Below are 52,967 nucleotides of genomic sequence, written 5' to 3'. Positions count from 1 at the left end.
CGTGCGCGCTCGTACCGTGCATCGCGGCAAGCATCGGCGCGGGCTACACCGGAGGCAGCCACGGCCGTCAAAAGCACGAGGCCAATCTGGAGGAAGCGCTTGCGCATCGGGCCCAAGCGTCTACTTCAGCGCCACGAAGATCTTGTAGTCCTCGAGCCTGGATCCGTACTGAACTTGAAGAGACATCTGCCGCACCATGGAGAAGTAGCCGGACGTCTTGCCCGGCGGAATGGTGGCGGAGACCGTCATTCTGTCGTTGGCCAGGGTCTGCTTGTTGGGACCCGCCGCGCGGACGCTGACCGGCGCGCTCACCCTGCCCGGCTTGCCCTTGGGCCCTAACAGTACGCGGCCGGCGAAGCCGTATTTGACGACGACCTGGCCGCCATAGACCCGGCATTCGCGCGACAGCTTGGTGATCTCGGTGCGATTGACGACGTACATCTGATCGCCGTCATGACCATTCTGGTAAATTGTGCGCAAGCGCTCGTTGGGCCAGGCAACGACTTGCGGGCAGTCGAGGGATTTGCCGTCCGGGGACGTGGTCGCGGCTGCGGGCGCCTGGGCGATTTGGGCGTCGGGCACACTGTCCGGCAACCTTTCGCTGGAGTACCCCGTGGTTTCGCTCGAGCCGAAGGGGTTGGAGACGGCTCCACCGCCGCAACCAGCCATAGCCGGAAGGCAGGCCAGCAATCCGCAAAGCCCGATCGTCCGCAGCCACGAAAGTCCTTCGATCCGCCTCAACTCCGCCCGTCCTTGGCTTGACATGCCAGGCATCCGCGCCTGATATGCCCGGGCTCGACGCAAGACTTCGCATGAAATCTTGTGAGTTTCCGGGCCCTTCGTTGGCCGCCAAACTATCCCGCCAGCGGTAGGACCGACAAGGCCAGACTTGAGCCGCCCATGGCCCGGAAAAGGCCATTTTCTGGAGCGCCGATGACCGGCATAAACCACGCGAACGGACGGTCCGACGGACGTCCCGCCTTGACGATCTATCTCGCCAGCCCGCGCGGATTCTGCGCCGGCGTCGACCGGGCGATTCAGATCGTGGAGCTGGCGCTCGAGAAATTCGGCGCGCCCGTCTATGTCCGCCATGCCATCGTCCATAACCGCTATGTCGTCGAGACCCTCAGGGCCAAGGGGGCAGTTTTCGTCGAAGAATTGGACGAAATCCCGGATACCGAGGCGCCCATCGTGTTTTCCGCCCATGGCGTGCCCAAGGCGGTGCCCGAGGCGGCTCAGAACCGCGACATGTTCGTGCTGGACGCCACCTGTCCGCTCGTCTCCAAAGTGCATATCGAGGCGGAGCGGCTCTATGAGGACGGCGCGGAGATCCTCCTTGTCGGCCATGCCGGCCATCCGGAGGTGATCGGCACCACCGGCCAGCTTCCGCCGGGCGCGGTGCATCTGATCGAGACCATCGGCGACGCCCAGGCCTTCACGCCGAAGGATCCCGGCCGGCTTGCCGTCATCACCCAGACCACGCTCTCGGTGGACGACACCAAGGAAATCATGGACGTGCTGCGGGAGCGGTTTCCGAACATCGCCGTGCCCCGCAAGGACGATATTTGCTACGCCACCACGAACCGGCAAGACGCGGTGAAGCGAATCGCGGCAAAATGCGACCGGATGATCGTGGTTGGCTCGCCAAATAGCTCGAATTCGCTGCGCCTCGTGGAGGTGGCCGAACGTGCCGGCTGCCCGCGCGCCATGTTGATGGAACGCGCGGCCGAGATCGACTGGAGCGTGTTCGACGGGGTCGGCCGGCTCGGCATCACGGCAGGCGCCTCCGCGCCCGAAGTGCTGGTGGACGACATCATCGACGCGTTCAGGAGGCGCTTCGACGTGCACGTCGAAACGGTGACCACGGCGGAGGAGAACATCTCCTTCAAGCTTCCCCGCCCCTTAAGAGACGTGCCGGCGGCATAACATGGCTGTCTATACGGACGTCTCTGATGAAGAACTCGATGTCTTCATTGCCAGTTACGACATCGGCGCGCTGACCTCGTTCAAGGGCATCGCCGAAGGCGTGGAGAACTCGAACTACCTCGTTCATGCCGAGGCCGGGCCCTTCATCCTCACGCTCTACGAGAAGCGCGTGCGCCCTGAGGACCTGCCCTATTTCCTGGGGTTGATGGAACACCTCGCGGCACACGGCATTTCATGCCCGCTTCCGGTGCGTGACCGGGAGGGCCGCATCCTGCGCGAGTTGGCAGGGCGGCCTGCCGTGTTGATCAGCTTCCTGGAAGGCTTGTGGGTGCGCAGGCCGGGCATCGCCCATTGCGCCGGGCTCGGCGCGGGGCTGGCGCAATTTCATCTCGCCGGCCTCGACTTCGACATGCAACGGGCCAACGATCTGTCCCTGCCCGGCTGGCGGGAGTTGTTCGACGAGGTGCGCGACTCTGCCGACGGCGCCATTCCGGGACTCAAGGACGAGATCGCCGGCGAGCTCGATTATCTCGGCGCGAATTGGGCTTCCGGTTTGCCGGAAGGCGTCATTCACGCGGACCTGTTTCCGGACAACGTGTTCTTTCTCGACGACAAGCTCTCCGGACTGATTGACTTCTATTTCGCCTGCAACGACATGCTGGCTTACGACGTCGCGGTGTGCCTGAACGCGTGGTGCTTCGAGCCTGATGCCTCGTTCAACATCACCAAAGCGCGCGCCATGCTGCAAGCTTATGAGCGCGTGCGTCCGCTCACGCATGCCGAGCTCGATGCGCTGCCGTTGCTGGCGCGGGGCGCGGCCTTACGCTTCTTGCTGACCCGCACCTACGATCTTCTCAACACGGACGCGAACGCGCTGGTGAAGACCAAGGACCCGAACGAGTATTTGCGCAAGCTGCGCTTCCACCAAAGCGTGACTTCGTATCGCGACTACGGAATTGGGGAGCATTAAGCGTGGGGACGCTGCCTAAGGTGGTCATCCACACCGACGGCGCTTGCTCGGGCAATCCGGGCCCCGGCGGCTGGGGCGCGATCTTGGAATCGGGCTCGCATCGCAAGGAGATTAAGGGCGGCGAGACCATGACCACCAATAACCGCATGGAGCTGACAGCGGCCATCGAGGCCCTTGAGGCTCTGAAGGTTTCGTCCGATGTCGATCTCTACACGGACTCCAGCTATATGCGCGGCGGCATCACGAGCTGGATCAAGGGCTGGAAGCGGAACGGCTGGCGCACCGCGGACAAGAAGCCGGTCAAGAATATCGAACTATGGCAGCGCTTGGAGGAAGCCGAGACGCGCCACACCGTGCGCTGGCACTGGGTGAAGGGTCATGTCGGTCACGACGACAACGAGCGCGCGGACGAACTGGCGCGCGAAGGCATGGCGCCTTTCCTGAACCGCTGATCAGACCTCTTGCAGGATCGCCTCGGCGGTAGAGACCTCCGCGACACCCGGCGAGTCTTCGGTGTGCAGCACCGTTACCACGCCATCGTCGACGACCATGGCATAGCGCTTCGACCTTGTGCCGAGCCCGATGGCGCTGCCATCGAAGCCCATGCCGATTTCATTCGTGAACTCGCAATTGCCGTCGGACAGGAGCATGACCTTGCCTTCGGCGCCTGCAGCCTTGCCCCAGACATCGAGCACGAACGGATCGTTCACGGCGACGCAGGCCACGGTGTCGATCCCCTTCTGCTTGAAGACGCCGGCTTTCTCGATGAAGCCCGGCAGATGCTTCAAGTGACAGGTGGGCGTGAAGGCGCCGGGCACCGCGAACAGCACGACCTTCTTGCCGCCGAAGATCTCCTTGGTCGACAGACTCTGGATGCCTTCATCATCGAAAACCCGGAACGTGACGTCCGGCAGGCGGTCTCCTACGGCAATGCTCATCGGGGAGTCTCCTCAATACTGACTTTCGCGAGGCACCTTACCGGCTCACCTTTGGGACGCCAACCGGGCCTCGGCTATTCCTCTGTCCGGACCGTGTCGCTCGCCCCTTCGTTCGAGACGAGCGTGAAGGTCAGCGGCTTGCCCTTGACTGCGGCGGCCTCCTCTGCGCTCGCGAAGGCAACGGCGAACCGCTGCTTACCGGCCTTGAGGGGCCCGAGCGCTTTGGGCACAGGAACGAGAAGCTCCGGACTTGCGACGAAGAGGTCGGTCGCCGTGGCGCCGTCCGCGAACAACGCGTCGATCTCAAGACCAGGCGCAGGACCGTCCAGCGTTGCTTTGACCGCTTCGAGGCGTGGCAGCGTTTCATGCCCCGCCGGTTCCGGGACGACCGCGTTGGCCTGCTCAATCAGCAGGGCGTCTCCCTTGCCGAGATCGGCCGGAAGCAGGGCGCGCAGATCAACCGAACTCGGAATGCAAAGATCCTTGCAGAGCCCGTACTCAAAAGTCAGCGACAGCGTGACGGGTTCGCCCGCGTTTTCCGGCGTGATCTTGACGGGAAAGACCACCTCGTCGTCGTAACCGATCGCCGTGCCTGCAGCGTCGGCGAAACGGTGGGGCATGGGATAGAGCACCTCGGCGCTTTTGACGTTCTTCGAACCGGTCCAGTCGAAGGTCGGCGGCACGCCGGAATCACCAGGGTTGCGCCAATAGGTTTTCCAACCGGGCTCCATTCGAAGCTGAACGCCGGCGTAAAGTGCAGGCGTACCGTCTGCATCAAGCGTCCCGCTCACCAGCCGCACCTTGGAATTGGTCTGCTTCGACCAAGGCGATTGCCCCTTCGATGCGGCAAGCCCGGGCGTGCCGAGGGCGACGCCTAGAAACGCGCCAAATGCCGACAAGGCAAGCAGCATCCCCGCGCGGTACAGAAAATCGTTCATTCTTGACATAGACCTTGCTTCAGAAATTGGCTGAACACTTGAGCGAAAATTTAGCGCTGCTACGGAAACGGCGCGACCTTGGAAGGGTCAAGTTGCGTCACGCTTGCGTGAACCGTTTGCGCGAAGAATGACAGGGCCGCCTTAATTCAGCGTTGCCTCTTCCCTGGTGGTGGAACTGATGTAGCATGGCCTTATGGACAGCGGCTCCCAAACTGAGGACGAAGGCTATCTCGACGGCCAGCTCCTCATCGCTATGCCGGCGATGGGCGATCCGCGCTTCTCCCGCTCGGTGATCTATCTGTGCGCGCACTCTTCGGAAGGCGCCATGGGCATCATCATCAATCAGCGGGCGCCCAATATCAGCTTCAGCGAACTCCTCGAGCAGCTCAACATCGTGCCGACGGAAGATCGCATCGCGCTTCCTGCCGGCTTGTCTGCCATGGATGTGCATCTTGGCGGACCGGTGGAGACTGGCCGCGGCTTCGTGTTGCACAGCGCGGACTACTTCAAGGTGGAGAGCACGCTGCCTATCGATGAGACCGTCTGCCTTACCGCCACTGTCGACATCTTGCGTGACATCGCCAAAGGCAGCGGGCCGAACAAGGCGCTACTCGCGCTTGGCTACGCGGGCTGGGCGCCCGGTCAATTGGAGGACGAGATTCACGCGAACGGCTGGCTCAACTGTCCCGCCAATCCGGAGCTGATCTTCGATCCCGAACTGGACGGCAAGTATTCGCGCGCGCTCGGCAGCCTCGGCATCGATCCCATTCGGTTGGTGAACGACTCAGGTCACGCCTGAGCGGTGCTCGGCCCCGGCAGCGCCGGGATGGCGCCTTGGCTTGGCGCATCGACTTCCATGCCCGAGGGTGCTGTCTGCGGCGCCGGCGCGTGAGCGCGTTCGCGTTGCTTCCGTTTGCGATGGCTCGCCAGCGCGGCGAGAAGCGCGGCGACATCCTTCGCCGCCATCGGCTCGCCGTAGTAAAATCCTTGGCCGAACTCGCAGCCTATTGAACGCAAATACCCGGCGTCGGCTTGTGTCTCCACGCCCTCGGCGACGACTTCTTTGCCTAACTCGTGCGCCAGCGCCACGACCGAACGCAAAATCAACGGCGTCTGTCCGTTTTGCGAAGCGTCCCGGACCAACGAGCGATCGACCTTGATGACGTCAAAGGGGAAGCGATGCAGATAGCTCAAGGAGCTATAGCCGGTGCCGAAATCGTCGAGCGCTAGGCTCGCGCCATAGGTCTTCAGCCAGGCGAGAATTTCGACCGCGCGCTCGGGGTTCTCCATCACCAGCGACTCGGTGATCTCAAGCTTCAACGTGCCCCGCGGCACTGACTCGCGGGCCAGCATTAACCGGATCTCCTGCACCATGTCCTGACGGAAGAGCTGGCGGCTCGACACGTTGACGCTGACGAACAAGGGATCGCGGTCGCGCGGCAGCACTTTGTGCCAGCTGGCCGCCTCCTCCAACGCCTGGTTCAAGACATAGCTGCCGAGATCGACGATGAGATTGGATTCTTCGGCGAGCGGGATGAAGTCCTCGGGCACAAGACGCCCGCGGGTCGGGTGGTCCCAGCGCACCAGCGCCTCGAAGCCGGCGAGCTGGTTCGACGCGAGCCGGGTAATGGGCTGATAGAACACAGAAATCTGCCCGCGATCCAACGCCAATCTGAGCTCGCTCTCCAGCGGCAGCCGGCTCTCGTCCTCGGTGCGCATTCCCGGATTGAAGATTTCGATACGGTCGGCGCCGCCGCGCTTGGCGCGCAGCACGGCAATCTCGCCGTCGCGCAGCATGTCCTGCGCCGTCGCTTGGGAGCCGTCATGCACGACGATGCCGATGGACGCGGTCAGGACAATCTCTTTGGCGCTGATCTTCATCGGCGTGCGCAGCGACCGCCTCACCCGCTCCGCCAGCGTGGCAACATGATGCGGATCGCTGTCAGAGATCAACAGGATCGCGAACTGATCGCCACCAAGGCGCGCCAACGTGTCTTGCGGATTGAGATGACGGCCAAGCCGGCGTCCCAAGGTCAGCAACATGGAATCGCCAATGACGAGACCGAAGCTCTTATTGACGTTCTTGAAGCGATCGATGTCGATGAAGATCAACGTGGGCCGGTGAGACTGACCCTCGGCGGCGCGCGTGATGGCGCCTTGCAGGCGGTCCATGAACAGTTCGCGATTAGGAAGCCCCGTCAGGCTGTCATGAACCGCGTCGTGCATGAGCCGCTCGTGCGAGCGCTTCAGGCTCGTCACATCGCGCATGAGACCGACACAGCGCAACAGCCGCACGTTGTCGCTCGGAGCAGCGTGGGCGCGAAGGTCGTACCAAAAATAGGTTCCGTCGTGACGCCGCAAACGGAAGTCGATCTGAAGATCGCCCCCTTGCTTCTCCTGCAGCGACCAAAGCATTAGACGGAAACGCTCGCGGTCGGACGCGTGCATGTGCTGGAGGAAGTTTTCGACCGTCCCGTTCAGCGCACCGGGGTCGAGGCCCAGCTCCACCTCTACCTCGTCACCCATGGTGATGAGATCGCGGCCGGCGTGCCATTGGAAAACATGTGTGCCCGAGCCGTCGACGGCGAGCGACTTCATCTGCACGAGGCTGGGGGGCCCGAGGCTCACCGCTGTGCCGCCGGTGCGGAAGGCGAACTGCGTCACCGTGAAGCCAAAGAGCACGATGATCAGCACGAGGCCGGCAATGAGACCCGAGACGACGACCTCTCCCGACAACTTGCCGAGCACGATCATGGCTGCGCCGAGGATCCACACGATGAGGAGCATCCAACTCGGGATCAGCGACATGGCGCGATCTTGTCCGCGCAGCGCGAAGTACACGATGAGCGCGGTGCCGACACCGGCTATGACGAAGGCGGAAGCGCGGGCGAGGCCGGCGGCGGTTTGCGGATCGACGATGGCGACAACGATCAGCGCGAACTGAGCGGCGATCCAGACCCAGAACACGGTCTTGATCCACATATGCCACAGGCCGATACGCAGGAAGGTGTAAAGGAACAGCACGAAGCTCGCGAAAAGTCCGGCTTCGGCGGCGGCCCGATAGAGCGCGGTGCGGTCGGGGCCTACGGGGAACAGCTTGTTCCAGAAACCGAAGTCGACGCAGAAATAGACGAGCGCGGCCCAGGCGACGAGCGCGGTTGCGGGGAAGATCGCCCGGTGGTTGGCGGCAAAGATCGCGGTGAGGAAGATGGCGAGCAGGCCGGTGATACCGAGCAGGACCCCGTTGAACAGCATGCGGTCTTGCTGTTTCGCCTGGTAGATGTTCGGCGTCCACAGGGTGAGGCTCGGCACTTTCGATGAGGCGAGCTCAGCGGCGTATGTCACCGTCTGTCCGGGCTCCAGGCTCAAGCGGAACATGTCCGCGCGGTCGCTTTTTAGTGGTTCGGGACGAAAGCCGAGAGACGGCGTCACCGCGGTGATGCGCGGCGCATCGAGCTCGGGGCGGAAGACGCGGGAGTTAGCCAGCGTATAGCGCGGCGCCACGAGCCAGCGCACGATGCGCTTGTCAGTCGGGTTCGACAGGGCGAAGACGAGCCAACCCGGATTGGTGCCGGGCGTGGAGGCCTGCACCGCCATGCGGCCGATATAGCCGTCGGGACCGGGCGCGGTCTCAATTTGAAGTCGATCGCCCCTTCCCTCGTAGAGTTCGCCCTTGGCGGTAATGTCGACCTTAGGATTATCCGGTTCGACGGGGATCGCCTCGATGGCGTAGGCCAGCCCAGGCAGAAAAAGGAACAACGCGAGCGCAAGGCACACCGCCACGCGAAGCGCGCCCCGGCAGTTTTGCCAGGGAGACATCGCTTCAACGCTTGCAGCGGCGTTTGTCTCCGCCATTACTCCCCCGTTCATCACCGCATCCCGCTAAATACGCGGATCGGAATCCAGCAGCGCATAGAGAATGTGGTCCTGCCAGACGCCGTTGATCCGCAGATAACGGCGCGCCAGGCCCTCGCGCTGGAAACCGGTCTTGTCGAGAAGCCGCATGGAAGCCGTGTTGGTCGGCAAGCACGCGGCTTCCAGCCTATGCAGTTCGAGCGTCTCGAATACGAAAGGCACGAGGGCGCGTACGGCCGCCGTCATGTAACCCTGTTGGGCGTACTCCGCGCCAACCCAATAGCCGAGCGTGCAGGACTGGGTCACGCCGCGCCGGACGTTGCAAAGCGTGAGGCCGCCGACGAGTGCGTTGGTCACCTTGTCATAGATGAAGAGCGCATAGCCGACATCCTCGCGCAGGTCGCGCAAGTAGTGCCGCACGCGGCGGCGGAAGGAAGCTCGCGACAGCTCGTCCGGCGCCCACAGAGGCTCCCAAGGCATTAGAAAGTCGCGGCTGGTCGCTCTGAGCTCGGCCCAAGCGGGATAATCGGACATCTGCGGGGTCCGCAGCATGACGCGCCCAGCCTCGATGGCCGGGCCAAAATCGCTTGGGGATGCAGCTCGCAGCAATGCCATCGCTTAGCACCCTCTTCAGGCAGCTCTGCTCGCCGGGAGCCTGAACTTTTCGGCCACCGATTCGAATTTTGCAACATTAAGAATGGGGCCCACGGTGGCAAGGCTCACGGGCGATCCCAGCAAACGCGCAACCATGGATTGAATATCGGCGGTCTCCACCCTCTCGACCTCTTCGATGATCTCGTCGGTGGTCAGCACCCGGCCGTGAACGAGGATCTGCCGCGCAATCTGCTCGGCGCGGGCGCCGGAGCTTTCCAGTCCGGCCAAGAGCCCCATCTTGATCTGCGCCTTGACCCGGGCAATCTCCGCGTCGTCAAAGCCGTCGTCGGCCGCGCGCGCCAACTCGCCCCGAATGACGCCGAACAGGTCGTCGGCCTTTTCGGGACTGCCCGCCGCGTGAACGACAAACATGCCGCTATCGGCGAGGCCCGAGGAGAAGGCATAGACGGAATAGCAAAGGCCGCGACGCTCCCGCACCTCTTGGAACAGGCGCGACGACATCCCGCCCCCGAGCGTGCCGGCAAGAATCTGCGCCGTGAAGTAATCGTCATGGCGGTAGGGCGGCGCCTCGAAGGCCAACATGAGGTGCGTCTGCTCGAACGGTTTGTCGGACCGTTTGACACCGCCGCGGTAGACGGCCGTCTCAGGCTTTGGCGAGGCGTTCCTGTCGAGGCCCGCAAGCCGGCGCTCCGCCTCGGTCACCAGCGCTTCGTGGTCCACGGCGCCCGCCGCGGCGAGCACCATGTTGGGCGCATGATAGTGGGCGGATAAATACGACCCGAGATGATCGCGGCTGAACCCGGCAACACTCTGCACCGTTCCGAGGATCGGGCGGCCGACGGCTTGGTTGGGAAACGCCGCCTCCGAAATAAAGTCGTAGGCGATGTCCTCCGGCGAGTCCAAAGAGGCGGCGATCTCCTGGAGGATCACGTCGCGCTCGCGCCGGAGCTCGGCCATGTCGAACCGGGGCTCAAGGATGATGTCGCTCAAGATGTCGAGGGCGAGCGACATGTCGCCCCGCATCACCCTGGCGTAATAGGCGGTGGAATCCAAGCTGGTGGCAGCATTGAGATCGCCGCCGACCGCTTCGATCTCCTCGACGATGTCGCGGGCGCTGCGCCGCGCGGTGCCTTTGAAGGCCATGTGCTCAAGAAAATGGGCAACGCCGTGCTCGGCATGAGCCTCCGACCGGCTGCCGGCGCCGATCCAGATGCCAAGGGACACGGTCTCCACCTCGGGCATGGCGTGGCTGACGACCGTCAAGCCATTGGCGAGCTCTGAACGTTCGACGCTCACGCGTCCACCTCCGCCTGCTGTGGTATGTCGCGGCCGTGGCTGACGATGAACTCAGAGACGGCGCCGAACTCAGGGGGAAGCGACGCGCAGCGTTCTTCTCGACCGAGACGCAGCTTTAAGCGTTCCGGCATCTCGGGGACGCGGCCGGTCGCGCGCTTCACCGCGTCCGGGAACTTCGCCGGATGCGCCGTGGACAGGACGACCATGGGTGTGGGGGCCACGTCTTCACGCGCCGATGCGGTGATGCCGACCGCCGTATGCGGATCGACCAGCATGCCCGTTTCCTCGAAAACCCCCCGAATGGTCATCTGCGTCTCTTGCTCGTCAACGGCGTGCGCGCCAAACAGCTCGCGTAGCTGGCCAAGCTCGCCTTGGCTCAATCGGAACGCACCGGTCGTGCGCAACTCTTCCATCAGCGCCCTGATGCGGGCGGCGTCGCGACCAGCGAGCTCGAATAGAAGCCGCTCGAAATTGCTTGCCAGCTGGATGTCCATGGCCGGACTAGACGTGGCGACCACGCCTTGCGGCTCGAAGGCCCCCGACGCAAGCGCGCGCGGCAAACTGTCGTTGAGGTTCGTGGCGATAACGAGGCGCTGGACCGGTAAGCCCATGGCGCGGGCCGCGTAACCTGCGAAAATATCACCGAAATTTCCGGTGGGCACGGTGAAGGCCACGGCCTGATGCGGCGCGCCGAGGCTCACAGCCGAGGTGAAGTAGTATGGGATCTGCGCGAGGATCCGGGCGAAGTTGATGGAGTTCACGCCCGTCAGATGAAGCCGGCCGCGAAGCTCCGGATCGCCGAACATCGCCTTCACGATCGCCTGGCAGTCGTCAAACGTGCCTTCAATGGCGATGTTGTGGACGTTGGGCTCAAGGGCCGTGGTCATCTGCCGGCGCTGGACATCCGAGATGCGGCCCTTGGGGTGCAGGATGAAGATGTCGATGGCGTCGAGCCCCCGGAAGGCTTCGATGGCCGCCGCGCCTGTGTCGCCCGAGGTGGCGCCGATCACGGTGGCGCGGGCACCCTGGCGCTTCAGGACCCGGTTCATGAACCGGGCCACGACCTGCATGGCGAGATCCTTGAAGGAGAGCGTGGGCCCATGGAACAGCTCCAGGACGAAGCTGTCCGGGCCAAGCTGCGTCAGCGGAACGACCGCCGGATGGTGGAAGCCGTCATAGGCGTCCGAGAGCACCTCTTCCAAGTCCTGAAGGCACGCATCGCTGGCCAGATAGGGGCTCATCACCCGGTAGGCGGCCTTGGCATAGTCGAGCCCGGCAAGGCCTTCGATCTCGTCCGCACTGAGCTGCGGCCAGACCTCGGGCATGAACAGCCCGCCATCGGAAGCCAGAGCGGCCATGAGCGCACCCTCAAAGGGGAGCGCCGGCGCCTGCCCACGCGTCGAGATGAACTTCAAGGTCTGCCTCACGTCGAAAAAAGGGGGCTTTTCGGCCTGACCCTAGCGGCCGGAGAGGCCCCAAGCAACATGACCAAGCTTGGCTCAGTTAAGGCCGCGGGCCACGCAGAGCCCCCCACATATAGGCGGCATAGACCACCACCAGGACCACTGCCAGGCAGAACCAGGTCAGAGCATATTGCAGGTGATTATTGGTTAGGGTGAGCCGGGTCTGCCCGCCGAGGGGAAGGCCGCCCGGGACGTCGCTCTTTCTTGCCTCCAGAAAAAAGGGAATCGGCTCAACGGTGCCGCCCGGAAACATGGAGCGGCCCATGGCGGTGAGATCCCGGCTGAACCACTGATTCCTGTCAGGCTCGTTCTCGGGAATGAAGATGCCGGGTGTCTCGGGGCTGCGAATGAGGCCCGTGACCGCCCCCACCTCTTCGACTTGGCCTTGGGTCCGCGTGACGGGGTCGCGCATGGCCTCGGGCACGAAGCCGCGATCGACCAGCACCACCTCCCCGCCCACGGTCTCCAAGGGCGTAATGACGTGCCAGCCAGGTTCGCCTTCGAGAGACAACGCATAGAGATAGCGCTCCCGGTCGTGATGGAAGCGCCCCTCGACGCGCACGGGGAAATAGTCCGGGTTCGGGTACCTGCGGACAATATCGAGGGCCCGCTCCAGCGACATGGGCTCGCGTTCGGTTCGCGCTTCGATCCTGGCGATGATGCCTTCCTTCCACTCCAAGCGTTGGAGTTGCCATACCCCAAGGCCGACAAGCAGGGACACGCCAATAAGCGTAGCGATCGTCAGCTTCAGGAGGCTGCCGGTTTGCATCGCGCGCCTACTCGGATAGCAGCTTGCCTTCTTCTGCCTTGTGTCGGAACTGGAGCGCGACAAGCACGCCCTTGAAGCACCGAAGCAGAAGCAAAGGCAAGACGATGGCGAGGCTGCCCCACACGAGCGCGTGCAACCAATAAGATGGCTGGTAGAGAATCTCGGCGATGAGCGCGAGGCCGACCACGATGAAGCCGGTGATGAGAATGACGAAGACGGCAGGCCCATCGCCCGCATCGGCAAAGCCGTAGTCAAGCTCGCAGGTCTCGCAGCGCGGTGCGAGCGTGAGATAGCCGGCGAACATCTTGCCCTTGTGGCAGGACGGACAGCGCCCCGTCAGGCCGGACCGGATGGTCGCGCCGAGGGGGACGTTTGGATCGTGAACGTTGGTCATCTTTACTCAGGCCGAAATAAAAAGGGGGACGGTCCTACGACCGCCCCCCAGAATAGACGATTGTTCGCCCCTAGTGTCCGGCGTTTGCGCCCGCGCCCCACACATAGATGCAGGTGAACAGGAACAACCATACGACGTCGACGAAATGCCAGTACCAGGCGGCCGCCTCAAAGCCGAAATGCTGCTTCGGCGTGAAGTGGCCTTGCAACGCCCGGAACAGGCACACCAGTAGGAAGATCGTGCCGACGATCACATGGAAGCCGTGGAAGCCGGTCGCCATGTAGAAGGTCGAGCCGTATATGTGGTTCGAGAACCCGAACCCGGCATGCATGTACTCGTAGGCTTGCAAGCAGGTGAAGAGCGCACCGAGCACGACCGTGATCGCGAGCGCCCAGACCAAATTCTTACGGTCGTTGTGCAGCATCGCGTGGTGTGCCCAGGTCGCCGTCGTGCCGGAGAGCAGCAGGATCAGCGTGTTGACCCAGGGCAAGCCCCACGGGCTGAAAGTGTGCCCGAAATAGCCGAGACCGGCGACGCCCGTCTCGTCGCTCGGGATGGGCGGCCACTGACCGCCCGTTACTTCCGTGCGAGCGTAGGTGACATCACTGGCGGGGAACAGCGCCACGTCAAAATAGGCCCAGAACCAGGCGACGAAGAACATCACCTCAGAGGCGATGAACAGGATCATGCCGTAGCGCAGGTGAAGCTGCACGACCGGCGTCTCGTCGCCGCCATGCGCTTCCTTGATGACATCGCGCCACCAGCCGAACATGGTGAGAACAACCAGCGCCAGGCCCGGCAGGACATACCAAAGCTGCGGATCGCCTGCCTTCTTCGACATGAAGTACATCAAGACGCCAATCGCCAGCGTCAGTGCGCCGACCGAACCGATGATCGGCCACGGACTTGGATTGACGAGATGGTAATCGTGTTGCGGTTTCGCGTGGGCCTGGGCCATGTTTGGTTCCCCTCTTCTCCCCAGTCTATCTCATTGACGCCTTTGCCGCGCCATTCAGCTTACGATCCCGAGGCCCCGTCGCGCGACGTAGCAGCGACATCCGACGGGTCGTCGCTCCGGTAGAACGTATAGGACAGCGTGATCTCGGAAATATTCTTTGTGCTCATATCCTCGACGATCTTGGGATCGACGAAGAAGGTCACCGGCATGTCGATGCTTTGACCTGCGACGAGCGTCTGCTCCTTGAAGCAGAAACATTCGATCTTGTTGAAGTAGCGGCCGGCGATCTCGGGCACCACGTTGAATCCCGCGGTGCCGGTTACCGGCTTATCGGTGTTGTTGTGCGCCTTGAAGAAGGCTAGCCCGCTCTCGCCGATGCGTACGTCGATAGCGCGCTGCTCGGGTGTGAAGTCCCAGGGGAGCGCGCGATCCACATTGGCGTCGAACCGAACAGTGATGGTGCGGTCGAGAACCTCGCCGGGCAGCGCCTCGGCAATCTGTGGGACACCGCCATAGCCGGTGACCTGGCAGAACATGCGGTAGAGCGGCACTGCGGCGAAGGACAAGCCCACCATACCGGCGACAAGGCCCACCAGCGACAACGCGACCAAGCCCTTCCGGTCGCGCTTTGGCGCCGGTGCGGGCTTCAAGTCTTTTTCGTTGCCGTCCGTCATGTGTCCCGCCAATTACATCTGCCGCACGGCGACATTGCCGCCGAGCCGCACAATGGTAACGATGAAGAACAGAATCGCGAGGCCTGCGAGGATCCAGGCAATGGCCAAAGATCGCTTGCGTTGACGGCGTTTGCGTTCGGCTTCCGCATCTTCCATCACAAGGTCCAGCTCAGCGACGCTGCGCCGCTCTCGAATCCGAAGCCTTGCTCCACCAGGAGCACGGCAAAGAGCACGAAAAGATAAAGCACCGAGTAGGCGAACAAGTGCTTGGCGGCCCGGTCGGCTTCCTCGCCCTTGCGTATGCGATAACAATCGAACGCGAAGACGACAAAGAACGCGCCCAGGATCGAGGCGGTGACGGTGTAAAGCATGCCGCCAAAGCCCATGACTGACGGGGCCATGCCCAACGGCGCGAGGATAAGGCTGTAGATCAGGATCTGACGGCGGGTCTCGTCAGGCCCGTGCGTCACCGGCAGCATAGGCACGCCAGCGCGCTCATAGTCTTTGCTGCGGACCAGAGCCAGCGCCCAGAAGTGAGGCGGCGTCCAAATGAAGATGATGAGGAACATCACGAAGGACTCGAGGCTCACCGTACCGGTGGCCGCGGCCCAGCCGATCATTGGCGGCACGGCGCCGGCAGCGCCCCCTATCACGATGTTCTGCGGCGTCGAGCGTTTCAGCCACATCGTGTAGACGAGCACGTAGAAGGCGATGGTGCCTGCGAGCAAGGCTGCTGCGACCCAGTTCGCCATCACGCCAAGGCACAACACCGAGCCGATCGAGAGCACGCTGCTGAAGGCCAGCGCTTCGCCCGGCGTGATCCTGCCTTGCGGCAAAGGACGCCCAGCAGTGCGGGCCATGCGCGCATCGATGTCGGCGTCGTACCACATGTTCAGCGCGCCAGAGGCGCCCGCGCCGACAGCGATGCAGGCGAGCGCGGCGATGGCTAATATCGGGTGCATGCTTCCGGGCGCGGCGACTAGGCCGACCAGCGCTGTGAACACCACGAGGAACATGACCCGAGGCTTGAGCAGCTCAACAAAGTCAGCGACGTCGCCCCCGGGGGCAACGTCGAGCTTGCCTGGAATCGCTTGGACCGTAACGTCGGGCATCAGCCTACTCGCTCAAGCGCCTCCCAACCGCCACATCTTACTTGATACGCGGCAGCGTTTCGAAGGTGTGGAACGGCGGTGGAGACGGCAACGTCCATTCCAGCGTCGTGGCACCGGCCCCCCAAGGATTGGCGGCCGCCTTCTCCTTGCGCGAGAACTGGACGAAAATTCCGATGAGGAACACCACGAAGCCAGCGAACGCGATGTAGGAGCCGATCGACGAAATGAAGTTCCAACCCCAATAAGCATCCGGATAGTCCGCGTAGCGGCGTGGCATGCCCGCGGCCCCGAGGAAGTGCTGCGGGAAAAACGCAACGTTCGCGCCGACGAACATCAGCCAGAAATGAAGCTTGCCGATGGCCTCAGAGTACATGTAGCCGGTCATCTTCGGTGACCAGTAGTACCAGCCCGCGAACAGCGAGAAGACCGCGCCAAGTGACAACACGTAGTGGAAGTGCGCGACGACATAATAGGTGTCGTGGAAGGAGCGGTCGACGCCAGCGTTCGACAGCACCACACCCGTAACGCCACCGATCGTAAACAGGAAGATGAAGCCAAGCGCCCAGAGCATCGGCGTCTTGAACGACAGGGAGCCGCCCCACATCGTGGCGATCCACGAGAAGATCTTAACTCCCGTGGGCACAGCGATCACCATCGTTGCGAAGACAAAATAGGCTTGCGTGTTCACATCTATACCGGCCGCGTACATGTGGTGAGCCCACACGACGAAGCCGATCAAGCCAATCGCCACCATGGCGTAGGCCATGCCGAGATAGCCAAATACGGGCTTCTTGGAGAATGTTGCCACGATCTGGCTGACGATGCCGAAGCCCGGGATGATGAGAATGTAAACTTCCGGATGGCCAAAGAACCAGAACAGGTGCTGCCATAGCAGTGGATCGCCACCATGCGCAGAATCGAAGAACGCGGTGCCGAAGTTTCGGTCGGTCAGCAGCATGGTGATGGCGCCGGCCAGAACCGGCAGCGACAACAGCAGTAGGAAGGCTGTCACCAGCACCGACCAAACGAAGAGCGGCATCTTGTGCAAGGTCATGCCTGGCGCGCGCATATTGAAGATCGTGGTGATGAAGTTGATGGCACCGAGGATCGACGACGCACCGCCCAAGTGAAGGGCGAGGATCGCGAAGTCCATGGCGATGCCGGGCGTGCCCGACGTGGAGAGCGGCGCGTAAATTGTCCAGCCGCCGGCGACGCCGGTCGACCCCGGCGGTCCGGGCATGAACAGCGACAAGACGAGCAGAACGAAGGCCATGACCAGCAGCCAGAACGAAATGTTGTTCATGCGCGGGAAAGCCATGTCCGGCGCGCCGATCATGAGCGGCATCATCCAGTTGCCGAAACCGCCCATGGTGGCAGGCATCACCATGAAGAACACCATGATGAGGCCATGCGCCGTCACGAAGACGTTGAACATCTCCGGATTGCCGAAGAACTGCATGCCGGGCTCCATGAGCTCGGCCCGCATGCCCATCGATAGCAAGCCACCGACAAGACCGCCGATGATGGACAGCACAAAGTACATCGTGCCGATGTCTTTGTGGTTGGTGGAGAACAGCCAGCGCCCGATACCGTGCGGATGATCGTCGTGATCGTGATGAGCCGCTTCTGCCTGTGCCATGCCTGTCTTCCCTATGTCCTATGTCTTTGTTCGTTCTCGGCCGTTTCAGGCCAACTGTTGATTCGCGGCTTCGAGCCTATTCCTGCGCGGATGCCACCTTGCCGTCGGTGTCGACGGCCGCCGACTTGTTCTTTGAGACCCACGCATCGTACTCGTCCTGCGAAACGACGCGGACGGCGATCGGCATGAAGGCGTGATTGCGGCCGCACAGCTCCGAGCACTGGCCGTAGAACCAGCCCTCTTTCTCCGCGCGGAACCAGGTCTGCTGCAGGCGCCCAGGCACGGCATCAAGCTTCACGCCGAATGACGGAACCGCCCAGTTGTGGATGACGTCGTTGGACTTGAGGCCGACCACCACATTGGCGCCGACGGGCACGACCACTTCGTGGTCCACGGCGAGCAACCTCGGCTGGCCGGGTTTCAACTTATCGTCCGGCACCATGATCGAATCGAAGCGAATGCCCTCGTCCGGATATTCGTAGGTCCAGTACCACTGGCTGGCCGTCGCGGTAATGCTCACATCAGCCTTGGGAAAGTCGTACTGGGCGAACAGAAGCCGGAACGACGGAATGGCGATGGCCACAAGAATGAGGATCGGGAGCACCGTCCAGGCAACCTCGAGCGGCGTATTATGCGACGTGCGAGAGGCCTTCGGATTGCGGCGCTCGTTGAAGCGAACCATCACGTAGATCAGCAGCGCCAGAACGAAGAGCGCGATCGCGACGATGATGACGTTCACGTAGTCATGGAAGCCGTTGATCTGCTCCATGATCGGCGTCGCCGCCTCCTGAAAGCCCAGTTGCCATGGGGACGGTTGCCCCATACCGGCGAAGGCCGGACCGCTCACGAGCAGCCCCGTAAGCGCAGTAAGAACCGTCAGCATTCGATGGAAGATCGCCATCCCTTCACTCCTGAAGCCTGCTCCCCACCGCCCCTCACCACTTGAGGGACGAAGTGTTCGTATTGGGCACGGGCAAGCTTGCCCAGACCGCGAATTAGCACGGCGACGGCGAACATATTGGCGCGAATTGGCGTCGCCCCCGCTACGCATTTTTTGTTCCTCCCACAGCCAAGCGCAACGGCTGGAGGTTCTATTGTTGTAAAAATCATAAAGGATATTGATTGGCAACACTCATGATTTCCTGTTGCCGCCCGCGACAAATGCTCACTTGACACCGGCCTTTCAGACAGTTGGTGCAATGACTTGGCGGAGGCGGAAGTTAGTCCTAGGAAGGGGCCCGTCGAAATTTGGCCCAAATACTCGGCGATTGCCGTTTTCTATGCTGCGCTAAGCCGCTTCACGCCACCTCCCCGAGCGGTCTAATACACGGGGATTCCTGCCACTCGTTCTTGAAAAGGCGGCCCTGCCGACCTCCTGATGCCCATGGCTCAAACACCCAGTCGAAACAGATTCGCGCGCCAGCTGATCCATGTCAGCACGTTCCTGGCGCTGTCGCTCATGCTGGCGAGCCAGGCTGGGGCGCAGGACGCACCGGCGGACGCGGCCCCTGGGGCCACCGGACCCGGAAGCGAGGTTCGTGAGACGCACGGCGCCTGGCAGGTCAGCTGCCGGACGCCCCCCGGCGCCAAGGAAGAAAAATGCGCCTTGGTGCAGAGCGTTACGGCGGAGGACCGGCCCAATGTCGGGCTTACGGTGGTTTTCTATAAGGCCATCGGCGAGAACAAGAAGCTGCTTCGCGTCGTGGTGCCGCTCGGCGTTCTTTTGCCCACGGGGCTCGGGCTCAAGATCGACGGCCAGGACGTGGGCAACGCGCCGTTCCTGAAATGCGGCAAGCGGGGCTGCGTCGCCGAGGTCGAGTTGCAGAACGAAGTCATCGGCAAGCTGAAGAAGGGCGAGACGGCGATGTTTATTATCTTCGACACGCCCGAGGCCGGCATCGGTATCCCGGTCTCCTTGCAAGGCTTCACGGACGCCTTTGCGGGCCTGAAATAGCGGCAAATTTCCTGAGCACAAAAAAATCGGCGGCAGAAAAGGAGAAATCCGCCGCCGATCCATCCGTCTTGGGGGACGGACTAACGTCTCCGTCCTTGCAGGGTTCAGACGAAGACGTGACTTGCCCCATTATATCGCCCCCGAGCCCACGCTTTCAAGTTCGCCACCCTCTATCCGTGTGGTCCTTGGCTCGGTGCCACGCGCCCTTGTGGCTCGGAAATTCGCGATATGTTCCCGTGCATTCGCTGTCGAGCGTGCATAGCCCGCTAGACGCGGCGCGCTCCCATATTTTCGGCCCAGTCTGGAGTAGACTGGTTCCAAGGGGCCGAGCTGATCAGAGGGATAACCGATGCGACTGAGGCACTTTGGCCTCGTGCTCTCCTGCCTGGTACTCGCCGTGCTTCTGCCCGGCCTGAGCGCCGGCAAAGAGACAGGCCCCAAGCCAAACCAGCTGGTACTGAGTTACGACACCCGTCTCGCCGGTATCAATCTCGGTGATTTCAAGGTGATCGCGACGTTTACCGGCAGCACTTACAAGGTGCGCGCCCATGGCGAGTTCTCATTGCTCGCGGGCATCGCCTTCAAGGCGACCGGCCAGACGGCCAGCAACGGTAAGCTCGTCGCGGGCGACCCGCAGCCGGCGCGGTACACCATGAAATATGTCGGCAGCAAGAAGTCCGAGCGGCGGCGCATCGATTTCAAAGGCGGTGCAGTCAGCGCGGTCACCGTCGTGCCGCAAAAGAAGAAGAAGCCGCAATACGTCCCGCTCACACCCAAGCAGCTGCAGGGCGTGCTCGACCCGTTGACGGCGGCGTTCCTGTCCGTGCGCTCCAATGCACCCGCCGGCGACTTGAAAGTCTGCAACGGGACCGCCCGCGTGTTCGAGGGGAAGCAGCGCTTCAATATCTCGCTAAGCCCCAAGCGGCGCGAGAAGCTTGGCCGGAGAGCCCCGAAGGCGTTTTCGGGCCGCGCAGCCGTTTGCCGGGTTCGCTACGCGCCTGTCTCCGGTCACCGGCGGGGTCATGCCGGCGTGCAGTACATGACCGAGAATAAGGATATCGAGGTCTGGCTGGTGCCAGCGCCGCGGTTCGGCCTCTACGTGCCCTACAAGATCCTCATCCCCACGGCCTGGGGTACGGGCTCGATCGAGCTCACCGGGATCAAGCAGAGCGGCCAATTCCGGCGGGCGGCGGTGCCGTAGGCTAGAGCGCCTCGTCCTCGAACAGGCGGTCGATATTGCCGTCCCAAGGCCCGTGATAGGCGGCGAGCAGGCGGTCCGCGGGCGTCACGCCCTCCTCCCCCGTGTCGACGAGCGCGGCCAGCGCACCCCGCTCATCCTCGCCGTTGTCGTCTAAGCGCCCGCGCCGCTTTAGCCCGCGCCTGGCGATCTTCACCACCTTGCGGGCAACATCGCGCAAGGTGCCGCCTCGGAAGGGCGTCTTGAGCCCGTGTTTGGGCACCTCGTTGCGCATAGTCTGACGCTCTTCGGCCGTCCAGTCGGCAATCAACGCGGAGGCCTCGTCGAGTGCTTCTTTATCGTAGAGGAGCCCGGCCCACAGTGCCGGGAGCGCCATGAGCTGCTGGAATGGTCCGGCGTCGGCGCCGCGCATCTCCAGAAACTTCTTGAGACGCACCTCTGGGAACAGCGTGGTGAGGTGATCGCTCCAATCGTCCATGGTCGGCTTTACGCCCGGCAATGCCTCGAGCTTACCGTTGAGGAAGTCGCGGAACGATGCGCCGGCGACGTCGATGTAGCAGCCGTCGCGGTAGACGAAATACATGGGCACATCGAGTGCGTAGTCCACGTAGCGCTCGAACCCCATGCCGTCCTCGAAGGCGAACGGCAGCATGCCGGTGCGGTCGGGATCGGTGTCGCCCCACATATGTGCACGATAGGATTGGTAGCCGTTGGGCTTGCCTTCAGTGAACGGCGAGTTGGCGAACAGCGCCGTGGCCACCGGCTGTAGCGCCAGCCCCACGCGCAGCTTCCGCACCATGTCGGCCTCATCGCCGAAATCCATGTTCACCTGCACCGTGGCCGTGCGGAACATCATGTCGAGGCCGTGGGACCCGCGCGTCGGCATGTACCGCATCATGATGCGGTAGCGCTCCTTCGGCATCAGCGGCAGTTCGGCAAGCGTCCACTTGGGCGTGAAGCCAAGTCCGATAAAGCCGATGCCAAGCTGCTGCGCTACGGCGCCCACTTGCGACAGATGCTGCCGGAGCTCCTTCTCCGTCTCGTGCACAGTCTTGAGCGGCGCGCCGGACAGTTCCAACTGCCCACCCGGCTCCAGGCTGATCGAACCGCCGATCGGGCAGTCGGTGCACGACAGCGCGATGATGTTGCCGTTCTCGCGCACGGGGTCCCAGCCATAGCAATTATGATGCATCTCCAGCAGCGCCTCGATGCCGTGCGCGCCGCCGTAAGGCACCGGCGAGTTGTCGGCGATGTTGAAGCCGAACTTTTCGTGCTCGGTGCCGATGCGCCAGTCTTCTTCCGGCTTCGATCCGGACTCCAGATAGGAGACAAGCTCGTCGCGCGACTCGATGACCGGACTCTCTGGCCCATTCACACGTGTCGACATGTCAGGAGAACTCCGCTTGGCGATGGGATACGAGGCTTAGTGTAACCGGGCCCGCGCCTCCCGGGTCGAAGAAACCCTTATATTGTATGGGCCAAGCAGCGCGGCAAGAGACAGTTCCGCGCAACACCCAAACATAATATAGCGCGGCCTTACACCATCATCCGGTGGTAGAGATCAAACATGATCCACAGGCTGCCGCCCACCATGATGCAGATGAGCACGGCGGCGAAGGCCAGCGCGATCAGATTCTCGCGGGGCGTGGTGCTGAAGTCGATATGCAGGAAGAAGCGCAGGTGAACGAAAATCTGGACCACTGCGAAGGTTGCGATGACCATCAGCAAGGTCTCGCGCGGCAAGGCGCCGTCATAGACGAGCCAGAAGGGGATCGCCGTCAGGATCAGCGCCAGCACGATGCCGATAAGATAAGGCCGCGCCGTGCGCTCAATTGGAATACCCGAACTGGCGTCCATCACAGCACTCCCGGCAAATAGACGACGGAAAAGATCACGACCCAGATGATGTCGAGGAAGTGCCAGAAGAGGCCAAGCCGCATCAGCCGCGAGGCGACCGGCGCCGTGAGCCCCTTGAAGAAGACCTGACCGATCATCACGCAGATCCAAAGAAGCCCGACGCTGACATGAAGCCCGTGCGTGCCGACCAGCGTGAAGAAGGCCGACAGGAAGCCGCTACGCTCCGGTCCCGCGCCCTCTTGGATCATGCCGCAGAACTCGCCGATTTCTAAAAAGATGAAGCAAGCGCCGAGCAGGACGGTGATGGCGAGCCACATCAGCACTTTGGACCTGTCGCCGGCCGACAATGCAACAGCCGCAAAGCCGAACGTCGTGCTGCTCAACAGGAGCACCAGCGTCTCCGCGGCCGCCCGCTCGAGGCTGAACAGTTCCTTGCCGGTCGGCCCGCCGGCGGTGTTGCCCACCATGACGAGATAGGTAGCGAAAAGAAGCGCGAAGATGACGGCATCGCTCATGAGATAGAGCCAGAAGCCGAACTCCTTCTCTTCGTATTTCTCCGCATCACGCGGGGAGACAGTCATGGCCTCAAGCGTCATGTCGCCTCCGGGACGGGGTCACCGGCGTAGCCGGGATCGTCAGCCATCTCATTCCTCGGCGCCTTAGCAAGCTCGGCGAAGCGCGCGTCTTCGATCTTCTTCACCTCGCTGGCGGGCATGACGTAGTCGCTGTCATCATCGGAGGCGCGGATTACCACGGCCACAAAGATGACCAGCAGGGCGAGCGCCGCCAGCCACCACATCCACCAGATCATGGCAAAGCCGAAGACGAAGCCGGCGCCGCCGATGACCGCGCCGACATAGGTGTTCTTCGGCATGATGATGTCTTCGTATTTGTCGGGACGCTGATAGGCGACGCCGCGAGCCTTCATGTCCCACCAGGCATCGCGGCCCTCCACCTGAGGTAGCACGGCGAAATTGTAGGGCGCTGCCGGCGAAGAGGTTGCCCATTCGAGAGAGCGGCCGTTCCAAGGGTCGCCCGTGAGATCGAGCGCTTCGTTCCGTTCACGAATACTGACAATGAGCTGCACTGCAAGGCAGGCCATGCCGAGCAGAATGATAAAGGCACCGACCCAAGCGACGATAAGATGAGGCTGCCAGGCTGCGATCTCGTAATGCTCCATGCGGCGCGGCATGCCAAGCAGGCCGAGGACATAGAGCGGCATGAAGGCAACATAGAAGCCGATGATCCAGCACCAGAAAGCGTATGTGCCCCATCTCTCGTTCAGCTTGAAGCCGAACGCCTTGGGGAACCAGAACATGTAGCCGGCGAGATAGCCGAACAGCACACCCGGGATGATCATGTTGTGGAAGTGCGCGACCAGGAAGGTCGTGTTGTGCATCATGTAGTCGACAGGCGGCAGGGCCAAGAGAACGCCGGACAGGCCGCCGATGACGAAGGTCACCAGAAAGCCAATGGTGAAGAGCATTGGCGGTTTGAAGATGATGCGGCCGCGATACATCGTCAGCAGCCAGTCGAACACCTTCACGCCCGTGGGCACCGAGATGATCGTGGTCATGGTTCCGAAGAACGAATTGACCCGGGCGCTCGATCCCATGGTGAAGAAGTGGTGCAGCCAGACAGTGAAAGACAGAAGCCCGATGGCTACGGTCGCACAAACGAGAGAGACGTAACCGAACAAACGCTTCTGGCTGAACACGGCAACGACTTCGGAGAACACACCGAAGGCCGGCAGGATGAGGATGTAGACCTCAGGATGACCCCACAACCAAAACAGGTTGATGTAGTTCATCATGTTCCCGCCCATGGCGTTCGTGAAGAAGTGGAAGTCGAAGTTCCGATCGAGAATCAGCGTGGCGCAAGCAACCGTGAGTGCGGGAAACGCGAAAATCATCAGAAGTGACGTGACAAAGATGGTCCACGTAAAAAGCGGCAGGCGGAACATGGTCATGCCGGGCGCCCGGCATTTGATGATCGTCACCAAGAAATTGATTCCGGTCATCGTGGAGCCGAAGCCCGCGATGAACACCATCCACAGCCAGTAATCGACGCCAACACCAGGCGTGAACTGAACACCGGAATAGGGAGGATAGGCCGTCCAACCCGCGGTGGAGAACTTGCCGACGACCAGCGAGAGGAGCATAAGCCCCGCCCCCGCCGTGGTCAGCCACAGGCTGATCGAGTTCATAAAGGGAAACGCCACATCCCGCGAACCGATCTGCTGCGGCACGATGAGATTTGCTAGTCCGGCCAGGAACGGCATGGCCATGAAGAAGATCATGATCGTGCCATGGGACGAAAAGATCTGATCGAAATGACCCGGCGGCAGATAGCCTTCGCTGTTGTAGGCGATTGCCTGCTGGCTGCGCATCATGGCTGCATCGACGAAGCCGCGCACGAGCATGACGAGCGCCAGCATGATGTACATAATGCCGATCTTCTTGTGATCGACACTCGAGACCCACTCGGTCAGCACCATCCGCCAGGCGCCGAAATAGGTAATGGCACCGACGACCGCAAGAGCGCCAAGAACGGTCACCGCGGCACCCGAAGCCGCAATGGCGCTGTAGAAGGGAAGTGACTCGATCGTCAGTCTGCCGAAAAGGTCCAAGGGTCTTATTCCGCTGGTTCAGGTTTCTTCTTGCTCGGCGTGAGCATGGCGTCGTTATGAGCGTATTTGGCGATGATGCTGTCGAACAGGTTCGGCTCGACACCCGAGTAATAGGTCACGGGCACTTTTTCGCTGGGTTTCGCAAGCGATTCATAGGTTGCCGCATCGAGCGCCTTGCCCGACTGCTTCGCTTTTTCCAACCACGCATCGAAGTCCTCTTTCGACTGTGCGTGGGTTTGGAATTGCTGGTTGGCAAAGCCGGTGCCGCTATATTGAACGTTGCGCCCCCAGAACGTGCCCGTCTCGTCCGCGAGAAGATTGAGCCGCGTCTGCATGCCCGCCATGGCGTAGATTTGGCCGCCAAGCGCCGGGATCACGAGCGAGTTCATGACCGTGTCGGAGGTAATCGTGATGCTGACCGGCGTGCCCACCGGCATGGCCAATTCGTTGACGACGGCGATATCGTGCTCCGGATAGACGAACAGCCATTTCCAATCCTGCGCGATGGCCTGCACTTGTAGCGGCTTCACGCTCGGATCGATTTCCGTATAGGGGTCGAGCTTGTAGGTATTCGCCCAAAGATGGACGCCGAGCCAGATCACGATCGCGGCTGGAATGCTCCAAACGACGATCTCGGCGGGCCAGTAGAAATCGAAATTCGGCGTGTAGCGCGCTTTGCGATTGGTGCCGCGAAAGTGCCGCGTGAAAAACGCCGCCATCAAGAAGACCGGAATGATCACGATCATCATGATCGCGATGGCTTTGAAGAGAAGGTTGCGCTCGGCGAGCGCGATGGGGCCTTTGGGATCGAGTACCGGACCGTCGATGACGCTGCAGCCGCCGCAAAGCAGCGCCACCAGCACGAATGGTAACGCCAAGCTTCGATAGGCAAGAGTTCTTCTCACGTCGACGCCTTGCGTTTCGATTTCCCGCTCGGAAATCCGATTGCGGACCAAAGTAGTGCCTTCTGGACGATTCGGCGACCCTAAAGGTCGGCAAGCGCCGTCATTGTGAAGAAGCCCTCAAGGTCGCCCCGGTGATTTGACGTATGTCAACGCCAGTCGCCCAGGACGGCATTGACGAGCGCCAGGCAAGCCACGGCCGCCGTATCGGCCCGCATGACGCGCGGGCCTAAAGACAGCGGAATGACGAAGGGTTGGCGCAAAAGCGCGGCACGCTCCTCCGGCTCGAAGCCGCCTTCCGGCCCGATCAACACGGCAAGCGGCTTCTGCTCCTGCGCGGATAGGACATCGAGCGGCGAGGCCGAAGCCGCCACCTCGTCGGCAAAGATAAGGAGCCGCTCCTCGTCCCAATCTTTCAGGAGCTTATCGAGCTTCTTGGGCGCGCGAACCTCAGGCACGCGGAGAATGCCGCATTGCTCCGCCGCCTCGACCGCGTTGGCTTGAAGCCTTTCGACCTTCACCCGCTCGGCGACCGTGCGGCGCGTTAGGACGGGCTGCAGCAGGCTGGCACCCATCTCAGTCGCCTTCTGGGCCATGTAATCGACCCGCGCGCGCTTGATGGGCGCGAAGAGATAGTGCAGGTCAGGTCCTGCCTCTTGCGGGCGTGTCTGATGCTCGGCCTGCAAGTCCACTTTCTTCTTCGCAACGTTGGAGAGCCGCGCGCACCATTCGCCATCCAGGCCGTTGAAGACGAGAACTTGGTCGCCGGCCTTCAAGCGCAGCACGTTCGCCAGATAATGCGCTTGAGGCGACTCCAGGGCGATCCCGGCGCCGGCGCGCAATGGAGACTTGACGAAGAGCCGTTGGAGCTTAGAGGGCATGATCGGCGATCGGCGCATGCATGAGGTAGGCTGAAGGCAGACATGCCACGTCCCACACCACAAGGCAAAGCAAGCGGCGTCGCCGACGCGGAACCCAAGAACTGGGTGGACCGCCATGCGCCGGCGTGGGCGCTTCCGTATCTACGGCTTGCCCGCGCCGATAGGCCCGTGGGCTACTTTCTTCTAGCACTGCCGTGCTTCTGGTCTGTGGCGCTTGCGGCGCGCAGCGCTGGCGCGCCCTACCCGGATCCCTGGCTGCTTCTCCTGTTTGCCATCGGCGCCATCGCCATGCGGAGCGCCGGGTGCACCTATAACGACATCGTGGACCGCAAGATCGACGCGCAAGTGGCGCGCACGCGCTCACGCCCCTTGCCCAGCGGGCAGGTTTCGGTGGCAGCGGCAGCCATCTTTATGGTCGCGCTGTGTCTCGTGGGACTTGGCGTCTTGCTCAGCCTCAATCACTTCTCGATCCTGCTCGGGCTCGGCGTTATTCCCATCGTGGCGCTCTACCCGTTCGTGAAGCGCATCAGCCATTGGCCGCAAGCGGTGCTCGGGCTTGCGTTCAACTGGGGGGCGCTGGTGGGGTGGGCCGCGGTGCTTGGCGGGCTCACCGTAGCGCCGGTGATTCTTTATGTCGGCGCCGTCGCCTGGACCATCGGCTACGACACGATCTACGCGCACCAGGATCGCGAAGACGACGCGCTCATCGGCATGAAATCGACGGCGCTCCGCTTCGGCCGGTCGACACAGACCTGGCTCAGCGCTTTCTACGGCCTGGCCTGGAGCGCGATAGTCCTGTCGGGACTTGCGGCCGGGGCCGGCCCTGTATTTGTCGCAGGGATGGGGCTCGCCGGCGCGCAACTGGCCTGGCAGGTCGCGACACTCGATATCGACGATGCGGAGAACTGCCTGCGCCGCTTCCGCTCAAATCGCGGCTTCGGCCTGCTCATATTTGTGGCAATCACCCTCGATATGGCGCTTGCATCTTGGGCCTAGAAGGCCGATGTGACGGTCTTGGGGAAGTGGTCTGAGACATGCAAGGGATGACGCGAGAACGCGGCGGCCCGGACAGCAAGAGGGCCCCGGTGCTTTTCGCATCCGAGGCCCATGTGACGCCTTGCTGTTAGCTTCCTTATTGGCTGCCTTGAGGTAGCCTTTATTGACACCAATGTGCCACGGAAGCTTTCCCGGACGCTTAATGGACGTTGTTAATAACCGGTAGCTTCCAACTTGGTTTAGAGAGTGTTCCTTCCGCCCGATGACCGCAGCGACACAGACAAAAAGACCTGAAATCATGCCTCCGCTGGAGGAGGATTACGAACTTCTGAAGAGCGCCGTGCGCAAGGCCGGCGCCCTGGCGAACAGCTATTTCACAAAAGAGCTCGAAGTTCACAAGAAGCCTGACGGCTCGGAGGTCAGCGAAGCCGACCTGGCCGTCGACGCCGCGCTCAAGCTCGACCTGACGACGCGCCGCAAGACCTACGGCTGGCTGTCGGAGGAATCACCCGACGATCGCGAGCGGCTGAAACATTCGCGGGTGTGGATGATCGACCCGATCGACGGCACGAGTGCCTTCTTGCGCCACATCCCAGAGTGGACCGTTTCCGCCGCGCTCATCGAGGACGGGGAGCCTGTGCTCGGCGTGGTCTACAACCCCGCGAAGGACGAATTCTTCCATGCCATGCGCGGACACGGCGCCTTCCTCAACGATGCGCCGATCCATGTGAGCGACAAGGCCAGCCTCGAAGGCGCCAAGATGATCGCCAGCGGCGGGCTGTTCCGGAAGAAGATCTGGGAAGAGCCCTGGCCGAATGTCGAGGCCGAATGGGTGAACTCGGTCGCCTACCGCATGGCGCTGGTGGCAGCCGGCAAGGGCGACGCGACCATCTCGCTGTCGCCCAAGGCCGAGTGGGACCTGGCCGGGGCGGCCTTGCTCATCGAGGAGGCCGGCGGCATCACCACCGACCATCGCGGGACGCCGCACCCCTATAACCGCGAAAACCCCAAATTTCCGAGCCTCGTCGCCAGCGGAAAGGCCCTGCATCCGCTTCTCATTGAGCGCACAAGCCGCATAGACCTTTAAAGCGCCTTTCGGCAAGGTGCCGGCGATCAGACAGTGAGGGGAAGCATGGCCGCGCAGGCAAAGAACAAGGCGGGCAGTAAGCAACTGCTCCATCTCGTATTCGGGGGGGAACTGACGGAGCTCGACAAAGTCGAGTTCGCCGACCTCAAGAAGCTCGATATCGTCGGGATTTATCCCAATTACGCGCGGGCCTACGATGCTTGGAAGGACGCCGCCCAGCGCACCGTGGACGACGCCCATATGCGCTATTTCATCGTCCACCTGCATCGGCTCTTCGACCCGGAGCACGACGCCGACTAGGGGCTCGCGCCCGGTTTTTCGCCTTAAAGGGGAACGGACCTCCGTGCTAGAAGGGGCCAGCGAGCGGCGGCACGGCTGCTGGCCCGCTTGAAGAATCGGGGAAGCCTTTGAAAGGCAACGTATTCACAAACGTCGACGCGGTCACGAGAGGTGGCGACGAGCTCTCGGCCCACTACACGACGACCGACATCGTCAAGCGCATCTGGAGCGAGCACTTACGCCCCCACGTCTTTCTTTTGTCCATGGCCACGGTGGCCATGCTGCTCACGGCCGCGACCACGGGCGCCATCCCCTTCCTCATTCAACGCACCGCGGACGACGTGTTCGTCGCCAAGAAGGCGGACATGGTCTACTGGATCACCGCGGCGATCGTCATCATCACCGCGATCAAGGCAATCGCCGAATATGTGGCCAATGTCACCGTGGCCTATCTCGGCCACCGCTTCATCGCCGACCTCAGGCTGCAAATGTTCAACAAGCTGGCCAAGGCCGATCTTGGCTGGATTCAGACGGTCCATTCGGGCCGGCTGCTCTCAGGCTTCCTCAACGACGCCAATTTGATCCGCGCTACGGCGAGCCGGACCATCGTCACGCTTGGCGAGAACGTGCTCAAAGTGGTGATCCTCGTCGGCAGCATGATCTACATGGACCCGCGCTTCTCGGTGCTGATCCTGATCTTCATGCCGTTCGCCGGATACATGCTCTCCCGCCAGCGCCGCAGAATGCGCAAGTCCACCACGAAGTCGCTGCAAGAAACCGGCGACCTCTCCGCACTCGTGACCCAGACCTTGCGTGGCATGCGCGTGGTGCGCGCCTACCGCCAAGAAGAACAAGAAGAGGGCCGCGCGGCGAAGTCCATCAACCGTACGCTCGAGTTCACCATGCGAGGCACCCGCGCGCGGGCTGCGTCGAGCCCGGCCATGGAGCTGCTGGTTGGCTGCGGTTTCGCCATCGCTATTTACGTCGCCGGCACGCAAGGCATTCGCGGCGATCTCACGCTCGGCCATTTCATGGGCTTCATGACTGCGGCGATCCTGATCTATAGCCCGCTGAAAAGCGTCGCCACGCTGCAGACTCAATTGCAGGAAGGCGTCGCGGCCGCCAGCCGTGTGTTCGGCATTGTCGACCGCGAGGTAAAGCTCATCGAACTGCCCGACGCCAAGCCGCTTACGCTAAAGCAGGGCGAGATCGAGTTCCGCGACGTGACGTTTGCCTACGATGAAGACAACGTCGTGCTGAAGGGCGTGAGCTTGACCGTGCCGCCCGGCAAGACCGTCGCCTTGGTCGGTCCGTCGGGCTCGGGCAAGAGCACGCTGGTCAATCTCGCACTGCGCTTCTTCGACCCCAACAAGGGCGAACTTCTGATCGACGGACAGGATGTCAAGCATGTGACGGTCGACAGCCTGCGCGAGTCCATCGCGCTCGTGACTCAGGACCCCGTGCTGTTCGACGATACGATCCGCGCCAACATTGCCTATGGCACAAAGCCGCTCGTTGAGGACGAGGTCATCGCGGCGGCGAAAGCGGCGGCCGCGCACGACTTTATTTCGAGGCTGCCGAAGGGCTACGACACGCGCGTGGGCGAGGCGGGCGGCTTGCTGTCCGGCGGCGAACGCCAGCGTATCGCCATTGCCCGGGCCATCTACAAGGACGCGCCGATCCTGCTTCTCGATGAGCCGACCAGCTCGCTGGACTCCGAAGCGGAAGCGAAGGTGCAGGCGGCGCTTGAAGTACTGATGCAGGGACGCTCGGTGCTGATGATCGCGCACAGATTGTCGACGGTAAAGAAGGCCGACCTGATCTGCGTGCTCGATCAAGGGCGCATCGTCGAGATCGGGCGCCATGACGAGTTGGTCGCCAAGGGCGGCCTTTACACGCGCCTGCACAGCACCCAGTTCGGCATCACCGGTGGATACGCAGCAGCGTCAACCGACGAAGCCGTAGCCGTGGCCGGCGAATAGCAGCATCGGACGAAACCGAACGAGCATGTTGAAACGGCTGCTATCATCGGAGCCCGTCGTCGCGTTCATCGCCAAGCTCGCTTCGGGCTATGTCCGTTTCGTCTACGCGACGAGCGCGATCAAGCGCGATCCTACCGACACAATCGACACGCTGTTCGACAAGCATCCGCAAATCCTCGCCATCTGGCACGGCCAATTCATGCTGCTGCCGAATATGAAGCCGAAACGGCCCGCGGACCTGAGGGCCATGGTCTCACGCCATGGCGATGCGGCGCTGCTAGGTGCCGTGCTTGAGCGCTTTGGCGTCGTGTTGATCCGGGGCGCGGGCGCCGGCACAAGAAAACGTGACCGGGGCGGGGCGGCGGCCATGCGCGAAACCATGCGCGCGCTTGACGCCGGCGCCACAGTGGCCATGACCGCGGACGTGCCTCCCGGGCCTGCCCGGCGCGCTGGCGACGGTATTGTCACCATCGCTTCCAAATCCGGACGACCCGTGGTGCCGTTCGCAATCGCCACAAAGCGCTTTCTCAAACTGCCGTCATGGAGCGCCTTTACCGTCAACTTGCCCTTCTCGACACTTGCCATTGTCGTCGGCAATCCGGTGCACGTGCCGTCTGGTACGAACCCTGAAACAATTGAAAAAGGTCGCCGCGCCATCGAGCGCGCACTTGCGGAAACCACAGCGCGCGCCTATGCGCTCGCGGGCGCCACCGACCCGCTCAGCAAGGAGGCCGTGTCCAAGCCCGGCCTCTCACTCAAAGCGTATCGGCTCGCGACAAAGCTCGCCGCGCCCATCGCGCCATTGCTGCTCGCATGGCGCGCGCGGCGCGGAAAGGAAGAGCCCGACCGGCACCCGGAGCGTTACGGCGCGCCAAGCTTGCCGCGGCCAACAGGATTTCTGGCTTGGTTTCATGCGGCGAGCGTCGGTGAGGTCAATGCCGCGCTGCCGGTGATCGATGCGATCGCCGCGGCGCGCCCGGAAGTCCGCATCCTGCTCACGACGGGGACAGTTACCTCGGCGCGTCAGGCGCGCGTGCGGCTGCCGGAGGGCGCGTTGCATCAATTCGTGCCGCTCGACCGCCAGGGCTATCTGAAACGGTTTCTCGACCATTGGCGTCCCGATCTTTGCGTTTTAGTGGAGTCGGAGATCTGGCCGAATCTGGTTCTGGAGACCAAGGCGCAGGACGTTCCCCTCCTTCTCATCAACGGCCGCATGTCCGCCTCCTCGTTCAGGGCCTGGCGGCGCCGGCCCGGCTTGAGCCGCCCCATCTTCTCGGCGTTCGATCTGGTCCTGGCGCAGAACGCAAGCCTTGCCGAGCGCTTCGCGCGGCTCGGCGCGGTGGAGGCGCGCGGTGCGGGGAACCTCAAGGCTGACGCCCCGCCGCCGCCTATCGATACGGCCGGTAAGGCCAAACTCGCCGCTGCGATAACCGGCCGGCCCGTGTGGCTCGCGGCGAGCACGCATCCGGGAGAAGACGAGGTCGTTGCCACGGCTCACGGCATGATCAAGAAGGCGCTACCGGACCTGCTGACCATCATCGCCCCACGGCATCCGGACCGCGGGGACGCCATCGCCGAGATGTTGCGCGCGCAAGGCTTGCACGTCACGATCCGCTCCGGTGGCGGGCGCCCCCATGCCAACACGGATGTCTATGTGGCCGACACGATCGGCGAACTCGGCCTGCTCTATTCGCTGGCGCCCGCCGCCTTCATCGGCGGCTCTCTGGTGAACCGAGGGGGACAGAACCCCGTGGAGGCCATTAAGCTCGACGCCGCGGTCTTGACGGGACCCAATTGGCAGAACTTCCGCGACTTTTATTCGGAGCTGTTGAAGACCGGCGGCGCCAGGGAGGTTACCGACGCGGAGACCTTGGCCGTCGCCGTGCTCGGCCTGCTGCAAGACACCAAACAACGCGAGCAGATGATGACGCGGGCGAACAAGACGGTCGCGGCTATGGGTGGCGCCCTCCCCCGCACGCTGGACGCGATCGAGGCCTATCTCCCACCCAAGCCGAGCCTCCAACATGCCTCATAAGACCCCCTCTTGGTGGTACCGCAAGCCGGGCGGGATCGCGGGCGCGCTTTTTCTGCCCGCCGCAATCTATGGCCGCGTGGCGGGATCACGCATGGCGCGCGATGTGGGCCACCGCTCAAAACTCCCGGTGATCTGCGTCGGCAACTTCACGGCGGGCGGCGGCGGCAAGACACCGACCGCCATTGCGATTGCGACGCTTCTGAAAGCCATGGGCAAGCGCCCCGCCTTTTTGACACGAGGCTATGGCGGCACGGCGAAAGGCGTCGTGCGCGTTGCGGGCCACGAGGCGCACGCGGTTGGCGATGAGCCGCTGCTGTTGGCGGCCGTGGCACCGACCTTCGTCTCAGCGGACCGCATCGCGGGCGCCGAGGCCATCGAAGAAACGGACGCAGACGTAATCGTCATGGACGACGGGTTTCAGAACCCGGCGCTCGCCAAGGATCTGTCATTGATCGTGGTGGATGCGGCCTCCGGGCTCGGCAATGGACGCGTGATGCCGGCGGGGCCATTGCGCGCGCCGCTCGATACGCAAATGCCACGCACCGATGCGCTGCTGGTGATCGGCGACGGTAAGAAGGCCGATCGTCTGGTCGCCGCGTTCGAAACCGCAGGCAAGCCGGTGCTGCGCGCCAAAGTCACCCCCAATTGCGACGCCCGCTGGCTCGCCGTGTTGCCGGTGATCGGCTTTGCAGGGATCGCCCGGCCCAACAAGTTCTTCGCCACGCTCAAGTCGAACGGTGCGCGGCTAATCGAAAGTCATAGCTTTCGAGACCATCACCGCTTTACCGAGAAGAATGCTCGCGCGCTTCTTAAAGAGGCCGACGAGAAGAAGGCGATGCTGGTGACCACGGAGAAGGATTGGGCGCGCATCCCCGACGAAGACGAAGACAGCGCGCTCACCGAACTCAAGAATCGCTCACGGCCGTTCCCGATCCTCGTGACGTTCGAGGACGACGAGCAAGCGAAAGACCTGCTCAGCGCGCTGGCAAGCCGTTAGCTTGCGTCTCTCTTGGCGTGGGTTTCGCTGTAGCGTTGGAGCGAGGCGGCCGCGTCGGCATAAGGCTCCTGGAGTTCCACACTCCAATAACGCAAGGCGTCGAGCGCAATGGGCTGGCCCGTGACGGCGCAGCGCACGAAGTCGCCGGGCGTTATCACCTGGACCTCACCGTCGAGATATTTGAGCTTGGCTTCGCCTTTGAAGCCGAGATTGCGTTCGAAGCGGTTCATCAAGTCGGTGGCACTCTCTCGTTGTGTCTCAGCATAGCGTCACGGCAAACCCGTTGCCAGCGGGGCTAAAGCAAATTCCCCTGATTTCCATCGGGCTTGCGGCGCGGTGCCGATTGGGGCGCGCTCTTCTTGCCGGAGGCCCGCCGTGGATCGGCATGCGCTTCAACATGGCCATCGGCGAACTCAATGTCCAGTCCGGCACCCGGCTTCACGTCCGCAGCACGGCGCAGCATGACGCCGTCCTCGGCGCGCACCAACGCGAAGCCCCGGGCCAAAACGTTGTGATAACCGAGCGTCGTGAGCAGCTTTGCCTGGCCATCGAGACGCCGGCGGGCACCGTCCAAGGTCGCATGAATGGCGCGGCCCTTGGCGCGATGGAGGCGCAGAAGCGAGTCGCGGCCCGTGCGCGCCGTGTTCGCCAGAAGATGCGGCCGTAGCCGTGAGCCGGCGCGTTCCATCTGCGAGCGATGGACCCGCGCGTTGGCCAGCAGCGCGCGCGGCAGTTTGTGGCTCGCAGCATCGAGACGCTGACGCGGCAGGCCAAGGATCGCGTCACGGCGCGGTAGGCCCCGGGCAGACGCCGCAAAGCGGCTGCGCCACGTCTCCAATGCGCGCCGCAAGGAGCCGGCGCTGCGCACGCCGAATGTCCGCACGCTCGTCAGAAGTTCGGAGCGCACGGGCACGGCACGCTCGGCTGCGGCTGTCGGCGTCGGCGCCCGGTAATCGGCAACGAGATCGATCAAGGTCCAATCGGTCTCGTGTCCAACCGCCGAGATGAGCGGGATCGAGCTGGCGGCGGCCGCGCGCACCACGATTTCCTCGTTGAAGCCCCATAGGTCCTCAAGACTTCCTCCGCCGCGCGCGACGATGATGAGATCGGGACGCTGTGCGACCTGCGGCGGATCCGCGTTGAAGCCATGAATGGCGGCGGCCACTTCGGCGGCGCAGGTCTCGCCTTGTACGCGGACCGGCCAGACCAGCACATGGGAGGGGAAGCGGTCGGCCAGCCGATGAAGAATGTCGCGGATTACCGCGCCCGTGGGCGACGTCACCACGCCGATGACGCGCGGCAGGAAGGGCAGCGCCGTTTTGCGATCCTCGTCGAACAGCCCCTCGGCGGCGAGCTGCTTCTTGCGTTGTTCCAGAAGAGCCATGAGCGCACCGACGCCCGCGGGCTCCAGCTCCTCGATGACGATCTGATATTTTGAACCGCCGGGATAGGTGGTGATCTTGCCCTTGGCGACGATCTCCAGCCCTTCCTCGGGCTTAAACTTCAAGCGGCCGAAGGTGCCGCGCCAGACCACCGCCTCAATCGCCGCGCTCTCGTCCTTCAGCCTGAAATAGCAATGACCGGAGGCGTGGGGCCCGCGATAGCCGGAGACTTCGCCGCGCAGCCGCACGTGACCGTAAGCGTCCTCCACCGTCTTGCGCAGCGCAAAGGCGAGCTCGGAGACGGTGTACTCGGCGAGATTGGTCTGCGGGGCCTGTGGACTACGGCGGGCCATTTCGTCATCTCTTTCGCGTGGCGCGCCCTGTCGTGCTAAGAGCGCGCGAATATCCTTGAGGGCATACAGGCCCGGACGGCAGCGAACAAGCGGGGTCTTCCGACGGTGAACGTGCTTCTGATTGGCGGTGGGGGACGTGAGCATTCGCTGGCTTGGAAGCTGGCGCAGAGCCCTCTTCTGGAGACGCTTTATTGCGCGCCCGGCAATGCCGGCATCGCCGAAACCGCGACAGTGGTCTCGCTCGACGTGGGCGACCACGCGGCCGTGGCGGCGTTTTGCAAGGAGAGCGGCGTCGGCCTGGTGGTGGTGGGGCCCGAGGCGCCGCTCGTCGCCGGGCTCGCCGACGATCTCGAAGCGCAAGGCATCGCCGTCTTCGGCTCCTCCAAAGCCGCAAGCCAGCTCGAAGGGTCGAAGGGCTTTACCAAAGACCTTTGCGCCGAATGCAGTATCCCAACGGGCGCCTATGGGCGCTTCACCGACGCAAATGCCGCGAAGGCTTACGCGGCGGAGCAACAGCTTCCCATCGTCATCAAGGCGGACGGGCTCGCGGCGGGCAAGGGCGTGGTGATTGCCACGACGGCACCTGAGACCGATTCGGCGATCGACGCCTGCTTCGAGGGCGCCTTCGGGACCGCTGGCGCGGAGGTTGTGATCGAGGAGTATTTGACAGGCGAAGAGGCGAGCTTCTTCGCCCTGGTCGACGGCACGACGGCGTTGCCGCTGGCCACGGCGCAGGACCACAAGCGCGTCGGCGACGGCGATACGGGCCCCAACACTGGCGGCATGGGCGCCTACTCTCCGGCGCCGGTCATGACGGAAGCGCTCTCAACCCGCGTCATGGACGAGATCATCCGGCCCACGGTCGCGGCGATGGCCGCACGCGGCATGCCCTTCAAGGGTGTGCTCTATGCCGGGCTGATGATTGAGGACGGTGCACCCAAGCTCATTGAGTACAATGTGCGCTTCGGCGATCCGGAGGCGCAGGTGCTGATGATGCGCCTCAAGTCGGACCTCCTGCCTGCGCTGGCCGCCACAGCACAAGGCACGCTCGGCGATATCGCGCTTGAGTGGCACGACGAGCCGGCGCTTTGCGTGGTGATGGCGGCCAAGGGTTATCCCGGCAGCTACCAGAAAGGCACCGAGATCGCGCGCTTGGAAGACGCCGGCGCCGATCCGGATGTCGAGATCTTCCACGCCGGTACGGCACGTGAGGCGGACAGCATTGTCGCCGCGGGCGGCCGCGTCCTCGGCGTCACCGCGCGGGGGCAGACGATTGCGGAGGCCCAGTCAAAGGCCTACGCGGCGGTCGATACGATCGATTGGCCGGACGGCTTTAGCCGCCGCGACATCGGCTGGCGCGCTGTCGGGCGCGCGGATTGAGCGAGATCCCGCGCAAAAGTTAGCGCCATGTTCATGGATGGGCTGCAAAATGAGCGCGAACCATAGTTTTGCCGTGCTTTCTTGCGGTATTGGCGTTGCGTTTTCACGATGGCGTCACTATTTGCAAGTCATCTGGCAACGCCAGCGAAAAAGAGAATCGCATGACCTACGACGACCTGCCCATCTCGAAGAAGACCGCTTCTGGCGCCGTAGGCGTTGCCGCGATTCTGTTCTACCTCTGGCTGCTGACCTGGGCGGGGCCCGTCCAAGCCATGGGGCTCGTCACCGCGCCGGCAGACGCCTCGCCGACCCTCACTAAGGCCAAGATCTACAAGCGCGGACGGTCACCAGTCTATCCTTACGCCACCAGGGGGCCAGGCCCGCGCGGCTGGAGCAGCTATTTCGGGTTCGTGCCCTACACCAAGGGCAACGTCGAGAACGAGGCCATCCAGCGGAACTTCTATCCGATGAATTCCTGGCCGCACGACCCCAACGCGCCGATCCCCCAGCCCTACGGCCTGGGAAACTAATCGCTCTCCGCCAATCATCGAGGCGCTTTGTCTTGGCATGCAGCAAGCTCTGTCTTGCTGTGTCATTGTCGTTGCGCGCACCTAGGCGCATCGTGATGTAACGTCGAACTTTCGAAAAATTTTAGTCGAAGACCTTCGCCAGTATTCGTGTTCTGCGTGCTGGAGGTCGGCAAAGGCCAGCCGCAAAGCTTCATCTACTTCCAATTCTAACGTCGGCCTAGCGGCGGGCGGCGAAGAAATCCTTGAGGAGCGCGGCGGCGGCGCTCTCACTAATTCCGCCATAGACCTCAGGCCGGTGGTGGCAGGTGGGCTGGTCGAAGACCCGCGCCCCATGCTCCACGCCGCCGCCCTTGGGGTCGCCCGCGCCGAAATAGAGCCGGCGGACGCGCGCGAGGGAGATGGCACCGGCGCACATGGCACAAGGCTCCAGGCTCGCATAGAGGTCGCAATCGACCAGACGCTCGCTCCCGAGCCTGGTGCACGCTTCGCGGATGACGAGCAGCTCGGCATGGGCGGTCGGATCGCGCAGCTCAAGCGTCCGGTTGCCGGCCCTGGCGAGCACCGCGCCGTCGGACCCAAGCACCACGGCACCCACGGGCACCTCACCGCGCGCGCCGGCGGCCTCTGCTTCCGCCAAGGCCAGATCCATGGGGCGCTCAGGGCGCTTGCCTGGCTCCGCCGCATCTGCAAGCTTCGCTGCCATGGGCGGCAAGGTGGGCGAGAAAACGAGCCGGGGTCAAGCACCCCGCAAACGGGGTGGTCCGCCCCCTGTCCGGCAAGAGCCCATGCGGATCGCCAAGGCGATGGCCCATGCGGGTCTATGCTCGCGCCGCGACGCGGAAAACTGGATCGCAGCGGGGCGCGTTTCCGTGAACGGCGAAGTCCTAACCACACCGGCTTGTGTGGTCTCGCCGTCTGACACGATCATCGTGGACGGAGAGGCACTTCCCGCGCCGCAAGCTCCGCGCCTGTGGCGCTACAACAAGCCGAAGGGCCTTGTGACCAGCCACAAGGACCCGCAAGGCCGCCCGACCGTGTTCGCCAGCTTGCCCGACACCCTGCCGCGCGTGATTTCAGTGGGGCGTCTCGACATCAACACCGAAGGCCTGTTGCTCCTGACCAATGATGGGGCGCTGGCCCGGCATCTGGAGCTGCCGAGCACTGGATGGGTGCGGCGCTACCGGGTGCGCGCGCATGGGCGGGTGCGCCAGGACGCGCTCGACCGCTTGAAGTCCGGTGTGACCATCGACGGCGTGCGCTACGGGCCGGTGGAGGCCAAGCTCGAGCGCCAGCAAGGCAGCAATGTGTGGCTGACCGTGGGTTTGCACGAAGGCAAGAACCGCGAGGTGAAACGTATCGCCGAGCATTTGGGGCTCACAGTGAACCGGCTGATCCGCACCTCGTACGGGGCGTTCTCATTAGGCGATATGGCGCAAGGCGCCGTGGAAGAGGTAAAGCGCAAAGTGCTGATTGAGCAACTGGGTACAGCACGCGCCCGCGAGTTCGGGGTGAAACGCTGATGCGCATCATCGCCGGGCGGTTCAAAGGAAAAACCATCGACGCCCCGAAGGGACTGGGAACGCGCCCGACATCGGACCGCGTGCGCGAATCCCTGTTCAATGTGCTGGAGCACGGCGCGCCGGGCCTCGACTTTGCGGGGGTGCGCGCGCTCGACCTGTTCGCCGGCTCCGGCGCGCTGGGCCTGGAAGCTCTGTCCCGTGGCGCACGCTATGCGCTCTTCATCGACGACGATACGGCCGCGCGCGCCGCGATGCGCCGCAACATCGAGGCGTTGGGGCTGACGGGCGTCACGAAAATCTGGCGGCGCGACGCCACCAAGCTCGGCCCGGCAGGCAACATCACGCCGTTCAGCCTCGTCTTTTGCGACGCCCCTTACGGCAAGGGGCTGAGCGCACAGGCACTAGAAGGCGCGGCGGAAGGCGGCTGGCTGGAGCCGGGCGCCGTTGCCGTATGGGAAGAGCACGCGGGCGCGGAGGTCGCGTGGCCCGCGCCGTTCACGGAGCTCGACCGGCGCCGCTATGGCGCCACGGAGATCGCCATCGCCGAATTTACCCAATAGACGGGCTTTTTCGCGCAACTGTCGAAACATGATTAGATGGGTCGCGACATGCTTTCGGGGAGTCTCATGACGTTGCGAGCCTTATTCTTTGCGCCGTTGATCTTGCTGGCCGCAACGGCCGGACAGGATCGCTTCACCTCTGGCGTCTGGCAAGGCAACGCCAATTACGACGACGAGGGGTATTTCTCCGACTGCACAATGACCGCGCAGGCCGAGAAGGACATCTTGCTCGGCTTTGTGATGAGCAAGGACCTCGACTGGGGGCTGGTGATTGCCGACGAGACCCGCACGTTCGAGGTCGGCGCCCGGAAAGCCGTGCTCCTGATCGTGGACGACCGCGAGCCGATGGCCGCGATTGCCAAGGTAATCGACGTTCACGGCATCCTCGTTCCGCTGAAAAGTTCCGATACCGTGCTCGACGCCATGCGCCACGGCAAGGTGCTCAGGATTGCCAGCGACCAAACCGAGTTCAGCTTTCAATTGACCGGCACGCGCGACGCCATCGCGGCGCTGACGCAATGCGTCACCGCGCATCAAGGCACGAACCGCGTCCAGCTGTAACACCTAGCGCCGGTCGAACAGCTTATCGATGTCGGTGAGTTTCAGCTCGACGTAAGTCGGACGGCCGTGATTGCACTGGCCGGAGAACGGCGTCTCCTCCATACCGCGCAGAAGCGCGTTCATCTCCTCCGGCGACAGACGCCGGCCCGCGCGCACGCTACCGTGGCAGGCCATGGTGGAAAGCACATAGTCCAGCCGCTCGGCGAGCAGCCGGCCGGCCTCGCCGTCCTCCGCTTCGAGGAGTGTGCTTGCGAGCTCGGCAAGCAGTCCTTTGACATCGCAGGTGCCGAGCAACCCCGGCACTTCGCGTACCGCAATCGCCGAAGGCCCAAACGTCTCGATGACAAGACCGAGCCGCTCAAGCGCATCCGACGCCGCAAGCAAGGCTTGGGCTGCGTCCGCATCGAGCTCGACGACTTCAGGGATCAACAGCATCTGCCGCGCGATCCCGCCATTGGCGAAGGCGCGCTTCAGCCGTTCATAGACGAGGCGTTCATGGGCCGCGTGCTGATCGACGATGACGAGCGCGTCGTCCGTCTCGGCGATGATGAAGGTGTCTTGCACTTGCGCGCGGGCGGCACCCAGCGGGAAGTCGGTTGCCGTTTCCTCCTCCGTAGCGGCCCCGCGCATATCGGCCGAGGGCACAGAAACTTCTGCAAGCGGGGCTTGCGACCGTTCCGCGAAGCCCACGTCGCGCGGGCGCGTGTGGCTCCGGTAGGAAGGCACCGGCGCTTGAGCACTTGAGCCAACGGATGGCGGGGCCATGCGTTGCAGCGCCTCCTGCGACAGGCTCTCCGTGGCGCGGTGACCGGCGGCACTCAAGGCCTCCCGGATCGCGCCGATGAGCAGCGAGCGCATGGCGTTGGCGTCGCGGAAGCGCAGCTCCGTCTTGGCCGGATGGACATTCACGTCCACCTCCTCCGGCGGCACGTCCAGAAAAAGCGCCAGCATGGGATAGCGGCCCCGCGGCACGAGGTCGCCATAGGCCGCACGCACCGTCCCAGCGAGGAGCTTGTCGCGCACGGGGCGTCCGTTCACCACGAGATAGAGCTGCATCCCGTTGGGGCGGTGAAGCGTGGGGAGGCCTGCAAAGCCTTCGACGCGCATTGTCCCCCGCTCGGCGGAGACGGGAAGCGCGTCCTGCACGAATTCCGCGCCCATGATGCGGCCGAGCCGCGCGAGTGCGTGATCGAGGAGGCCCGGCGGGCAGGCCTCCAGGCGCAACGTGGTTCGTTCGCCGGTCGATAGTGAGAAGGCGATTTCCGGATGCGCCAGTGCCAGCCGCTTGACGGCGTCGGAGATGGCCGCAGCTTCGGCGCGCTCAGACTTCATGAATTTTAGACGCGCGGGCGTCGCGTAGAACAGATCGCGCACCTCCACGTCTGTCCCGCCCGCGCGCGCCGCCGGCTTCAACGGCGCTTTCCGGCCCCCATCGACCGCGATCGTGTGGGCGTCCTTGGCGTTTTCAGCACGGCTGGTGATGGCAAGCCGCGCCACCGCTCCAATGGAGGGCAGCGCCTCGCCGCGAAAGCCGAGCGACAGAATATGAGAGAGGTTGTCCCCGGCGAGCTTGGAGGTGGCATGGCGCTCGACCGCCAGGGCCAAGTCCTCCGCAGCCATGCCGGCGCCGTCATCGGCCACGCGGATCAGTGACAGCCCGCCGCCCGTGACCGTCACGTCGATACGGGCCGCGCCCGCGTCGATCGCGTTCTCCACCAGCTCCTTGACGACACTGGCAGGCCGCTCGACGACCTCACCCGCGGCAATGCGATTTATGAGGTTCGGCGGCAGCTGACGAATGGCCATAGTCTGCCTCCGCTTTTGGCCTGATTCCGCTTAGCGCTGCCCCAACAGTTGGGGCCTTTAGCTTAATCCGATTCTAGGTGTGGAGGGCCTAGCCTGGCGCGCCCGCGGGCACGACTTCCGCAGGTTCCACAGGCTTGCCGACGATTGTGGTGATCAGCCGGTCCGGCGTGAGCAGGCGCTTCGCCACGCGCTTGATGTCATCCATGCTCACGGCATCGACGAGGGCATTGCGCCTGTCGACATAGTCGATGCCAAGATCCTCGATCTGGATCCACAAGAGCTGGCTGGCGATGCTTACAGAGGATTCGAAGCGCAAGGGGTAGGCGCCGGTGAGATAGGCCTTGGCGCTCTCCAGCTCCTCCGCCGTGGGACCCTGCTCCGCGATGCGCTCAAGCTCATTCTGGATCACGGACAGCGACTGGCCAACGGCCTCGTTCTTAGTAGCCACGTGGCCGATGAAAACGGGGCCGTGCATATAGGGGTAGAGGCTGGAGCGGACAGAGTAAGCAAGGCCACGCTTCTCGCGCACCTCTTCCATCAGCCGCGAGGAGAACCCGCCACCGCCAATGATGTAGTTGAGCACGTAGGCCGGAATGAAATCGTCGTCGTCGCGCGGGATGCCGCGCAGGCCGAACTGCGCCACCGACTGCGGCACATCCATGGCGATGACCTCGCGGGTGGGCCCAAGGGGCGGCGGCGCGTCGGCAACCTGCACCAGGTCCGAGCGCTCCGGCAAATCGCCGAACAGCTTGTCGAGCACCTCGCCCAACTCCTCGGCGTCGATGTCACCGACCACGGCGACGGCAAGCTTGTCGCGGGCAAACACGCGGCGGACATAGTCCCTGAGATCGTCCGCGGAGATCTCAGCCACGGAGTCTTTCGTGCCCTTCACGGGGCGGCCATAGGGATGATCCTGGAACGCGATCCGGTCCCAGGCGAGCGACGCCACGGTCTCAGGATCGTTCTCGTCGAATTTCAGTCCAGCCAAGATCTGCGCGCGCACGCGCTCCAGTGCGTCCTCGTCGAAGCGGGGCTGCGACATCGCCAGCCGCACCAGGTCAAAGACGTCGTCCTTGTTCTCGGTCAACGTCTGGATCCTGCCGAGCATGACGTCGCGGCCGGCGTCGAAGTCCATCTTCATCGCCAGCGCTTCCTCGCGCTCTTGGAACGCGATGGCGTCGAGGTCACCGGCGCCTTCGTTCATCATTGCCGTCACGAAATAGGCTTGGCCTTCTCTGCTTGGCGCGTCTTGCGATGCACCGCCGAAGAAGGCAAAACGGATCGTGATCAGCGGATTTGCATGGCTCTCCACGAGCCAGGCCTTGATGCCGCCAGGGCTCGTCACCTCTTGGATTTTCATGCCACTCCCTTTGGCCGCGGCGGGCGACGCCAGAAGCGCAACCGCCAGCAGTGTCGTCCCGAGCCACAGCGTTGCGGCGAAGAGCGAAGAGCAAATCCTGGTCTGCATCTACGACTTGCCGTTTCCAGCAGCTGGGGCGGGCTTTTCGCCGGCACTGCTTGTGTGTTCGGGCTCCGGTTTGAGAATGCCCGTCACCGAGTTCTCCTCGTCAAGATATTTGCGGGCCACGGCGCGAACGTCGTCCACGGTGACCTGCTTCATCCGCTGAGGCCACGCTTCGACGTCCTCTATGGTCATGCCGGCGGCCAGCCGCCATCCATATTGGCGAGCCATCTTGGAGATGGAGTCGGAACTGTAGACGAACTCGGCAATCTGAGAGGCGCGCGCCCGGTCCAACTCGGCTTGGGTGACGCCGTTCTCGCGCAAGTCCTCGACCGTGCGATCGATCGCCGCCTCGATCTCCTCGGGCGCGGTCTTTGGTCCGGCAATGGCATAGAAACCCAAGCGCCCCGAATCGAGCCCGGAGTCGGAGTACCAGCCGCCTGCGGACGCAGCGACATGGTCCTTCATTACCAGCTGCTTGTAGATGCGGCTGGTGGCGCCATGAGCGGCGACGCGCATCAGCAGATCCAACGCCTCGGCCTCGCCGGGCTCCGCCGAGGCGTAACTCGGCGCGATGTAGTAGCGCTGCACGGTGGTGCGGCCGGCGCGCGGATCCTCCAACGTCACAGTGAGAGGCGCATCGTGCTCCGGCTCACTGGGACGCGCCCGCTGCTGCGCCTCGCCGTTGCGCGGGATCTTCCCGAAGGTCTTCTCGGCAAGCGCCTTTACGTCGTCCGGCTCGACGTCCCCAGCGACGATCAGGATGGCGTTCTCCGGCGCGTAAAAGCGGCGATAGAAGGCGAGCGCGTCCTCGCGGTCGAGCTCCTCCATCTCGTGTTCCCAACCGATGATGGGAATGCCGTAGGGATGGTTGCGATAAAGCGCGGCCATCATCTGCTCTTGGAGGATGGCGCCAGGATCGTTGTCGACGCGCGAGCGGCGCTCCTCGAGAATGACGTCCCGCTCGGTCGCCACGTCCTCCGGCGTCAGCCGAAGATTTGCCATGCGGTCGGCTTCCATCTCCATGACTTTGGGAAGACGGTCCTTGGCTACGCGCTGGAAGTACGCGGTCACGTCGTGATTGGTGAACGCGTTGTCGTCACCGCCATTCTTGGCAATGATCTTGGAGAACTGCTGGATGTTGTCGGTGCCCTTGAACATCAAATGCTCAAGGAAGTGTGCGATCCCGGAGGTGCCCGGCGGCTCGTCCGCGGCCCCTGCCTTGTACCAAACCATCTGAGTCGCGACCGGCGCGCGATGATCGGGGATAACGACGACTTGGAGCCCGTTGGCGAGGGTGAACTCGCTGACGCGCTCTGATTTCGCTTCTTCGGCAACGGCGGCAACCGGCATTGAAAGGCTCACACTGGCTAGAACCAGGCCAACACGAAGGAAGGCGGTCAATCGATCTTGCATCCACACCACCATTCGAACGAAGGCCTTTGGATTGGAATACGGGGCTCACGGCGCGCGGGAAAATAAGCCTAGTAGGCTGCTAGCGCCAATGCCTCATGTCGGGCCTCAGGCCGGGTTTTTCAAGAAATGGAAGCGCTAGATTGCGACCGACGCGCGAACCGGCCGGCGAAAAGGTGACGAACGAACTCTAGTACTCCCCCATGGCCCGCCCTTGGGAGGCTCTGTTGTAGCTATCGGGCGCCGCAGGCTTGAACTCTTCCATGTTCTGGCTGGGCAAGGGCGCCTGCGGAACATGCGGTGTGTTGGGCGCGGACCGAGTCTGGGCGACAGTGGGCGCCCGATCGGACGGATCCGGCGCGGGCACGTTGGGGACGGGCTCTTCCACCGTCTTGTCGCCACCCAATAGCTTGTCGAGCAGCGTTTCCTTACCCGCATAGGGGTTCAGCGGGTCGGCGGCCGCCTGGGCCTCAGCCTTCTTGGTATTCTCTTGCTCGATGACGCGGACGCGCACCTTCTCCGGGTCGTCCGGCCAATCCTGGCGGGCCGTGGACACGGCGGCAGGGCTTTGGGTCGGCGCCGGCAATTGTTGGACGTTGGGCGGGACCATGAGCGGCGGGCGCTCACTCATCTGGACGTCGGCCTGCTGCCTGCTGCCGGACATTCCCATATAGTCGAAGACCTTGCCTTCGAACTCGACGCCGCCGCAGCCGCCAAGGAGGCTCGCGCAGGCAAGCGTGCCCGCGAGCGCGACCGTTCGACCGATGCTGGTTATGGCGCCAAGGTGCCCCAAATTTTCCCCTCAAAATCCGGCAAACCCCGGATCTAGTTACATTTTGGAGGGGTTTCCGGCCTTTTTGTGACCCCCGAAGAATGAGTCATACAGAAGTCCGATGACCCCGGCAACTATGGCCACATCGGCGATATTGAAGATGTACCACTGGAAGCCGAAAGCGTGGAAAGCGTAGAAATCCGCCACCGCGCCGTAGGCAATCCGGTCAATGGCGTTGCCAATGGCCCCGCCGACAATCAGCCCAATGGCGACGGCCGCCAGCGGCGTGGTGACCCTGGCAAGCCAGACAATGAGCGCCAGGCTGGCCACGATCGCGAAGGCGATCAGCGCCACGCGGCCGAGCGTGCTGTCCTGGGGCAAGAGGCCGTAGCTGATGCCCTTGTTCCACGCCAGAACCATGTCGAAGAACGGCGTCACCGTGACCGTGCCCTTGGCGCCGATGTCATAGACATGGAGCATGTAGAGCTTGTTGGCTTGATCGATGAGCGCCGTAGCTGACGCGACAGCCAGACCGAGTGGCGAATTGGGTCCCCAAAGCCAATGACGGAGCATGGCGTTACCGGCCCTTTCGCCCACGTGCATCGAACTGGCGCACGGCGTCGGCATCGCGCGGCGACAGCGTCGGAAACTCAAGATCGGCACCGACATCCGGCGAGATCTTCCAGGACCGCGCGCACTTGTTCCCTTTCGCGGCGGCAAAGACCACGGCCACGCCCGGCACGTCGTCGAGACGGAAGGCGTCCCTCGGCCCCTCCTCGGGGATCAGCGTCGCGCCACTGGTAATGGCGATCTCAGCGAGATCGATGCCACTGAGCGCATCGCGCAATTCCTTGTCGGCAACATAGACCTTGGGCGCGGCTTCAAGGCTCGACCCGATGCGGCCCTCTTTCCGCTCGATCTCCAGCGCGCCCGTGACTACGCGGCGCACGTTTCGAACCTTCCGCCATTTCTCGGTGAGCGCGTCGTCGCACCACTCAGGCGCCACATCGGGGAACTGCCGCAAATGAACCGAGCCTTTGTCCTCCGGGAAGCGGGTCATCCACGCCTCCTCCATGGTGAAGCAGAGCATCGGCGCAAGCCACGCGGTGAGCGCCGCGAACAGACGGTCCATGACGGTGAGCGCGGCGCGGCGCACCACACTGTCGGAAGCGTCGCAGTAGAGCGCGTCCTTGCGGATGTCCAAATAGAAAGCCGACATGTCGTTGACGCAGAATTTGAACAGCGCGTGGAAGATGCGCTTGAAGTCGTAGGACCGGTAGCCCTCCCGTACCAGCCCGTCGAGTTCGGAAACCCGGGCCAGCATGTAACGCTCCAGCTCCGGCATCTCATCATGCGGCACGACGAGGTCGTCGCGATAGTGCGCGAGATTGCCGAGCAGGAAGCGCAGTGTGTTCCGCAAGCGCCGGTAGGAGTCGACATTGGCCTTGACGATGTCCGGACCGAAGCGAAGGTCCTCGGTGTAATCGGAGCTCATGGCCCAAAGCCGCAAGATCTCTGCGCCCGACTGCTTGATCACGTCCTGCGGCGCCACGACGTTGCCGAGCGACTTGGACATTTTGCGGCCCCGCTCGTCATTGACGAAACCATGGGTAGCGACCGCGCCGAAAGGCGCGCGGCCGCGCGTGCCGCATCCCTCGAGCAGCGAGGACTGGAACCAGCCGCGATGCTGGTCGGAGCCTTCCAGATAGAGGTCCGCCGGCCATTTCAGGTCGGGGCGCGCCTCCAGCACGAATGCGTGGGTGCAGCCGGAGTCGAACCAGACATCGAGAATGTCGCCGGCCTTCTCCCAGTCGCCGGGACTGTCGACGAGTCCGTCGAGGAAGCGCTCTTTCGCGCCATCCACGAACCAAGCGTCGGCTCCTTCCGCCTCGAAGGCGCTCACGATCCTGTCGATCAGCTGACCCGATCCATCAAAGTCCCGGCGCGGAATGACGTCGCCGGTTTCTTGGTGCACGAACACGGTGATCGGTACGCCCCAGGCCCGCTGGCGCGACACAACCCAGTCGGGCCGCGTCTCGACCATGCCCTTGATGCGCTTCTCGCCTTGCGGCGGCACGAACTGCGTTCCGTCGATGGCGTCAAGCGCTCGGGCGCGCAAAGCCTCGCCGCCCTCGAAGCCGCGGTCCATGGCGATGAACCATTGGGGCGTCGCACGAAAGATGACCGGCTTCTTGGAGCGCCAGGAGTGCGGATAATCGTGCTTGTAGCGTGCGCGGGCGATGAGCGCGTTCGCCTCGGCCAAGGCCTTAATGACCGCCTCGTTGGCATCACCGAACTTGCCCTTGTCGTTGACCACGCGGCTGCCTTCGAAGCGTGGCGCTTCGCTTGTGAAGAAGCCGGCTTCGTCGACGGTGAAGGGAATCGTGGAATCGATATCGCGCTGGCGAAGCAAGCGCTCGTTCGCCGACCAGACCTCGAAGTCGTCCACGCCGTGGCCCGGTGCGGTGTGCACGAAGCCGGTGCCCGTCTCCTCGGTGACGTGCTCGCCGGACAGGAGCGGCACCATGAACCGGTAGTCGCTCTGCCCGCGCAAAGGATGCGCGCACATGGATTGGCGCAGCATCTCGGCCGTGACGTCGCCTTGCCGCGACCAGCCGTCGATCCGCGCGGCTTCCTTGACTGTCTCGGCAAGCGCATCGGCGAGGATCAATCGCTCGCCGACCTTGGCCCAATTGTCTGCCGGCGCCTGGGTGACCTCATAGAGCCCGTATGAGATGGACGGCGAATAGCTGATGGCGCGGTTGCCTGGAATGGTCCAGGGCGTGGTGGTCCAGATGACCACGGAGGCGTGTTGCAGCGCCTGCGGGTCCTGGCTGTCCTCGCTGGCGAACATCACCGGGAACTTCACGTAGATCGTCGGGCTCTCGATCTCCTGATACTCGACCTCGGCTTCGGCCAGCGCGGTGCGCTCCACCACGGACCACATCACGGGCTTGGAGCCGCGATAGAGCAGGCCGTTCATGGCGAACTTTGTCAGTTCGCGGGCGATCGTCGCCTCCGCCTCGTAGCTCATCGTGGTGTAGGGGTGGTCCCAATCGCCCTCGACGCCGAGCCGCTTGAACTCCTCGCGCTGCACGTCGAGCCATTTGGCGGCCTCGTCGCGGCATTCGCGCCGGAACGCGATCAGCGCATCGGTATCGCTCAGGTCCGGCTTGGCGCGGCCCTTGGCGCGGTAGTTCTCCTCCTCGACCTTCCACTCGATGGGCAGGCCATGGCAGTCCCAGCCCGGCACGTAGTTCGCGTCCTTGCCCATCATGGCATGCGAACGGGTGACGGCGTCTTTGAGGATCTTGTTGAGGGCGGTGCCGATATGGATGCGGCCATTGGCGTAAGGCGGCCCGTCATGCAGCACGAATTTCGGGCGGCTCATCGCCTCCTCGCGCAAGCGGTCGTAGAGGCCCATCTTGGCCCAACGCTCGAGCAGCTCCGGCTCGCGGCGTGGCAAGCCCGCCTTCATGGGGAAGTCGGTCTTGGGCAGGAACAGCGTCTCGCTCCAGTCCCGCTCCACTTGCGGCTGAACGCGCTTCACTGCGGGCTTCGGTGTGGCTTTGGGCTTCGGTGCAGCTTTCCGGGCCACGGGCTTCTTTGCCGCCGCCTTCTTGGGGCTCACAGTGCGCGTCCTTTGCGCGGCGCGCTTCTTGGGTGCAACGCGCTTGTTGGCCGGCTTGCGGGCCTTCGCCTTGGACGTTGGGCGCCGCTTGGTGACCGTCTTCTTTGGTTTGGCTTTGGTGGCCTTGCGCTTGGCCGTGACTTTGCGCTTCGGAGCGGCTTTGCGCGTCGTGGACTTCCTTGTCGTGCGCTTCTTTTTGGACGCGACGCGCTTTTTGACTGTGGGGCGCCGCTTGGCCGTAGCCTTCTTGGCCGTGGCCCTTTTGGCGGCGGCTTTACGCTTTGGTGCCGCCTTCCGCTTAGTTGCCACTTTGCGTTTGGCCGCGGTCTTCCGCTTCGCGGCCGCTTTCGGCGATCCAGCCGTCTTCGTGCGCTTTGCTTTTCGCGCGACCTTGCGTCTGGCGGCCGGTTTGCCGCTCTTCGTTGTCTTTGCCATGGTTTTCTTGTCCGCCCGAGCCTCGATTCGATGTGCGAGGCGTTCTAGCAACCGGCCTCGCCACAATCTAGTGCCCGGTCGGCCAGCACGTCCCCAAGCGTGAAACGCCGCATGGGATCGTCCGCGTCGACCGCGGCCAGGATCTCCTGGACCTGGCTGCAATCGTCGGCCATTTGGGCCGCCAGCGCCTCGGCACTTTCGAAGGTGTGGTCAGGCCTCACAAAATCGATGAATTCGACCTCGACCTCATGGTCGTAGAGATCGCCCGAGAAGTCGAGGAGATAGGCCTCCAGTACCGGCTCATCGCCCGCGCCAAAGGTGGGACGCGGGCCCACATAGCCTGCGGCGTGATGGCGCTCCCCGGCGTGGTGCACGCGCATGGCGTAAATCCCGTGGCAAACGTCCTGCCCCGGCGCCAGCTTGAAGTTGAGCGTCGGGAAGCCGAGGTCCTTGCCGCGGCCAGCGCCCTTGCCCACGCGCCCCCGCGCGCGCCACCAATAGCCAAGCTGCTCGGCCGCCTCGCGCACCTCGCCGCGCCGCAAGTGCTCGCGGATCGTGCTCGACGAGAAGGTGACGCCACCCGCCAAGGTGACGGGTGAGACCACGTCCACGCCAAACCCTCTCGTTTTGCCAATCAAGGCCAGGTGATCGACGGAGCCGGTGCGCCCTTTGCCGTAGACGAAGTCGTAGCCCACCACGACGTGGCTGGCGCCGAAGCCCTCACCCACTACCTCGTTGGCGAAGTCGTCGGCGGAGAGCGACGACATCGCCTTGTCGAAGCTCAGCACGAAGGTCTGGTCGAGATCCAGCGCCTCCAGCAATTCGAGCTTCACCGGCAGCGGCGTCAGCCGGAAGAAGGGCTGGTCGGGTGCGAAGAATTCGCGCGGATGCGGCTCGAAGATGACCGCGCCGGCACGGCGGCCTTCGGCGGACGCGATCCGCCTCACCTCGTTGAGCACGGCTTGATGGCCGCGATGGACACCGTCGAAATTGCCGATCGCCAAAACCGCGCCCTTCAGAGCCGGCGGCGTGTCCCGCCAGGAGCGGACGATGTCCATCGGAACTCCTTCGATTGGCGCTATTGGCCTGCCGCTTTGCGGTCGACCATCATGAGCGCCTCGCCTGCGAGCACGGTCTTGCCGTTCACCGAGCAGTCGCAGGCGAGCGCCACACGCGCCTTTTCGGTGTCGACGGCGGTAATCTTGCAGGTCGCCACAACCTCGTCGCCAATATAGACCGGCCCCTTAAACTTCATGGTCTGGCTCATATAGATGCAGCCAGGCCCGGGCAGCTTGGTCCCAAGCACCGTGGAGAACAGGGCGCCCGTCAGAAAGCCGTGGGCGATGCGCTTCTTGAACATGGTGCCGGCCGCGAAATCATCATCGATATGAACCGGATTGATGTCGCCGGACAGTTTGGCGAAGGCCCTCACGTCCTCGTCGGTAATGGTCTTGGAGACGCTCGCCTCCATATCGGGGGAGAGGTCCTCCAAATAATAGCCGTGACCCAGGCTCGCGGTGCTCGTCATATGTGTTCCCTGCTTGATTTGTCGGGTTGTTGAAGCTGGGCAAAATAACGAAGGGATTGCTGCGCCGCAACAAGGCGCCCCAGCCAATTCATCCGCACACGTCTAAAAATGCCGTGCTTAACCCCCCGTTCACGGCCACTCGTTAGGGTCTAAGCCTGATTTTTCACCCGCAGAAGGTCTCCTTTGGGCCGCCAAACCAGGCTCTTGTCTGGCGGAGGATTAGCGAAATGGCTTTCGATCCAGGCATGCCGGTGCTCGTCGTCGACGATATGAAGCAGCTTGGTTTCGCCGATGTCGACGAGGCGAATGACGGCAATGCCGCGCTCGGCATGATGCGCGAGACGGACGATGGCCTCGTCATTTCGGATTGGAATATGGAGCCGATGACGGGCTTCGAGTTGCTGCGCGAAATTCGCGCCGACAATCACCTGTCGCGCACGCCTTTCATCATGGTCACGGCAGAGTCGAAGACCGACAATGTGGTCACAGCGAAAAAGGCCGGTGTGAATAACTACATCGTCAAGCCGTTCAACGCCGCAACGCTCAAGTCGAAGATCGACGCCGTTTTCAGCGCGGCCGCTTAGGCAGATTCCCGACTCTCAATTCCGCAAAAGGACTTTCATGGACCAGACTGACAGGCCCATGGTCGCGGGCACGCCGCAAGGCCGCTACAAGATGGCATGCACTTGCGGCGCCGATTCCGTTTCGGAGGAGGTCGTCGCCCTAACGAACACGCTGCGCGAGCTCGCCGCTATTCGCAGCACCGCTGAGGATGCCGCCACGCGCATCCTCGATTCCGCCGAAGGTCTCCTGGCCATGGCCGGCAAGAATGAAGCGGAGAAGGCGGAAGAAGCCATTCTGTCGATCATGACGGCCTGCGGCTTCCACGATATCGTCGGCCAGCGCGTGACCAAAATCACGGAGACGCTGGACCAAGTCATCGCCGCCAGTCACGGCGAGGTGGCCGCAAAAGCGCGCAAGCCCAACGCCTCCAACTCGGTCTCGGCCAAGTCCGAACCGGGCATCGCCCTCGAGGGCCCTGCCCTGCCGGGCGCGAGTAAAGATCGGGCCCAAGATCAGGCCGGGGTCGACGCTCTCTTTAGCGACAAACGCTAGCGCTACCAGTTAAGGCCGCGCATCGCGGCGATAGGCCGCCGCACTGTCTGCGCGAACAGCTCATTGAGATGGGGCGCATCGAGCGCTTGGCCTCCCTCGCCCGGCGCATGCAGCGCACTTGCCACGAACACCGCATCGATCCCAAGCGCGGCGGCGCCGGCGATGTCCGTGTTG

The 52,967-nt window shown here is 63.3% G+C and carries 51 protein-coding genes; 19 read left to right on the top strand and 32 right to left on the bottom strand.

The genetic code is table 11. The features are described 5' to 3' along the window. Positions 1-120 precede the first annotated feature (120 nt). Positions 121-582, bottom strand: a complete 462-nt coding sequence (locus ABY454_RS05075; RefSeq protein ID WP_372929095.1) for a hypothetical protein — start codon at positions 580-582, stop codon at positions 121-123. A 351-nt stretch (positions 583-933) separates the two neighbouring features. On the opposite strand from ABY454_RS05075, the gene ispH reads away from it, so the two are divergent. Genes ispH through rnhA form a run of 3 tightly spaced genes read left to right on the top strand, consistent with a single transcriptional unit; the run spans position 934 to position 3,348 of the window. Beyond that, on the top strand, positions 934-1,926 hold the full coding sequence (gene ispH, locus ABY454_RS05070) for a 4-hydroxy-3-methylbut-2-enyl diphosphate reductase (protein WP_372929094.1): 993 nt from the start codon (positions 934-936) through the stop codon (positions 1,924-1,926). A gap of 1 nt (position 1,927) precedes the next feature. Beyond that, positions 1,928-2,896, top strand: a complete 969-nt coding sequence (locus tag ABY454_RS05065; protein ID WP_372929093.1) for a homoserine kinase — start codon at positions 1,928-1,930, stop codon at positions 2,894-2,896. Positions 2,897-2,898: 2 nt separating this feature from the next. Continuing rightward, entirely contained in the window at positions 2,899-3,348 is a 450-nt protein-coding gene (gene rnhA, locus ABY454_RS05060; protein ID WP_372929092.1) for a ribonuclease HI, read from the top strand. On the opposite strand, the gene ABY454_RS05055 is transcribed toward rnhA, so the two are convergent. After that, the gene (locus tag ABY454_RS05055) at positions 3,349-3,834 is read right to left on the bottom strand and encodes a peroxiredoxin (protein ID WP_372929091.1); all 486 of its coding nucleotides are present in this window, start codon (positions 3,832-3,834) and stop codon (positions 3,349-3,351) included. Positions 3,835-3,908: 74 nt separating this feature from the next. After that, positions 3,909-4,772, bottom strand: a complete 864-nt coding sequence (locus tag ABY454_RS05050; RefSeq protein ID WP_372929090.1) for a protein-disulfide reductase DsbD domain-containing protein — start codon at positions 4,770-4,772, stop codon at positions 3,909-3,911. A gap of 193 nt (positions 4,773-4,965) precedes the next feature. Here ABY454_RS05050 and ABY454_RS05045 point away from each other — a divergent pair, with 193 nt between their 5' ends. Continuing rightward, positions 4,966-5,571, top strand: a complete 606-nt coding sequence (locus tag ABY454_RS05045) for a YqgE/AlgH family protein (protein WP_372929089.1) — start codon at positions 4,966-4,968, stop codon at positions 5,569-5,571. On the opposite strand, the gene ABY454_RS05040 is transcribed toward ABY454_RS05045, so the two are convergent. From ABY454_RS05040 to coxB, 12 genes are all read right to left on the bottom strand, one after another. Further along, entirely contained in the window at positions 5,562-8,627 is a 3,066-nt protein-coding gene (locus tag ABY454_RS05040; protein WP_372929088.1) for an EAL domain-containing protein, read from the bottom strand. The genes ABY454_RS05045 and ABY454_RS05040 overlap by 10 nt on opposite strands. A 27-nt stretch (positions 8,628-8,654) precedes the next feature. Beyond that, a complete protein-coding gene (locus ABY454_RS05035; RefSeq protein ID WP_372929087.1) occupies positions 8,655-9,242 on the bottom strand; it encodes a GNAT family N-acetyltransferase in 588 nt (195 codons plus the stop codon). A 15-nt stretch (positions 9,243-9,257) separates the two neighbouring features. Further along, the gene (locus ABY454_RS05030) at positions 9,258-10,538 is read right to left on the bottom strand and encodes a M16 family metallopeptidase (protein ID WP_372929086.1); all 1,281 of its coding nucleotides are present in this window, start codon (positions 10,536-10,538) and stop codon (positions 9,258-9,260) included. Next, entirely contained in the window at positions 10,535-11,965 is a 1,431-nt protein-coding gene (gene thrC, locus ABY454_RS05025) for a threonine synthase (protein ID WP_372929085.1), read from the bottom strand. Before thrC ends, ABY454_RS05030 begins: the two co-directional genes overlap by 4 nt. Before the next feature lie 76 nt (positions 11,966-12,041). Beyond that, on the bottom strand, positions 12,042-12,770 hold the full coding sequence (locus tag ABY454_RS05020) for an SURF1 family protein (protein ID WP_372929084.1): 729 nt from the start codon (positions 12,768-12,770) through the stop codon (positions 12,042-12,044). Positions 12,771-12,777: 7 nt separating this feature from the next. After that, positions 12,778-13,164 carry a DUF983 domain-containing protein gene (locus ABY454_RS05015; RefSeq protein WP_372929083.1) on the bottom strand — a complete coding sequence of 129 codons (387 nt, stop codon included), beginning with the start codon at positions 13,162-13,164 and terminating at the stop codon, positions 12,778-12,780. 70 nt (positions 13,165-13,234) lie between these two features. Continuing rightward, positions 13,235-14,122, bottom strand: a complete 888-nt coding sequence (locus ABY454_RS05010; protein ID WP_372929082.1) for a cytochrome c oxidase subunit 3 — start codon at positions 14,120-14,122, stop codon at positions 13,235-13,237. A 59-nt stretch (positions 14,123-14,181) separates the two neighbouring features. Continuing rightward, positions 14,182-14,796 (bottom strand): cytochrome c oxidase assembly protein, encoded by a 615-nt coding sequence (locus ABY454_RS05005; RefSeq protein ID WP_372929081.1) that lies wholly within the window; start codon positions 14,794-14,796, stop codon positions 14,182-14,184. Between the two features lie 12 nt (positions 14,797-14,808). Then, on the bottom strand, positions 14,809-14,952 hold the full coding sequence (locus ABY454_RS05000; protein WP_372929080.1) for a hypothetical protein: 144 nt from the start codon (positions 14,950-14,952) through the stop codon (positions 14,809-14,811). Next, the gene (locus tag ABY454_RS04995; RefSeq protein WP_372929079.1) at positions 14,952-15,908 is read right to left on the bottom strand and encodes a heme o synthase; all 957 of its coding nucleotides are present in this window, start codon (positions 15,906-15,908) and stop codon (positions 14,952-14,954) included. The genes ABY454_RS05000 and ABY454_RS04995 overlap by 1 nt, the downstream gene beginning before the upstream one ends. Positions 15,909-15,945: 37 nt before the next feature. Continuing rightward, complete coding sequence (gene ctaD / locus ABY454_RS04990; RefSeq protein WP_372929078.1) at positions 15,946-17,547, bottom strand: cytochrome c oxidase subunit I; 1,602 nt, start codon at positions 17,545-17,547, stop codon at positions 15,946-15,948. Positions 17,548-17,623: 76 nt separating this feature from the next. Beyond that, a complete protein-coding gene (coxB, locus tag ABY454_RS04985) occupies positions 17,624-18,448 on the bottom strand; it encodes a cytochrome c oxidase subunit II (RefSeq protein WP_372929077.1) in 825 nt (274 codons plus the stop codon). A gap of 483 nt (positions 18,449-18,931) precedes the next feature. On the opposite strand from coxB, the gene ABY454_RS04980 reads away from it, so the two are divergent. Then, positions 18,932-19,501, top strand: a complete 570-nt coding sequence (locus tag ABY454_RS04980; RefSeq protein ID WP_372929076.1) for an invasion associated locus B family protein — start codon at positions 18,932-18,934, stop codon at positions 19,499-19,501. A 349-nt stretch (positions 19,502-19,850) separates the two neighbouring features. After that, positions 19,851-20,702, top strand: coding sequence for a DUF3108 domain-containing protein (locus tag ABY454_RS04975; protein WP_372929075.1), 852 nt, complete (start codon positions 19,851-19,853; stop codon positions 20,700-20,702). A 1-nt stretch (position 20,703) separates the two neighbouring features. Here ABY454_RS04975 and ABY454_RS04970 read toward each other — a convergent pair whose 3' ends face one another. From ABY454_RS04970 to ABY454_RS04945, 6 genes are all read right to left on the bottom strand, one after another. Next, entirely contained in the window at positions 20,704-22,086 is a 1,383-nt protein-coding gene (locus ABY454_RS04970; protein ID WP_372929074.1) for a glutamate--cysteine ligase, read from the bottom strand. A 149-nt stretch (positions 22,087-22,235) separates the two neighbouring features. Next, the gene (cyoD, locus tag ABY454_RS04965) at positions 22,236-22,556 is read right to left on the bottom strand and encodes a cytochrome o ubiquinol oxidase subunit IV (protein WP_372929073.1); all 321 of its coding nucleotides are present in this window, start codon (positions 22,554-22,556) and stop codon (positions 22,236-22,238) included. After that, entirely contained in the window at positions 22,556-23,137 is a 582-nt protein-coding gene (cyoC, locus tag ABY454_RS04960; RefSeq protein WP_372929072.1) for a cytochrome o ubiquinol oxidase subunit III, read from the bottom strand. The genes cyoD and cyoC overlap by 1 nt, the downstream gene beginning before the upstream one ends. Before the next feature lie 11 nt (positions 23,138-23,148). After that, complete coding sequence (locus tag ABY454_RS04955; protein ID WP_372929071.1) at positions 23,149-25,185, bottom strand: cbb3-type cytochrome c oxidase subunit I; 2,037 nt, start codon at positions 25,183-25,185, stop codon at positions 23,149-23,151. A gap of 5 nt (positions 25,186-25,190) precedes the next feature. After that, a complete protein-coding gene (gene cyoA, locus ABY454_RS04950) occupies positions 25,191-26,090 on the bottom strand; it encodes a ubiquinol oxidase subunit II (RefSeq protein ID WP_372929070.1) in 900 nt (299 codons plus the stop codon). A gap of 146 nt (positions 26,091-26,236) precedes the next feature. Further along, on the bottom strand, positions 26,237-26,968 hold the full coding sequence (locus ABY454_RS04945) for a 16S rRNA (uracil(1498)-N(3))-methyltransferase (RefSeq protein ID WP_372929069.1): 732 nt from the start codon (positions 26,966-26,968) through the stop codon (positions 26,237-26,239). Between the two features lie 42 nt (positions 26,969-27,010). Between ABY454_RS04945 and ubiA the strand changes: the two genes are divergently transcribed. The 6 genes from ubiA (at position 27,011) to lpxK (ending at position 34,344) form a co-directional block, all read left to right on the top strand. Further along, positions 27,011-27,964, top strand: a complete 954-nt coding sequence (ubiA, locus tag ABY454_RS04940) for a 4-hydroxybenzoate octaprenyltransferase (RefSeq protein ID WP_372929068.1) — start codon at positions 27,011-27,013, stop codon at positions 27,962-27,964. Between the two features lie 298 nt (positions 27,965-28,262). Next, a complete protein-coding gene (locus tag ABY454_RS04935; protein WP_372929067.1) occupies positions 28,263-29,051 on the top strand; it encodes an inositol monophosphatase in 789 nt (262 codons plus the stop codon). A gap of 45 nt (positions 29,052-29,096) precedes the next feature. Further along, positions 29,097-29,351, top strand: a complete 255-nt coding sequence (locus ABY454_RS04930; RefSeq protein WP_372929066.1) for a DUF4170 domain-containing protein — start codon at positions 29,097-29,099, stop codon at positions 29,349-29,351. Positions 29,352-29,458: 107 nt separating this feature from the next. After that, positions 29,459-31,312: an ABC transporter ATP-binding protein gene (locus ABY454_RS04925; RefSeq protein WP_372929065.1), complete on the top strand. Its 1,854-nt coding sequence runs from the start codon at positions 29,459-29,461 to the stop codon at positions 31,310-31,312. A 25-nt stretch (positions 31,313-31,337) separates the two neighbouring features. Beyond that, a complete protein-coding gene (locus ABY454_RS04920) occupies positions 31,338-33,347 on the top strand; it encodes a glycosyltransferase N-terminal domain-containing protein (protein WP_372929064.1) in 2,010 nt (669 codons plus the stop codon). After that, the gene (gene lpxK, locus ABY454_RS04915; RefSeq protein WP_372929063.1) at positions 33,337-34,344 is read left to right on the top strand and encodes a tetraacyldisaccharide 4'-kinase; all 1,008 of its coding nucleotides are present in this window, start codon (positions 33,337-33,339) and stop codon (positions 34,342-34,344) included. Before ABY454_RS04920 ends, lpxK begins: the two co-directional genes overlap by 11 nt. Here lpxK and ABY454_RS04910 read toward each other — a convergent pair. Together ABY454_RS04910 and xseA are read right to left on the bottom strand one after the other, a co-directional pair. After that, on the bottom strand, positions 34,341-34,574 hold the full coding sequence (locus ABY454_RS04910; RefSeq protein WP_372929062.1) for a DUF2093 domain-containing protein: 234 nt from the start codon (positions 34,572-34,574) through the stop codon (positions 34,341-34,343). The two genes, lpxK and ABY454_RS04910, sit on opposite strands and share 4 nt — an antisense overlap. Positions 34,575-34,639: 65 nt before the next feature. Then, entirely contained in the window at positions 34,640-36,079 is a 1,440-nt protein-coding gene (gene xseA / locus ABY454_RS04905) for an exodeoxyribonuclease VII large subunit (protein WP_372929061.1), read from the bottom strand. Positions 36,080-36,184: 105 nt separating this feature from the next. Here xseA and purD point away from each other — a divergent pair, with 105 nt between their 5' ends. Beyond that, on the top strand, positions 36,185-37,459 hold the full coding sequence (gene purD, locus ABY454_RS04900; protein ID WP_372929060.1) for a phosphoribosylamine--glycine ligase: 1,275 nt from the start codon (positions 36,185-36,187) through the stop codon (positions 37,457-37,459). Between the two features lie 161 nt (positions 37,460-37,620). After that, the gene (locus ABY454_RS04895; protein ID WP_372929059.1) at positions 37,621-37,989 is read left to right on the top strand and encodes a hypothetical protein; all 369 of its coding nucleotides are present in this window, start codon (positions 37,621-37,623) and stop codon (positions 37,987-37,989) included. Positions 37,990-38,206: 217 nt separating this feature from the next. On the opposite strand, the gene ABY454_RS04890 is transcribed toward ABY454_RS04895, so the two are convergent. Continuing rightward, positions 38,207-38,692, bottom strand: coding sequence for a nucleoside deaminase (locus ABY454_RS04890; RefSeq protein ID WP_372929058.1), 486 nt, complete (start codon positions 38,690-38,692; stop codon positions 38,207-38,209). An 82-nt stretch (positions 38,693-38,774) separates the two neighbouring features. On the opposite strand from ABY454_RS04890, the gene ABY454_RS04885 reads away from it, so the two are divergent. The 3 genes from ABY454_RS04885 (at position 38,775) to ABY454_RS04875 (ending at position 40,630) form a co-directional block, all read left to right on the top strand. Next, the gene (locus ABY454_RS04885) at positions 38,775-39,509 is read left to right on the top strand and encodes a pseudouridine synthase (protein WP_372929057.1); all 735 of its coding nucleotides are present in this window, start codon (positions 38,775-38,777) and stop codon (positions 39,507-39,509) included. Continuing rightward, entirely contained in the window at positions 39,509-40,069 is a 561-nt protein-coding gene (gene rsmD, locus ABY454_RS04880) for a 16S rRNA (guanine(966)-N(2))-methyltransferase RsmD (protein WP_372929056.1), read from the top strand. The genes ABY454_RS04885 and rsmD overlap by 1 nt, the downstream gene beginning before the upstream one ends. Positions 40,070-40,135: 66 nt before the next feature. After that, on the top strand, positions 40,136-40,630 hold the full coding sequence (locus ABY454_RS04875; protein ID WP_372929055.1) for a hypothetical protein: 495 nt from the start codon (positions 40,136-40,138) through the stop codon (positions 40,628-40,630). A 3-nt stretch (positions 40,631-40,633) separates the two neighbouring features. On the opposite strand, the gene mutL is transcribed toward ABY454_RS04875, so the two are convergent. From mutL to ABY454_RS04835, 8 genes are all read right to left on the bottom strand, one after another. Then, positions 40,634-42,436: a DNA mismatch repair endonuclease MutL gene (gene mutL / locus ABY454_RS04870; protein WP_372929054.1), complete on the bottom strand. Its 1,803-nt coding sequence runs from the start codon at positions 42,434-42,436 to the stop codon at positions 40,634-40,636. An 88-nt stretch (positions 42,437-42,524) separates the two neighbouring features. Further along, positions 42,525-43,904 (bottom strand): M16 family metallopeptidase, encoded by a 1,380-nt coding sequence (locus ABY454_RS04865; RefSeq protein ID WP_372929053.1) that lies wholly within the window; start codon positions 43,902-43,904, stop codon positions 42,525-42,527. After that, on the bottom strand, positions 43,905-45,251 hold the full coding sequence (locus ABY454_RS04860; protein ID WP_372929052.1) for a M16 family metallopeptidase: 1,347 nt from the start codon (positions 45,249-45,251) through the stop codon (positions 43,905-43,907). It lies immediately after the preceding gene. 250 nt (positions 45,252-45,501) lie between these two features. Beyond that, positions 45,502-46,104, bottom strand: coding sequence for a hypothetical protein (locus tag ABY454_RS04855; protein WP_372929051.1), 603 nt, complete (start codon positions 46,102-46,104; stop codon positions 45,502-45,504). A gap of 36 nt (positions 46,105-46,140) precedes the next feature. Then, positions 46,141-46,656: a signal peptidase II gene (lspA, locus tag ABY454_RS04850; RefSeq protein WP_372929050.1), complete on the bottom strand. Its 516-nt coding sequence runs from the start codon at positions 46,654-46,656 to the stop codon at positions 46,141-46,143. 4 nt (positions 46,657-46,660) lie between these two features. Next, on the bottom strand, positions 46,661-50,149 hold the full coding sequence (ileS, locus tag ABY454_RS04845; RefSeq protein WP_372929049.1) for an isoleucine--tRNA ligase: 3,489 nt from the start codon (positions 50,147-50,149) through the stop codon (positions 46,661-46,663). Positions 50,150-50,193: 44 nt separating this feature from the next. Further along, on the bottom strand, positions 50,194-51,207 hold the full coding sequence (locus ABY454_RS04840) for a bifunctional riboflavin kinase/FAD synthetase (RefSeq protein WP_372929048.1): 1,014 nt from the start codon (positions 51,205-51,207) through the stop codon (positions 50,194-50,196). Positions 51,208-51,227: 20 nt separating this feature from the next. Further along, positions 51,228-51,677 (bottom strand): MaoC family dehydratase, encoded by a 450-nt coding sequence (locus ABY454_RS04835; protein WP_372929047.1) that lies wholly within the window; start codon positions 51,675-51,677, stop codon positions 51,228-51,230. A gap of 227 nt (positions 51,678-51,904) precedes the next feature. Between ABY454_RS04835 and ABY454_RS04830 the strand changes: the two genes are divergently transcribed. Both ABY454_RS04830 and ABY454_RS04825 read left to right on the top strand, forming a co-directional pair. After that, positions 51,905-52,261 carry a response regulator gene (locus ABY454_RS04830; protein ID WP_372929046.1) on the top strand — a complete coding sequence of 119 codons (357 nt, stop codon included), beginning with the start codon at positions 51,905-51,907 and terminating at the stop codon, positions 52,259-52,261. A gap of 37 nt (positions 52,262-52,298) precedes the next feature. Continuing rightward, positions 52,299-52,793, top strand: coding sequence for a protein phosphatase CheZ (locus tag ABY454_RS04825; protein ID WP_372929045.1), 495 nt, complete (start codon positions 52,299-52,301; stop codon positions 52,791-52,793). Positions 52,794-52,967: the final 174 nt, after the last annotated feature.

This window comes from Methyloceanibacter sp., assembly GCF_041573655.1.
In the GTDB taxonomy this organism is placed as follows: Bacteria; Pseudomonadota; Alphaproteobacteria; order Rhizobiales; family Methyloligellaceae; genus Methyloceanibacter.
This window is presented reverse-complemented; position numbering and strand designations above follow the sequence as displayed.

Bases quoted from the DNA above. Each gene is read 5' to 3' on its own strand.
- ABY454_RS04840 (WP_372929048.1), bottom strand. From the start codon at position 51,207: ATGGACATCGTCCGCTCCTGGCGGGACACGCCGCCGGCTCTGAAGGGC.
- ispH (WP_372929094.1), top strand. From the start codon at position 934: ATGACCGGCATAAACCACGCGAACGGACGGTCCGACGGACGTCCCGCC.
- ABY454_RS04970 (WP_372929074.1), bottom strand. From the start codon at position 22,086: ATGTCGACACGTGTGAATGGGCCAGAGAGTCCGGTCATCGAGTCGCGC.
- ABY454_RS04885 (WP_372929057.1), top strand. From the start codon at position 38,775: ATGCGGATCGCCAAGGCGATGGCCCATGCGGGTCTATGCTCGCGCCGC.
- ABY454_RS05055 (WP_372929091.1), bottom strand. From the start codon at position 3,834: ATGAGCATTGCCGTAGGAGACCGCCTGCCGGACGTCACGTTCCGGGTT.
- ABY454_RS05015 (WP_372929083.1), bottom strand. From the start codon at position 13,164: ATGACCAACGTTCACGATCCAAACGTCCCCCTCGGCGCGACCATCCGG.
- ileS (WP_372929049.1), bottom strand. From the start codon at position 50,149: ATGGCAAAGACAACGAAGAGCGGCAAACCGGCCGCCAGACGCAAGGTC.
- ubiA (WP_372929068.1), top strand. From the start codon at position 27,011: ATGCCACGTCCCACACCACAAGGCAAAGCAAGCGGCGTCGCCGACGCG.
- ABY454_RS05045 (WP_372929089.1), top strand. From the start codon at position 4,966: ATGGACAGCGGCTCCCAAACTGAGGACGAAGGCTATCTCGACGGCCAG.
- ABY454_RS04865 (WP_372929053.1), bottom strand. From the start codon at position 43,904: ATGCAGACCAGGATTTGCTCTTCGCTCTTCGCCGCAACGCTGTGGCTC.
- ABY454_RS04835 (WP_372929047.1), bottom strand. From the start codon at position 51,677: ATGACGAGCACCGCGAGCCTGGGTCACGGCTATTATTTGGAGGACCTC.
- ABY454_RS04860 (WP_372929052.1), bottom strand. From the start codon at position 45,251: ATGCCGGTTGCCGCCGTTGCCGAAGAAGCGAAATCAGAGCGCGTCAGC.
- ABY454_RS05040 (WP_372929088.1), bottom strand. From the start codon at position 8,627: ATGGCGGAGACAAACGCCGCTGCAAGCGTTGAAGCGATGTCTCCCTGG.
- lspA (WP_372929050.1), bottom strand. From the start codon at position 46,656: ATGCTCCGTCATTGGCTTTGGGGACCCAATTCGCCACTCGGTCTGGCT.
- xseA (WP_372929061.1), bottom strand. From the start codon at position 36,079: ATGGCCCGCCGTAGTCCACAGGCCCCGCAGACCAATCTCGCCGAGTAC.
- ABY454_RS04975 (WP_372929075.1), top strand. From the start codon at position 19,851: ATGCGACTGAGGCACTTTGGCCTCGTGCTCTCCTGCCTGGTACTCGCC.
- ABY454_RS05065 (WP_372929093.1), top strand. From the start codon at position 1,928: ATGGCTGTCTATACGGACGTCTCTGATGAAGAACTCGATGTCTTCATT.
- ABY454_RS04910 (WP_372929062.1), bottom strand. From the start codon at position 34,574: ATGAACCGCTTCGAACGCAATCTCGGCTTCAAAGGCGAAGCCAAGCTC.
- ABY454_RS04920 (WP_372929064.1), top strand. From the start codon at position 31,338: ATGTTGAAACGGCTGCTATCATCGGAGCCCGTCGTCGCGTTCATCGCC.
- cyoD (WP_372929073.1), bottom strand. From the start codon at position 22,556: ATGGACGCCAGTTCGGGTATTCCAATTGAGCGCACGGCGCGGCCTTAT.
- ABY454_RS04825 (WP_372929045.1), top strand. From the start codon at position 52,299: ATGGACCAGACTGACAGGCCCATGGTCGCGGGCACGCCGCAAGGCCGC.
- ABY454_RS04875 (WP_372929055.1), top strand. From the start codon at position 40,136: ATGACGTTGCGAGCCTTATTCTTTGCGCCGTTGATCTTGCTGGCCGCA.
- ABY454_RS04980 (WP_372929076.1), top strand. From the start codon at position 18,932: ATGGCTCAAACACCCAGTCGAAACAGATTCGCGCGCCAGCTGATCCAT.
- ABY454_RS04895 (WP_372929059.1), top strand. From the start codon at position 37,621: ATGACCTACGACGACCTGCCCATCTCGAAGAAGACCGCTTCTGGCGCC.
- ctaD (WP_372929078.1), bottom strand. From the start codon at position 17,547: ATGGCACAGGCAGAAGCGGCTCATCACGATCACGACGATCATCCGCAC.
- ABY454_RS04830 (WP_372929046.1), top strand. From the start codon at position 51,905: ATGGCTTTCGATCCAGGCATGCCGGTGCTCGTCGTCGACGATATGAAG.
- ABY454_RS04890 (WP_372929058.1), bottom strand. From the start codon at position 38,692: ATGGCAGCGAAGCTTGCAGATGCGGCGGAGCCAGGCAAGCGCCCTGAG.
- ABY454_RS05000 (WP_372929080.1), bottom strand. From the start codon at position 14,952: ATGGAAGATGCGGAAGCCGAACGCAAACGCCGTCAACGCAAGCGATCT.
- coxB (WP_372929077.1), bottom strand. From the start codon at position 18,448: ATGGCGATCTTCCATCGAATGCTGACGGTTCTTACTGCGCTTACGGGG.
- ABY454_RS04935 (WP_372929067.1), top strand. From the start codon at position 28,263: ATGCCTCCGCTGGAGGAGGATTACGAACTTCTGAAGAGCGCCGTGCGC.
- ABY454_RS05050 (WP_372929090.1), bottom strand. From the start codon at position 4,772: ATGAACGATTTTCTGTACCGCGCGGGGATGCTGCTTGCCTTGTCGGCA.
- mutL (WP_372929054.1), bottom strand. From the start codon at position 42,436: ATGGCCATTCGTCAGCTGCCGCCGAACCTCATAAATCGCATTGCCGCG.
- ABY454_RS05010 (WP_372929082.1), bottom strand. From the start codon at position 14,122: ATGGCCCAGGCCCACGCGAAACCGCAACACGATTACCATCTCGTCAAT.
- ABY454_RS04945 (WP_372929069.1), bottom strand. From the start codon at position 26,968: ATGCCCTCTAAGCTCCAACGGCTCTTCGTCAAGTCTCCATTGCGCGCC.
- rsmD (WP_372929056.1), top strand. From the start codon at position 39,509: ATGCGCATCATCGCCGGGCGGTTCAAAGGAAAAACCATCGACGCCCCG.
- ABY454_RS05020 (WP_372929084.1), bottom strand. From the start codon at position 12,770: ATGCAAACCGGCAGCCTCCTGAAGCTGACGATCGCTACGCTTATTGGC.
- lpxK (WP_372929063.1), top strand. From the start codon at position 33,337: ATGCCTCATAAGACCCCCTCTTGGTGGTACCGCAAGCCGGGCGGGATC.
- ABY454_RS05035 (WP_372929087.1), bottom strand. From the start codon at position 9,242: ATGGCATTGCTGCGAGCTGCATCCCCAAGCGATTTTGGCCCGGCCATC.
- cyoC (WP_372929072.1), bottom strand. From the start codon at position 23,137: ATGACTGTCTCCCCGCGTGATGCGGAGAAATACGAAGAGAAGGAGTTC.
- ABY454_RS05005 (WP_372929081.1), bottom strand. From the start codon at position 14,796: ATGACGGACGGCAACGAAAAAGACTTGAAGCCCGCACCGGCGCCAAAG.
- ABY454_RS04930 (WP_372929066.1), top strand. From the start codon at position 29,097: ATGGCCGCGCAGGCAAAGAACAAGGCGGGCAGTAAGCAACTGCTCCAT.
- ABY454_RS04995 (WP_372929079.1), bottom strand. From the start codon at position 15,908: ATGCCCGACGTTACGGTCCAAGCGATTCCAGGCAAGCTCGACGTTGCC.